This window comes from Frankia sp. CcI49 (genome assembly GCF_001983215.1).
Classification (GTDB): Bacteria; Actinomycetota; Actinomycetes; order Frankiales; family Frankiaceae; genus Parafrankia; species Parafrankia irregularis.
Genome location: NZ_MOWP01000047.1, coordinates 1 through 57671, shown reverse-complemented (window position 1 = coordinate 57671; position 57671 = coordinate 1). Strand labels below are relative to the sequence as shown.

Annotated in this window: 40 protein-coding genes (1 of these 40 running past the window's edge); 21 read left to right on the top strand and 19 right to left on the bottom strand. The window is 70.6% G+C overall.

The annotated features are described in order from the left end of the window. Nucleotides 1-309, top strand: partial view of an ABC transporter substrate-binding protein gene (locus CcI49_RS37005; RefSeq protein ID WP_054571127.1) — the 3' portion only. 1050 nt of this gene lie to the left of the window's left edge; 309 of the gene's 1359 nt are visible here — the last part of the coding sequence; its start codon lies off the left edge, out of view; the stop codon is at nt 307-309. A 97-nt stretch (nt 310-406) separates the two neighbouring features. After that, nucleotides 407-1711 carry an ABC transporter substrate-binding protein gene (locus CcI49_RS37000; RefSeq protein ID WP_347280172.1) on the top strand — a complete coding sequence of 435 codons (1305 nt, stop codon included), beginning with the start codon at nt 407-409 and terminating at the stop codon, nt 1709-1711. 319 nt (nt 1712-2030) lie between these two features. On the opposite strand, the gene CcI49_RS36995 is transcribed toward CcI49_RS37000, so the two are convergent. From CcI49_RS36995 to CcI49_RS36985, 3 genes are all read right to left on the bottom strand, one after another. Beyond that, nucleotides 2031-2651, bottom strand: coding sequence for a TetR/AcrR family transcriptional regulator (locus CcI49_RS36995; RefSeq protein ID WP_054571042.1), 621 nt, complete (start codon nt 2649-2651; stop codon nt 2031-2033). Nucleotides 2652-2959: 308 nt separating this feature from the next. Beyond that, nucleotides 2960-3475 carry a hypothetical protein gene (locus tag CcI49_RS41815; RefSeq protein ID WP_131831286.1) on the bottom strand — a complete coding sequence of 172 codons (516 nt, stop codon included), beginning with the start codon at nt 3473-3475 and terminating at the stop codon, nt 2960-2962. Between the two features lie 230 nt (nt 3476-3705). Further along, on the bottom strand, nt 3706-4944 hold the full coding sequence (locus CcI49_RS36985) for an EAL domain-containing protein (protein WP_076834290.1): 1239 nt from the start codon (nt 4942-4944) through the stop codon (nt 3706-3708). A 337-nt stretch (nt 4945-5281) separates the two neighbouring features. Between CcI49_RS36985 and CcI49_RS36980 the strand changes: the two genes are divergently transcribed. Continuing rightward, nucleotides 5282-7453: a serine/threonine-protein kinase gene (locus tag CcI49_RS36980; protein ID WP_241840491.1), complete on the top strand. Its 2172-nt coding sequence runs from the start codon at nt 5282-5284 to the stop codon at nt 7451-7453. 110 nt (nt 7454-7563) lie between these two features. On the opposite strand, the gene CcI49_RS36975 is transcribed toward CcI49_RS36980, so the two are convergent. From CcI49_RS36975 to CcI49_RS36960, 5 genes are all read right to left on the bottom strand, one after another. Then, nucleotides 7564-8739 (bottom strand): hypothetical protein, encoded by a 1176-nt coding sequence (locus CcI49_RS36975; RefSeq protein WP_131831285.1) that lies wholly within the window; start codon nt 8737-8739, stop codon nt 7564-7566. Continuing rightward, entirely contained in the window at nt 8736-9500 is a 765-nt protein-coding gene (locus CcI49_RS36970; protein WP_241840489.1) for a SigE family RNA polymerase sigma factor, read from the bottom strand. Before CcI49_RS36970 ends, CcI49_RS36975 begins: the two co-directional genes overlap by 4 nt. Beyond that, entirely contained in the window at nt 9497-9622 is a 126-nt protein-coding gene (locus CcI49_RS44320; protein ID WP_255354831.1) for a hypothetical protein, read from the bottom strand. The genes CcI49_RS36970 and CcI49_RS44320 overlap by 4 nt, the downstream gene beginning before the upstream one ends. Before the next feature lie 163 nt (nt 9623-9785). After that, nucleotides 9786-11924, bottom strand: coding sequence for a PAS domain-containing protein (locus tag CcI49_RS36965; protein ID WP_076834285.1), 2139 nt, complete (start codon nt 11922-11924; stop codon nt 9786-9788). Between the two features lie 16 nt (nt 11925-11940). Continuing rightward, complete coding sequence (locus CcI49_RS36960; RefSeq protein ID WP_083749944.1) at nt 11941-12852, bottom strand: DUF5995 family protein; 912 nt, start codon at nt 12850-12852, stop codon at nt 11941-11943. 678 nt (nt 12853-13530) lie between these two features. Here CcI49_RS36960 and CcI49_RS36955 point away from each other — a divergent pair. Then, a complete protein-coding gene (locus tag CcI49_RS36955; protein ID WP_076834281.1) occupies nt 13531-14226 on the top strand; it encodes a type 1 glutamine amidotransferase domain-containing protein in 696 nt (231 codons plus the stop codon). A gap of 153 nt (nt 14227-14379) precedes the next feature. Next, nucleotides 14380-14802: a PPOX class F420-dependent oxidoreductase gene (locus CcI49_RS36950; protein ID WP_054571035.1), complete on the top strand. Its 423-nt coding sequence runs from the start codon at nt 14380-14382 to the stop codon at nt 14800-14802. A 226-nt stretch (nt 14803-15028) separates the two neighbouring features. Here the strand turns inward: CcI49_RS36950 and CcI49_RS36945 are convergent, their stop codons facing one another. Both CcI49_RS36945 and CcI49_RS36940 read right to left on the bottom strand, forming a co-directional pair. Further along, entirely contained in the window at nt 15029-16630 is a 1602-nt protein-coding gene (locus CcI49_RS36945; protein WP_076834278.1) for a sulfatase, read from the bottom strand. Nucleotides 16631-16944: 314 nt separating this feature from the next. Further along, a complete protein-coding gene (locus tag CcI49_RS36940; RefSeq protein ID WP_076834275.1) occupies nt 16945-18279 on the bottom strand; it encodes an ABC transporter substrate-binding protein in 1335 nt (444 codons plus the stop codon). A gap of 543 nt (nt 18280-18822) precedes the next feature. On the opposite strand from CcI49_RS36940, the gene CcI49_RS36935 reads away from it, so the two are divergent. Genes CcI49_RS36935 through CcI49_RS36920 form a run of 4 tightly spaced genes read left to right on the top strand, consistent with a single transcriptional unit; the run spans nt 18823 to nt 25777 of the window. Then, nucleotides 18823-19482 carry a TetR/AcrR family transcriptional regulator gene (locus CcI49_RS36935; RefSeq protein WP_241840487.1) on the top strand — a complete coding sequence of 220 codons (660 nt, stop codon included), beginning with the start codon at nt 18823-18825 and terminating at the stop codon, nt 19480-19482. A gap of 33 nt (nt 19483-19515) precedes the next feature. Next, nucleotides 19516-20052, top strand: a complete 537-nt coding sequence (locus tag CcI49_RS36930; RefSeq protein ID WP_076834273.1) for a MarR family winged helix-turn-helix transcriptional regulator — start codon at nt 19516-19518, stop codon at nt 20050-20052. A gap of 2 nt (nt 20053-20054) precedes the next feature. Then, nucleotides 20055-24176, top strand: a complete 4122-nt coding sequence (locus CcI49_RS36925) for an ABC transporter ATP-binding protein (RefSeq protein ID WP_076834272.1) — start codon at nt 20055-20057, stop codon at nt 24174-24176. Continuing rightward, nucleotides 24173-25777, top strand: a complete 1605-nt coding sequence (locus CcI49_RS36920; protein WP_198955742.1) for an MFS transporter — start codon at nt 24173-24175, stop codon at nt 25775-25777. Before CcI49_RS36925 ends, CcI49_RS36920 begins: the two co-directional genes overlap by 4 nt. Before the next feature lie 732 nt (nt 25778-26509). Here the strand turns inward: CcI49_RS36920 and CcI49_RS36915 are convergent. Next, nucleotides 26510-28534, bottom strand: coding sequence for a DHA2 family efflux MFS transporter permease subunit (locus CcI49_RS36915; protein WP_076834267.1), 2025 nt, complete (start codon nt 28532-28534; stop codon nt 26510-26512). A 119-nt stretch (nt 28535-28653) separates the two neighbouring features. Between CcI49_RS36915 and CcI49_RS36910 the strand changes: the two genes are divergently transcribed. After that, nucleotides 28654-29115, top strand: coding sequence for a MarR family transcriptional regulator (locus tag CcI49_RS36910; protein ID WP_054571030.1), 462 nt, complete (start codon nt 28654-28656; stop codon nt 29113-29115). Nucleotides 29116-29131: 16 nt separating this feature from the next. Here CcI49_RS36910 and CcI49_RS36905 read toward each other — a convergent pair whose 3' ends face one another. Next, a complete protein-coding gene (locus CcI49_RS36905; protein WP_054571029.1) occupies nt 29132-29719 on the bottom strand; it encodes a TetR family transcriptional regulator in 588 nt (195 codons plus the stop codon). 121 nt (nt 29720-29840) lie between these two features. Between CcI49_RS36905 and CcI49_RS36900 the strand changes: the two genes are divergently transcribed. Beyond that, nucleotides 29841-31472, top strand: a complete 1632-nt coding sequence (locus CcI49_RS36900) for an MFS transporter (protein ID WP_054571028.1) — start codon at nt 29841-29843, stop codon at nt 31470-31472. Between the two features lie 266 nt (nt 31473-31738). On the opposite strand, the gene CcI49_RS36895 is transcribed toward CcI49_RS36900, so the two are convergent. Both CcI49_RS36895 and CcI49_RS36890 read right to left on the bottom strand, forming a co-directional pair. Next, nucleotides 31739-32476, bottom strand: a complete 738-nt coding sequence (locus CcI49_RS36895; protein WP_054571027.1) for a TetR/AcrR family transcriptional regulator — start codon at nt 32474-32476, stop codon at nt 31739-31741. A gap of 100 nt (nt 32477-32576) precedes the next feature. After that, nucleotides 32577-34139: an MFS transporter gene (locus tag CcI49_RS36890; RefSeq protein ID WP_235498432.1), complete on the bottom strand. Its 1563-nt coding sequence runs from the start codon at nt 34137-34139 to the stop codon at nt 32577-32579. Nucleotides 34140-34427: 288 nt separating this feature from the next. Here CcI49_RS36890 and CcI49_RS36885 point away from each other — a divergent pair, with 288 nt between their 5' ends. From CcI49_RS36885 to CcI49_RS36875, 3 genes are all read left to right on the top strand, one after another. Then, entirely contained in the window at nt 34428-34934 is a 507-nt protein-coding gene (locus CcI49_RS36885; RefSeq protein ID WP_054571122.1) for a DUF1990 domain-containing protein, read from the top strand. A gap of 265 nt (nt 34935-35199) precedes the next feature. Further along, the gene (locus CcI49_RS36880; protein WP_076834263.1) at nt 35200-35826 is read left to right on the top strand and encodes a TetR/AcrR family transcriptional regulator; all 627 of its coding nucleotides are present in this window, start codon (nt 35200-35202) and stop codon (nt 35824-35826) included. Nucleotides 35827-35867: 41 nt separating this feature from the next. Beyond that, a complete protein-coding gene (locus CcI49_RS36875; protein WP_076834261.1) occupies nt 35868-38051 on the top strand; it encodes an ATP-binding protein in 2184 nt (727 codons plus the stop codon). Nucleotides 38052-38116: 65 nt separating this feature from the next. Here CcI49_RS36875 and CcI49_RS36870 read toward each other — a convergent pair whose 3' ends face one another. Beyond that, nucleotides 38117-38770 carry a DUF2278 family protein gene (locus CcI49_RS36870; protein WP_054571024.1) on the bottom strand — a complete coding sequence of 218 codons (654 nt, stop codon included), beginning with the start codon at nt 38768-38770 and terminating at the stop codon, nt 38117-38119. A gap of 365 nt (nt 38771-39135) precedes the next feature. Here CcI49_RS36870 and CcI49_RS36865 point away from each other — a divergent pair, with 365 nt between their 5' ends. From CcI49_RS36865 to CcI49_RS36845, 5 genes are all read left to right on the top strand, one after another. Beyond that, complete coding sequence (locus tag CcI49_RS36865) at nt 39136-39879, top strand: ABC transporter ATP-binding protein (RefSeq protein WP_054571023.1); 744 nt, start codon at nt 39136-39138, stop codon at nt 39877-39879. Next, the gene (locus CcI49_RS36860; protein WP_241840485.1) at nt 39879-41390 is read left to right on the top strand and encodes an ABC transporter permease; all 1512 of its coding nucleotides are present in this window, start codon (nt 39879-39881) and stop codon (nt 41388-41390) included. Before CcI49_RS36865 ends, CcI49_RS36860 begins: the two co-directional genes overlap by 1 nt. Continuing rightward, nucleotides 41390-42634, top strand: coding sequence for a histidine kinase (locus CcI49_RS44315; RefSeq protein ID WP_076834259.1), 1245 nt, complete (start codon nt 41390-41392; stop codon nt 42632-42634). Before CcI49_RS36860 ends, CcI49_RS44315 begins: the two co-directional genes overlap by 1 nt. Before the next feature lie 89 nt (nt 42635-42723). Then, nucleotides 42724-43461 carry a response regulator transcription factor gene (locus CcI49_RS36850; protein ID WP_076834304.1) on the top strand — a complete coding sequence of 246 codons (738 nt, stop codon included), beginning with the start codon at nt 42724-42726 and terminating at the stop codon, nt 43459-43461. A 151-nt stretch (nt 43462-43612) separates the two neighbouring features. Then, nucleotides 43613-50296 (top strand): toll/interleukin-1 receptor domain-containing protein, encoded by a 6684-nt coding sequence (locus CcI49_RS36845; protein ID WP_076834257.1) that lies wholly within the window; start codon nt 43613-43615, stop codon nt 50294-50296. Here CcI49_RS36845 and CcI49_RS36840 read toward each other — a convergent pair. Both CcI49_RS36840 and CcI49_RS36835 read right to left on the bottom strand, forming a co-directional pair. Continuing rightward, the gene (locus tag CcI49_RS36840; RefSeq protein WP_054571019.1) at nt 50241-51215 is read right to left on the bottom strand and encodes a DUF5996 family protein; all 975 of its coding nucleotides are present in this window, start codon (nt 51213-51215) and stop codon (nt 50241-50243) included. The genes CcI49_RS36845 and CcI49_RS36840 overlap by 56 nt on opposite strands. 163 nt (nt 51216-51378) lie before the next feature. Beyond that, nucleotides 51379-52443: a hypothetical protein gene (locus tag CcI49_RS36835; protein WP_076834255.1), complete on the bottom strand. Its 1065-nt coding sequence runs from the start codon at nt 52441-52443 to the stop codon at nt 51379-51381. 457 nt (nt 52444-52900) lie between these two features. Between CcI49_RS36835 and CcI49_RS36830 the strand changes: the two genes are divergently transcribed. After that, nucleotides 52901-53755, top strand: a complete 855-nt coding sequence (locus CcI49_RS36830; RefSeq protein ID WP_076834253.1) for a DNA-formamidopyrimidine glycosylase family protein — start codon at nt 52901-52903, stop codon at nt 53753-53755. 38 nt (nt 53756-53793) lie between these two features. Here the strand turns inward: CcI49_RS36830 and CcI49_RS36825 are convergent, their stop codons facing one another. Then, nucleotides 53794-54441: a TetR/AcrR family transcriptional regulator gene (locus CcI49_RS36825; protein WP_054571120.1), complete on the bottom strand. Its 648-nt coding sequence runs from the start codon at nt 54439-54441 to the stop codon at nt 53794-53796. A 214-nt stretch (nt 54442-54655) separates the two neighbouring features. Between CcI49_RS36825 and CcI49_RS36820 the strand changes: the two genes are divergently transcribed. Beyond that, entirely contained in the window at nt 54656-55639 is a 984-nt protein-coding gene (locus CcI49_RS36820; RefSeq protein ID WP_076834250.1) for an aquaporin, read from the top strand. A 97-nt stretch (nt 55640-55736) separates the two neighbouring features. On the opposite strand, the gene CcI49_RS36815 is transcribed toward CcI49_RS36820, so the two are convergent. Further along, nucleotides 55737-57671: ATP-binding protein (locus CcI49_RS36815; RefSeq protein ID WP_076834247.1), on the bottom strand; the 1935-nt coding region annotated here is incomplete at its 5' end.

Genomic DNA, 57671 nt, shown 5'->3' with positions numbered 1-57671 from the left:
CAGCTCGCCGACGACCTCGCGAAGTACGCACCGAAGGCCACGCTGAGCCTGCCCACCATGGCCGGCTACTGGGCCGCCGACATGTTCGTCCGCGCCGCGACCGAGGCCGGTAAGGACCTCACCGTCGACAGCCTCCTCAAGGTGCTCAACAGCGGCGACTACACCAACTACGTCGAGGGCGCGCTGCCGGAGACCCGCTTCCCGGTCAATCACGTCATCGGCGCGCCCTGCGCCTCCATCGTGCAGCTCAACGGAAACCAGTACGACATCATCACCGACCTGGCCTGCGGAACCCTTATCAAAAAGTAGCCGGCCGAAGCGCGCGACAACGACATCGGTCCAGGGAAGGAACCTTGCCCGGCTGGACCCGGGCAAGGTTCCTCTTAAATTCGGGGGAATTCCAGCGGTGCAGATATCCTTGCCAGGTGAAGCCAGTCGTGTGGGAAGCACGCCACCCGCACCCGGCCGGCGCCGTCGCACGGTGGTGGCGCTGTTGTCGTCGACCGTGCTAGCGGTGGCGGCTTGCAGCGGCCCGGAGCATTCCCCGATCACGAAAACCGCATGCTCGACCCCGGGGTTCAGCGCCACATCGGTCAGGATTGGGCAGGTTTACCCGGACAGCGGGGTGCTCGCTGAGGCGTTCCAGCCGACGCGCAGCGGCGTCGAGGCACGGATCCAGCAGGCGAACGCGGAAGGCGGCATCAATGGCCGGACCATCGAATATGTATGGGCCGACGACCGCGGCGACGTCACCGGGAACACGCAGGCCGTGCACAAGCTGGTCGACGACGATGAGGTCTTCGGTCTCGTCGAGACGACGCTCGTCGCCGCCGGCTCCGCTCAGTACCTTGACGACCGGCACATCCCCGTCACGGGCATGCCCGCAGAGACACTCTGGACACAACACCGGAACATGTTCAGCACCGCCTACACCATCACCGAGTCCGGCACCGTGGACACCTTCGGCCGGTACATCCGGGCCCAGGGCGGCACCACCGCGGCGATCATCAGAGCCGACGTCATGCCATCGACAACCGACATCACCGGCAAGATCGAACAAGGCGCCGCACAGGCCGGTGTCCGGATCCTTCCACAGTCTCTGATCTACAACCCCACCGTCAGCAGCCCAACGCAGCTCGCCGCAGCGATCAGGCAGTSCGGCGCGGACGTTCTGATTGGCAGCCTCAGTCCCGGTGACTGGGCCAACATCCTCCCGGCGGTCGCCGCCACGGGCACACCGATCAGAGTCGTTCTCGCACCCGGAGGCTACGACCCCAAGCTGCTGCAGCAGTACGGCACCAGCCTTGCCGGCCTGTCGACCTTCATCTCCCTGGTGCCGTTCGAACTCGGTACCGCGGCGCACCAGCGATACCTCCGCGCGATGGCGAACTACGCACCGGAGCTGGCTGATCCCCGCACCCAGCTCGCCCTGACCGCGTACGTGCAGACCGACCTCCTCCTGCACGGCCTCACCGTCGCAGGACCCTGCCCTTCCCGCGAGCAGTTCATCGAACGTCTCCGCGCGGTCAAGGACTACAACGCCGGCGGCCTGCTCCCCACGCCTGTCGACCTGGCCGCCACCTTCGGAAAGATCTCCCAGTGCTACGCCTTTCTACGCGTCAATAATGCTGGGAACGGCTTCGAGGTCGCCCAGAATCCCGGTGCGACCGCTGGCTCCCCCTACAACTGGTGCGGCGACCGCATCGACTGACGGCAATGACTCGAAGGAGAGGCGGGTCCGATGACACGGTCGCCGATAGTTCACGGGACGACCAGCACGATGGGAACCGCTGCCGTTCAGCGCACGGCCGATCATCTGGCGGCCCCGACCTGCCCTTCATCACCGGCCGCCACCTGCTCGGCCGCACTACCGGCAGCTGATCCACAGCGGAATCGCCCAGTTTCAATGGGACTTTGCCAGGTCTTCGATCGTCTGGCTTCGGGGTGCGGATCCGAGTCTGGTCGGCCGCCGAGTGTGACACACCTCGACGGTCCTCGGCGACGATAGCCGTCGTCGGGGGCCTGACAGGTCAGGTCGCGGCGTCGCCGCTGCCGGGGCGCAGCGCCCGCAGCAGCAGGTCGCCCACGCGATCGTCCTGATTGCCCTGGTCCGCGTCGTCAGGCCGGCCGGCGAAAGGGCGGATGAAGGAGTAGTACAACGTCGCACCGATCAGCAGATCCATGACAGCGTCCGGATCCACCTCCGGATCAATCGTGCCAGGATCAGCCGCGGCCAGCGTAGCCCGGAACGCGGGACGCACGTCCTGACCGACCCGCTCCACCAACGTTCCATGCCGCTCCGGCTCCGCTTGGTAAGCGGCCAGCAGACCAGGAATGGCAGCACGAGCGGCCGGCGAGCTGAACAACTCGCGATAGGCCGCGATGTACCGACGAAGATCCTCCCGCACATCCCCCGCGGGAGCCACGTCGAGTGCCCCGATGCCTGGGAAGATCGCCGACTCGATCAGTTCGACGCGCGAAGGCCATCGACGGTAGATCGTCGACGCGCCGACACCGGCGTGCCGGGCGACGGCCTGGATCGTCGTCTCCGGGAAGCCCTTCCGTTCCAAGAGCTCGCGCGTCGAAGCCAGCACAACACCATCGATTTGTGGATCCCGCGGCCGGCCACGAGACGGCTCAGCCCCCACCATGACCTCCCTATACCTTGCTGTACGAAGCGAACCATATCCGAATTCGGGAGCATCCCGTGACCAGCCGGAACGATGCGCGCGTATGGCGTCCGCGTCCTCAGCGGTGGGAGGGCCGGACAATGATACGCGGCGGACCTTCAGCGCGCCGGGCCCGGTCGATGGCAGCGGGAATCTGGTCAAGAGTGATGATCTCTCCGACGCTCGGCAGCGGATCCAGTCGGCCGGCGCACGCGGCGTCGAGCCGCCGACCTGATCTACGGCAGATTTGCCACCGCTGTTTCCGTGCCAAATTTCGTTGAGGTGAGGTTTCAGGGAATGATTTCAGTGAGACTTCCAACCCTGGCTACATCATGTCCGCCATTCCTTGGGCAGTGCCATACCGGCCAGTCCTCCGGGAAAGAAACATCGAAGGGCCAGTTGTGCTGTGGGCAGTCCGGCCAGGTGCGTAGGTACAGCTCTATGGCAAGTTCCTGGGTGCATGCGGCGACAGAAGAGACCATATCTTCGAATGTCGCCGGAGTGGTTTCTTCTTCGTCGTCGCTCCTTCCGGCATACACGCTGCTTCCTGCGCCGCAGTAGCTGCCGCTCGTGCTGAGGGCCACGTAGACCAGGACGTAGGGTTCGTCTCCTTCTATGTAGGGATCATCCATGTCGGAGGAGATCCATCGAAGCTGGAGTCTTCCTAGCTGCGGGAAGGTGGCGTCGATGTCTCTCTGGATAATTAGAAGTGCTCGCTCCAGATGGTCCCTGATTTCGCTGCCGAGTAGTTCCCCTACTCGGTCGGTTGGACGTTCGAACCAGAGATCGTCCGAGGCTTCTCTCACGTGCCGATCTTATGCCCTCCGCCTCGGAAGGTCTGCGGCCCATCTTCTGATTGGACGGCTGCGGAGCGATTCAGCCGCACAGTAGTTCAAGTATTGCGGCTGCGCCGGTCTCGGCGACCTGACGGCCGTAGTACCGGTCCCGGGTCATGCTGACGTGACGGTGTCTCTCGGCACGCGCCGGCTTCCCGTCTCTGCTGGTCCGAACCTGTGTGTGGCCGGGAACAACGCCTTCAGTGCCGGGTGAGCGCGCTGAAGGCGAAAGGAGACCGGCATGCGGCGCGCGGGTCGGGAGTGGGACGACCGAGGAGGTATCCCTGCCCACAGCGGATACCAGCCTCCCGGGCCGCGGTCAGGTCCGCCCGTGTCTCGATGCCTTCGGCGACGACGCGGCACCCCGTCTCCCGGGCGATGGTGGTGATTCCCGCGACGATCGCCCGGCGGACGGGATCGCCGCTCATGTTCTTGATGAGAACCCTGTCGACCTTCACGACGTCCGGCCGCAGGATGAGCAGCATCTCCAGGCCGGAGTAGCAGGCTCCCAGATCGTCGATGGCGATGAGGACGCCGTGGCGGCGAAGCAGGTGGACAGCCGCGACCAGGTCGGGGTTGTCGTAGGCCTGTTCCGCCTCGGTGATCTCGACGACGAGCCGGCTGGGTTCGCCGGTGTCGAGGAGGAGGTCGACAAGACCGCCGGTGACCGTCGACGGAGCGGCGTTGACGGCGAGGCGTACATCGTCGGGCAGGGCGGGCAGCGCGGGCAGCGCCCGCTGGATCGCGGCGGTCTCCAGTTCGGGGCCGAGACCGGCGGCGGCCGCGTCGCGGAACAGCGCGGCGGTGGAGAGGCGAGGGTCGGGCAGGCGGGTCAGGGCCTCGACACCGACGGTGCGTCCGGCGACGAGGTCGATGACGGGCTGGTAGTGGATGCGCAGACTGTCGGAGTCGATCAGTGTGTGCACACGGTGCCAGACACGGCTCCGGATCTCCCACATCCTGCGGAGGTCGGACACGTAACCGGTCAGGAAGCGGGCGAGCAGCCGCAGGAACCGGATGTCCCGGTCGCCGAGGGACGGCTGCGGATGCCGGTGGAGGCACCCGACCAGCCCGTAGAGGTTCCCATCCGTGTCGAGGATCGGGGTCGCCGCATAGGCGCCGATACCCAGGTCCTGTACCGAGATGATGTCCGCGGTGCGGGGGTCCCGCCGCGTGTCGGGGATCAGTTCCGGGAGGTCCCCGGCGAGCACCCGCCCGAACACGCCGGCGTCGCGGCGGATGGTGCAGCCGAGGGCGAGACCGAACGGCTGGGCGTTGCCGGAGAGTCCCTGAAGGATCAGAAGACCACCGTCAAGGCGGCCGAGCCAGGCGATCTCCATCCGCAGCCGCCGCCGGAGCAGATCCAGCAGACCCATCAGTGCATCGCCGGGTGCGCAGACCTCGCTGCGCGGTCCCAGACAGCCATGATGGGCGGCCATACCCCCTCCTCCTAACAGGTCAGGCCCTCCCGACCGGGGTTACCCACCTCACCGAGCCGCACACCACGCACCCGGATGGACACATCGCGTATCGGGCGGGCTGTTCGCCCCACGCGTGGACGCGTCACGCAGGGTCGTACGACCGTGGGCCATCAACACCCCCGCAGGACTGAAATGTCACCAGAATGACGATGGTGGGTCACCGTCCGCCGCACGGGCAAAGCCCGCCCTCCGCTGCGGATGTTCACCGGGCGGACGTCCTGTGCGTCGGGGCGGCGCCGCGGTGCGCGACACCCTCGCGCACACGCATCTGCACATGCGTCTACGATCACGAATCGTGCCGGATTGGGTCGGTTCGCGGTGGTCGCCAGACATCTTTCCCGGGGCTCCGGCGTCCGCCGCGGGTATCGATCGAGAGCAGGTCGCCGCGGCTCTGCCCGGCTACGACCTCGGCCGGGAACTCGGTGCGGGCGGTTTCGGGCAGGTCTTCGAAGGCTGGCACCGTGGCCTGCAACGACACGTCGCGGTGAAGGTGCTGTACACGCGGGGTCACGGCGCGCAGATCGATGACCTGGTCCGGGAGGCGCGGTTACTGGCCCGACTCGATCATCCGCACATCATCCGCGTGTACGACTACGTCCACGCTCAGGCGGGCGACCTGCATCTGATCGTGATGGAGCTGATGGCGAGCGGACCGTTGTCCCGCCGGCAGCAGACGATGACCCAGCAGGCGGCCTGCGCGGTCGGCCTGGCGGTGGCTGGCGCCCTCGCGTACGCCCACTCCCAGGGAGTCCTGCACCGCGACATCAAACCCGACAACATGCTGTTCGACGCCGTAGGTCTGCTGAAGGTGGCCGACTTCGGAATCGCGAAGCTCCTGAGCGGCGTGTCGGGCGGCCGGAACACCGTGATCGGAACGCCCCTGTTCATGCCGCCCGAGCAGCTCGTCGGGGGTTCGCTCAGCCCGGCCACCGATCTGTACGCGCTCGGCGTGGTCCTTCAGCTGCTGCTCACCGGCGGGTCCACGGTGGAGGCGACCCTTTCCCCGTCTCCCGGGCCTCGGCCTGATTCGGACCACACGGGATCACTACCGCGGGCACTCGCGGACCCCCTGCGCGACGTGATCCAGCACGCCCTGGAAGCGGACCCGGCTGCCCGCCCGCCGACCGCGCACGCCTTCGGGCTCGCACTCGCCACGGCCGCGGCCTCCGCCTTCGGACCTGGCTGGCTGACCCGGTCCGCCGTGCCGGTGCGGCTCGAGGACGACATCCGGGCCGTCGCGGAGCCGCACGCCGGAAGCGCCGCGCCGGTCCCGCCCGCCTCTGTTCCCTCCCCGCACAAGGACACACCGGTGGCAGCCCGGCGTGGCGATGCCCTGGGCGTGGGACGGCACGCCCGGCCCCGTGCCCGGTTGGCCCTGCCGCGACGTCGCATCCTCGCCGCCGGCCTGTTCGCCGTAGCCGGTGCCGTCCCCGCCGGATATCTCCTTGCCGCCGCCCTGACGAAGGATCCGGGAGGCGGTGTCGCCGATCCGCTGGGCGCGCTGCCACAGCAGCACACCGACTGGATCCTCTCCCTGAGGTTCTCGCCGGACGGCACGATGCTCGCAAGCGGGAGCAAGGACGGGACGGTGCGCCTCTGGGACATGACCGATCCCGCGGCCCCGCGTTCGATCGGAGGGCCCCTGCCGGGACGCAGCCCGGGTGTGACCTCCGTGGCCTTCTCGCCCGACGGGAACACCTTGGCCAGCGCCAACTGGGACGGCACCCTGCAACTCTGGGACATCACCGAGCGGGCCAGCCCACAATCCCTCGGCGCGCCACTGCCCGCCCACGCCATCCTCGCGAACTCGGTGGTCTTCCTCGACCGCGGCCAGACGCTGGCCAGCGCAGGTCGCCAGGAAACCCGCCTGTGGAACATCACGGACGGCGCCGCACCGGAGCCGATCGGATCGCCCATCCTCGGCGACACGGACTGGCCGAGACTGGAGGTGGTCGACAGACCGAGAATGCTCCTGGCACGGGTCGGTGAGAACCGGACCATCCGGATCTGGGACGTCTCGAACGCGGCAAGCCCCCACCAGCGCACCAGGCTCGTCTCCAGCCATGCCGGCGCAGTCCACTGCGTCGCGTTCAGCCAGGATCTGCGCCTCATGGCCACCGGAGGCAAGGACGCCACCCTGCGGCTGTGGAACACCGTCGACCTCGCCAACCCCCAGATGATCGGAAAGCCGGTGACCGGCCACCACAACACCATCTGGTCGGTGCTGTTCTCCCCGGACGACAGGATCGTGGCGACCGCCAGCTATGACGGCACGATGGGCATCTGGAACGTGGAGGACCCCGAACACCCCCGGCTCGAGGGGCTGGTTCCGTCCGGCCAGGAAGGCTGGTTGATGTCCCTCGCGTGCTCCCTCGACCGAGCCGCACCCGTCCTGGCCAGCGGCAGCCAGGACGGAACCATACGGCTCTGGCGGCTCACCGGGACCGGCTCCGACCAGCGGTCCTGAACAGGCGCCGACCAGCGGTCCTGAACAGGCGCCGAACGAACGCGGTCATTCCGAGTGGTCGGAACAAGGTCGAGCAGCTGCCTCCTCGCACGCGCCTGCGGACGACACGGCTAGCCGGCGCGGCAGGCTGTCGGGTCCCGGGTGTACACGCAGAACGACTCTCGTTCCACCGTCCAGCGCGCGCCGTCGAAGCGGACCGTGGCGTCACCGCTGCTGAGCTCGCCGGGCCGGTCCTCGTTAGCCCGCTGGAACGCGACCACCGCCTGAACGGGGCTGAGGAATCGGACCAACGACACCTCCGCCACCCTGATCGGATGGAGGCTGTCCTCTTCCGGATACTTCATCTCGAAGGCATCACCGTGCCCCAGCAGGGACTCGCCATCCTCAACCGCGGCAGCCCGGTCGGCGGGCGGGGTGTCCTCCGAGAACGCCGTGACGACCGCCGCCAGCACCTGCGTGGTCGCCGCGGCGGGATCCGCCGGGCCCGCCGGTGCCGGACCAGCCTCGATTCCCTCGGCGATGGCGCGGACCGTGTTCACGTCCGGCGTACCGCCAACCCCCACCATTCCTTGCGGCGTCGCCCACCACAACGAGTAGATCGGGCGGGTGGCCTGGTTGTTGTCGGGCAATGACTCGGTCATCAGAACGGCGGGGGCACCGTTGACGGTGGTGCGCTCGGCAGTCCGCCCGCCGTAGGCGGCCAGGTCCATCACCTCCTCCTTGGGATCGAGGAGAGCTTCCAGATCAGAGGGGGCCCCAGGCAGGACGGTCACGTGGTAGCCGGCGTCCGGCTCGGTCGAGGCGGGATCGTCCCTGCCGGTGAATCCGGCAGTGATCGCTACCTGGCCCTGCTTCGCCGGGATCGTGAGGGAATACCAGTAGCCATCGCTGACCCGGATGCCTGCCGACTCGAAGCCGGCCGGTAGCCGGGTGACCTTCATCCCGTACACGTCGATCGGGGAGACCTCGACGACCGGCGGGTGGGCCGGGGCACTCGTGCCGGCGGGGACCACCGAGTGCCCGCTGCCACCGCCCGGCGGCAGCGCGAGCAGCAGCCCGCCGGCCAGTGCCAGCGAACATGCCGCACTCGACGCCGCGACGAGGCGACGCCGATGCCGCCGGCGCCGGGCCGCTATCCGATCAAAAAGGTACGGGTCGGCGGTGATTCCCTCCGCCGCCAGGGTGAACGTCGCGCGGGCTCGGTCGTCGATGTCTGTGCTGCTGTGCGCGACCCCGCCTGGGCCGGCCGGCTCGGGCAGTGGAGTCTGCGCATCCGTCATGGTCATGCCTGAACTCCTCGCGATGGGGGTTGCCCGGGCTGCCCAGGCGCCTGCGGAGATGCCGTGCGCGGGCGCGGCGCGTCCTGCGCTGTGGCGAGTGCCGCCCGCATCCGGGCCAGGCCTCGGGCGGTGTGGGTCTTGACGGTCCCCGGAGAACACCCGACAAGCGCCGCGACCTCCGGATCGGGCAGGTCGTCGAAATAGCGCAGCGTGAGTACCGCGCGCTGTTGGATGGGCAGCGTGCGCAGCACCGCCAGCAACTGCTCGCGGACCGCCACCCGATCGGTCATCCCGAGCTGACTGACGTCGATGTCGCGGCCGGTCCCCGACAGGCCGTCGAGTTGCTCCTCACGAACCCGCCGCCGGCGGCGCGATCGCCTCGACGCACCGTTCACCAGGGCCCGGCGTATGTAGCGGTCGGGGTCGTCGATCCGTCGCCACCGGCTGTAGACCCGTTCCAGCACGTCCTGCAGGAGGTCCTCGCCGGCGTGCCGGTCGCCGGTGAGGAACATCGACGTGCGCAGCAAGGCCGTGGCGTTCAACCGGACGTACTGCTCGAACGTCGAGCTGCTCGTGGGTGGTGTGGCCGGTGCCTGCGCTCGCCAGTCGATCTCATCGACATCCGATGCCTGCCCGGACGGCGGCTCGTCCGCCTGCCCGGATGACGGCCCAGCGCTGTGGTCGGACGGCGGCGCTGACAGTGGTTCCGCCGGCGGCCTGCCGGCGAGCGTCATYGGCAGCCGCCCGAACTCGCTCCCGACGCTCATCCAGCCGATCCGGCCCGGCCCGCGGTGACCTGACGCGGCCGGCCTGCCGCCGGCGCATGCCCGCCGCCGAACGACACGCCTGGCATGCGCTCGATCCCGACTTCCCCTGTTTCGTCGCTCACCGGTGTCCTCCTTCACCTGGCTCTGTCTTCTCAGAGACCGGACGGGTGCTGCTGGAGGACAGCCACTCGCGAAAAGCTTCTACGACGCCGCTCCCGATCGGCGGTCGGACGAGACGTTCCATGCCCGCGGGAGGTCTGGCCCGCCCGATGGGTGCCTCCCCGGCTAGCCGGTCTGGAGGTTGAAGATCGTGCGGCGGATGTCGTCGATGGTCTGGTCGAGGGCGTTGGTGGCGGCGGTCAGGCGGGCCGCGGCCAGGTCGCCGATGAGACGGATGAGCGACTGCAGCTGCAGGCCGACCGCGAACAGCCGCTGGATGACCTGGTCGTGCAGGTCACGGGCGATGCGGTCGCGGTCCTTGAAGACCGCGAGGCGGGCTCGCTCCTGCTGGGCGTGGACGAGTTCGAGGGCGAGCGAGGCGTCGTTGGCGAACGCCTGTACCAGGTCGTGGTCGCGGGGCTGGTGGTGCTCGAGGCCGGCGCGGTTGCAGAGGATGAGCGTGGCCGGGGCGTTGCCGGTGATGCGCATGGGGACGACGAGCGCGGTGGCGAAGGGCAGGTCCGGGACGGGGGTGAGCCGGCTGCCGCGGAGATCGAGATGGTCGAGGATGACCATTGCGCCGCGGGCCAGTTCGTCCAGGGTGCGCTCGTCGGAGAGCCGGATCGTCAGGCCACGGAGTGCTTCGGGCCCGACCGGGAGGCCGGCGGCGATGTCGGCCGTCGTCACCACCAGGTTGCCGTTCTCGTCGGGAACCGCGACCGTGGCGAGGTCGACGCCGGCCATCTGGCGGGCCAGGGCGGCGACCGTGTCGAAGGCGGTCACCTGGTCCGGGGCCACGAGGACGGCGGCCGTCATCCGAGCGCTGGCCGCGAGCCAGGCGTTGCCGCGTTCCGCCCGCTCGTAGAGCCGGCGCAGCTCGTGTTCCGCGCGCTCCCGCTCGATCGCGGCGGTGAGAACGTGCGCGACGGACTGGACGAACGTGGTCTCGTCCTCGGTGAAGCGACGGGACTGCGGCGATCGGGCGATCGCCAGGAGGCCGTACGGCGACCAGCGGCTGCCGATCCGTACGGTGAGGATGGTCAGATCGCTGTCGCTGTGCGATGCGTAGCGGGTCTCCGCGAGCCGGGCGCTCACCGCCGCCGCGCCTGCACCGGGGCCCGCGCCCCTGCCCCCGCCTGATTCCACGGCCAGGCCCGGTTCCGTACCCGCACCTGGCGCCGTACCCGCACCTGGCGCCACACCTGCACCTGGCGCCACACCTGCACCCGGCGCCGTACCCGTACCCGGCCCAGCGACTGGACTCGTACCGGGCCCCGCACCTGTTCCCGCCTCGGTTCCGGTCGGCATGCCGTCGTCGTCGAGGCGGATGAGCTCGCATTCGGTCGCGTCCAGTGTCGAGGTGACCAGCGCCGTCGCCTCGGCCACCAGGCTGTCGACGTCGTGGCCGGACACGGCATGGTCGCCGAGCCGCGCGAGGCCCGCCTGGCGGCGCTCGGCCCGGCGCAGGTCGGTGACGTCGGCGAGTACGAGCGCGAGCAGGTCGTCGCCGTCCTGCGCATAAGGGATCACCGACACCCGCAGGGACAGGACGGGGCCGTTGCCGACGGTGATGTCGATGTCGCCGGTCTGTGCCTGACGGGTCGTGATCGCGGTTGAGATCAGGCCCCAGGGGCCACCGAGCGACCGCTGCCGTGGGTCGACCGGCCGTAGCAGCTCCACCAGGTGCGCGAGCGGCGTGCCGATGCGCTGCGGCCTGCCCGCGATCCGGTCGATGACCGGTGAGGCGCGCCGCAGCCGCCGGTCGGCGCCGCCGTACAGGGCGACGCCGACCGGCAGGTCCCCACCGGGGGCCTGCGCTGATACCAGCTCCAGCAGCGCGGCGTGTTCACCGATCGTCTCCGTGCCGTGGCGGGAGGCGGTGACGTCGAGGATCGTGCCCGTGTTGCCGACCACCTCGCCGGCGTCGTCCCGGATGACCATCGCCCGGATCTGGACCCGGCGGTAGCTGCCGTCCCGGGTGCGGTACCGGGTCTCGTGGTGGCAGTGGTCGGCGCCGCCGGCCACCACCGCCATGAACAGCGCGATCGTGTGCTGCAGCTCGTCGGGGTGGACATAGTCCAGGAAGCGTGATCCGAGGCTGGGACCGATCTCGAAGCCGGTCAGCCGTGTCCACGCCCGGTTGAGGTAGGTCCAACGGCCCTCGGCGTCGGTCTGGAACACGACCTCGCCGAGTGTGTCGAGTAACCGGAGGGCGTCCTGACCCCGGTCAGGAAGCGGGACGGCATCAGATGCTGACGAGATCATCGGGCCCCCTCGGCGATCAGGATCTCGCCGAACGCGCCGCGCAGTAGGTATCCCTGTTCTGGCCCAGCGGCAGCAGGCGGGGCACGGCGTAGGCGGTGCGCAGGACGGTCGCGGTCGCTGCGGCGGTCGTCTCGATCTCGCGCTGGATCTGTGCGCGGGCCTCGGCGGTGGGTGCGTTCACCAGGCGTTCGGCATTGCGCCAGGCTGTCTCACGCCAGGCCACGAGAATCTGCATGAGCACCGTGTAGGACAGGCCCAGCGGGCTCGCGATGTCGTCGATGGAGGGATCGAACCGATCCGCGGCTTCCCGCAGCAGGGGGTCGATCACCCGGTTGAGCATGACGTTGACCTTGTCGTGGTCCGCCTTGCGGCTCTGGCCGCCCGCCGTCACCAGCCCCAGCGAGGCGAGCACCAGCGGCAGGTCCCGGTTCACGTGCGCGTTCATCCCGAGCAGGATGTTCCCGGCGCCGGCGAGCTGACGGCCGGCCGCCGCGTCGAAGGCGATCTGCCAGGCGGGGGAGACACCGCCGCCGTCGCCGGCGAGCCAGGCGTCGTAGGCATGGAAGTAGTACGCGGCGAAGACGGCGTCCTCGGTGTTGACGTAGGCGACGTCCGCGAAGAAGCCGGGCTGGGCGGCCGTGCGCCGGTACTCCTCGGTGGTCCGCAGATAGGTCAGGGCGAACACCGCGTTGTGGTCGCAGCTCGCCGCGAGCGGCGCGAAGCGGCTCTGCATCTGAGCGATCGTCGCGTCGGCGCACTCCGGGGCCCCGTCGGCACACTGCTGCGCCTGCGCGGGGGAGTAGGCGGCTGGTAGCGGCGGCAGCAGGCCCGACCAGCCGATGAACAGCGGCTCGGTGGTTGTGGTGGTCGTGGTCGTGGTCGTGGCGGTGGCGGTGGCGGGCACGGCCGTCGCCAGGGAAAGCCCCACCGAAAGGAGGCCTGCGATAAATGAAATGAATAATCCCGAAGTCCAGCTTCGCCTTGCGGGCATGAAGGTCATAGCACCGCATCATAGGGTCATTGGCGATGGAATATCGGCAGGGGATTCTTGCTAGAAGTTCAAATGATTTATCTTTTCGTGTTTCTGGTGGTCGACTGGGCGTGTAGCGAAATCCCGAGAATCGGCGGATTTGGGCGTAACGATAGTGACCTGGCTGGCCGTGCCCACCCGCCGTACTTCGGTTCGCCGGGGATCTCATGCTGACGCATGGCGCCAGCAATTCGGGCAGACCACACACGCATGGCCACCCGCCGAGGATCCCGCGCTGCCACGCAGTGCAGACAGTTCACCTCAAGCGGGGCAAAAGGGGCGCGAATTCGCCTGGCGACCCGCAAGAAAGAAGGATTTTGGTCGTCGGAACAACCGAAATCCTTCGCTTTTGCGACTCGCCAAACCGTGCTGCCGGGCTCTCGGGCTCTCGGAGGTACGGCGACGTTCGTGGAGCGCGAACCCCCTACCCATCGGCCAGCGATCTTGACTGGCGCCAGTCTGCGAAGGCTCTGTTTCGATCGAATCTGGTCGTTTCGTTCGGTAAGACGCAGAAGATGGCCGGTGGTTGGGGCGGGTCGAGGGGGCAGGGCGCGCAACGTGGGGTAGGAACGTCCCATGGTGAAGATCCTCTTTGTGGTGACCGGCTCCGACCGATGGACGCTGGCCGACGGGACGGCGCACCGCACCGGCTTCTGGGCCGAGGAGGCCCTGATCCCCTACGCGGAGTTCAGGTCCGCCGGCCACGAGATCACCGTGGCGACACCTCGCGGCGTGGTCCCGCCCGTCGATCCCGCCAGTCTCGCGCCGGATGCCGCAGGCGGCCCCGAGGCGGCGGCGAAGCTGGAGAAGGCGCTGGGCGAGGCCGCCGAGTTCCGCGCCCCGGTGGCGCTCGCCGACGTGCGTCTCGACGAGTACGACGCCGTGTACGTCCCCGGTGGCCACGGGCCGATGGAGGACCTGGCGGTCGACGCCGACTCCGGTCGCATCCTGGCCCAGGCACTGCAACGTGGCCTGCCGGTGGGCGTGGTGTGCCACGGCCCGGCCGCGCTGCTGGCCGCGGTCGGGCCGGATGGTGCCAACGCGTACGCCGGCTATCGCATCACCGGGTTCACCAACGCGGAGGAGCGGTTGGCGGGCTTTGCCGAGAAGGCCTGTTGGCTGCTTCAGGACCGCCTGACCGAGGCGGGCCTGAAGGTCGAGGTGGGTGAGCCCTGGGCACCGCATGTCGAAGTCGACCGCAACGTCGTCACCGGCCAGAACCCGGCATCGTCGGCTCCGGTGGCTGCCGAGCTGCTCAAACTGCTTGGCTGAGGTGGTGGCCCCGAGCTGGCGCCGGGCGTCGACCTCAGCTTAGGTACCTTCGGCTTTCCCCGGCCTGAAGCACCGGGCTGACGCTCGGCTCACCTCGACACCGACTTCTCATCTCGACACCGAATTCGTCCGCCAGAAACCGGGAGGAACCCGATGTCAAAGCCGCCGCTGCCGCCCGAGGCCGTCGAGCTGCTGCGCCGACCGAACCCGTGCGTGATGGCGACGCTGCGTGCGGACGGCACGCCGGTCTCCACCCCCACCTGGTACCTGTGGGACGACGGCCAGGTACTGATCAGTCTGGACGAGGGCCGGGTGCGCCTGCAACACCTGCGCCGTGACCCTCGTGTCACCCTTACCGCCCTCGCCACCGACGACTGGTACACGCATGTGACGCTGATCGGCCGCGTCACCGCGATGCAGGACGACGAGGGCCTGGTCGACATCGACCGCATCTCCCGCCACTACACCGGCAAGCCCTATCCGGACCGGGTCCGCGCCCGCGTCAGCGCCTGGATCGAGATCGAGCGCTGGCACGGCTGGGGGGCGATGCGGGACAGCGACCAGGCGTCCACCTGATCCCTGAGCCCGCGGCCTGAGCCGCGGCTGAGGCCTGAGGCCTGAGGCCTGAGGGCTGAGATCTGATACTCCCGAGATCCGAGATCCGAGATCCGAGGTCTGCGGTCCGGGGCCGGCGAACCGGCGTCGGCCCGCTCGATGGCCCGCTGGCCGGGCACGGGACGTCCGTCCGGCCAGCGGGCGAGCCCCTCGCTCCGGGCGCGGGGCTGGTTCGGCGGGTGGCGGGTCAGGTCCGGCAGGATGCTCCAGTGCAGGTGGCGAGGGCGTCCAGGCGGGCGTCCAGCTGTGCGACGAGGGGCGCGTTCGTGGCCCTGCCCTGCGGTGTGGCCAGCAGGTTCGTGAGCTCGTACGGGTCGGCGTTCAGGTCGTAGAGCTCGCGCTGGTGGACGCCCGGATTGCGGTCGGCGTCGTACCAGCGGACGTACAGGTGGTCCTCGGTCCGGATCGCGCTCCACGGCGGAATGTCGAGGAACACTCCGGTCACGTTCTCGACCGCTTCCTGGGCGACTCCGTCCTGCCCGTCGACACCCGGGCCGGCGTACTGCCCGAGCAGGTCCGTGCGCCAGGAGGCCGGGGTCTGCCCGCGCAGCAGCGGTGCCAGCGACTGGCCGTCGACGTCCGCGGGGATCGGCACACCGGCCAGGTCGAGGAAGGTGGGCGCCAGGTCGATCTGGGCGACCATGTGGCCGTCGGTGCCCCTCTCGACGCCGGGCCCCGCGACGACCAGCGGAACCCGCAGCGACTCCTCGTAGGGGGCCATCTTCTGGGTCAGCCGGTGGGAGCCGAGGTTGTAGCCGTTGTCGGAGGTGAAGATCAGGTAGGTGTTGTCCAGCTCGCCGGTGTCCCGCAGGGTCTCGACGATGCCGGCGACCATCTCGTCGAGCGCGTACAGGGAGCCCATCCGGTCCTGGTAGTCCGCGTCGTTGGTCGCGGCCACCCGGGCGGAGCGCAGCTGGGCGCTCTCCTGCAGCCACCATGGCTTGTCGGAGACGTCGGCCTCGTTGAAGTTCGGTGTCCGCGGGGCGCTGTCGTCGGCGTACGGATTGTCCGCGTGCCGCGGGGCGGGGGGCAGCGGCAGGTGCGGAGCGGTCGAGGCCGCATACCAGAAGAACGGGGTGTCGTCGGCGGCCGCGCGACGGATGAAGTCGGTGGATTTCGCGGCGACCACGTCGGTGGAGTAGTTCGCCGGGTCCTCGGTCCCTCCGTACTGCACGAGGGTGCCGTTCTCGTTCAGCGTGTAGTTGTAGCCGGTGTAGAAGTTGTTGTCGACGCTGCCGTACCACTCGGACCAGCCGGGTGGAATGTGGTCGGGCGCGTCCTCGATTCCGTTCATGTACTTGCCGGCGAGGCCCGTGCGGTAGCCGGCGTCGCTGAGGTACTTCGCGAAGGTGTGCTCTTCGTTGCCGTTCGCGGCGAAGGTGGCCCAGCCGCCGCTGTCACCGGCGTTCGTGAGGACTCCGGTGTTGTGGCCGTACTTGCCGGTCAGGATCGTGCCGCGGGCCGGGCAGCAGATCGGGGTCGGGGCGAAACTGTCGGTGAAGGTCAGCCCGGAGTCCCGGATCAGGGCCGCGGTGTGCGGCATCGCGTCCCAGTACGGCGACGTCGTCTGGTCGAGGTCGTCGGCGAGGATGAGGACGAAGTTCGGCCGCTCGGTCGTGCTCGCCGCATTGACCGCGGAAAGCGTGCCGCCCGCGGCCTGCGCGCCGGCCACGGCGTCCGACGAACGAGCCGCTAATCCGGTGGCCGCCGTCACCGTCAGGCCGATCAGGCCGACGAGCCCGGCGGCCCCGAGGCGAGCCCGCCGGCCGAAGCTCCGGTGCCGCGCCATCAGCGGGCTCCCGCCGCTCGGTGGTGCGGCGCTGCGCTCGTCGGCCCGTGATCACTGAGTGGAGTGTGTCTCCGCATGCGATCACGGCACCATGCGTTCGTCTGCGTGAGACGCGAGCAGAATGTGGAAACCCTGAGAGTGGACTCGTCCTGCGTCTGCGATCAGGTGGACCGGTCGGCCAGACGGACCCGAGACGGACCCGAGACGGACACGAGATGGGCGCGAGACGGGCACCGGGCCCATTCGCGCGGTGTCGAGGCCAGGCAGCTCCGCCTGGTGACACCTGGCCTCGTTCCGCGGCGTCTGGCCAGTGCTCAGCCGAAGCTGGTTGGCGTCGGCTCGGACCAGGACCGGTCCTTGTTCTGCCAGCAGACGAAGGGCTTTTCGGCGGTGCCGCCGAAGATCTGGAACTTTCCGTTCCGTATCTCGACGAACGCATAGCATTCCTGCCGGTAGCCGTGGGTGGCGGGATCGTCCTGGGTCGGCCATTCATGTTGCCGCGACCAGTCGATGGGGTTGACCAGGCCGCCGGCGTCGTAGTCGGTCATCCTGTTCGTCGCCGCCACGACGGACTTCCGGTCGAAATTCGGCCCGGCGGCGAGCAGCCCCTGGTAGGCGAGGTCGGCGTTGATCCATCCGTTCATGCCGGCCTCGGTGGGCTGGTGTCCGCCCCGGCTGGTCCACCGGAGGTACTCGGCAATTCCACCGCTCTTGGAAGTGGCCTCGAAGGGGCGGAAGAGAACGGTGACGACATCACCCTCGAACAGGTCGCCCGCCGCGGCCACGAAGGCGTGGTCGTAGGTGTTCAGGTGGTACATCGGGACGTCGGCCAGGCCTTGACGCTCCATCTCCTGGGCCAGCGTCTTCATGCCGTTGAGGTCGAAGCACCCGATGACCATGTCCACCCCTGCGGCGCGCATCGCCGACACCTCCGGCCCGACCCCGTTGGGCAGGCCGTACGTCATGTTGTCGTTGGAGTAGACGATCTGCTGCCCGGTCTCCCCGGAATAGAGCCTGATGGTGTCCGTGATGGTGCCGACGCATTTCTTCGGCGCACCGGGGACGTTGTAGCCGAGTGCGGCGATCCTGGTCGCCTTCTTCTTCTCCGCGACGTACGCGAAGCTCCTGATCGTGCAGTCCAGGCAGGTCGGCGCGATGTTGCCGAAGATCGAGTCCTTGCCGTTCATCGCCTCCGACTGGATGGCCCAGACGTACTGCGGGATCCCGGCCTTGTAGAGATCGTCCCAGCCGGTCGGGAGCTGGGCGGCGCCGAACGTGGCGAACGTGTCGTTCGCGGAGATTATCTGCAGGGCTCCTTCCTTGTTCTTGCCCAGCTGGTCGTCGACCCGGGTGGTGACGACCAGCTTCCGGCCGTGTGCCCCGCCCGTGCTGTTCCGGAACGCGAAGTAGTCCTCGATGCCCTGGGTGAGGCACTCCATGATGCAGGTTCCGATGGGGTTGTTGGAACCGGTGGCGAGAACGGCGAAGCGGATCTCACCGGAGGTCACTCCGGGAACGGTTCCGGGTGGGGCGGGGGGAGGGCCGGTCTGGCCGTCGGTGCCGCCGCCGGAGTTCGTGCACGCGGCGRCCAGGCAGATCGCGGCCAACGGGACGGCTAATCGGCGGGCCAGTGCGGGGATCGGGTTCATAGCGCCTCCTGAGGTTTTCCCGGCGACCGGGAGTATCTGGGTGCGGGGCCGCCGTCCGGTACCGCAGGGTGACCGGTGGGCGGGGGTGCATGCGGACTCGTCGAGATGTCTGGCGCGCGCGCAGAAGGAAGGCTGGGTAAATGATGTGCTGTGGGCCGTGGTGGGCCGGTGAAAAACAGCATCGAAGGACGCCGGAGCGCGGCGGAAAGGCGCCCAGGGGTACCGCCCGGCGAGACCCGACCTGGTCGCCGGTGTGCTGGTGAGTGAATGATCGAAGCGTCAGTGAAATATAGGATAGCCGATCGGCTATCCGGCGCAAGAAGGGTGTTGCGGTACCGGCCGAAAAGTGCCATCCGAACGCTTTTCGACGTTGAGTCTCTTGCGTGTCGGCCGGTTTTTGGCTAGCGCGGGAAATGCGAGGTCAGCGGATCGTCCGCCGTCCGCCGTCTGCCGATGTGACGTCCCTGCGACGCCGCCCCCACCTGCCACGGTGGCGGCGCCCGGTTCGGGTGACACTCGATCGCAGCCCGGTATCCTGCGGGTATGTCCACCCCCGGGCCGTCGGAGGGCAGTCGCACTCCGGCTGCGGGCTGGAGCGCCGCCCAGGCCCGGGTCCTGACCGCGGCCCTGGAGCTCTTCGCGACCCACGGCGTGAGCGGTACGTCGCTGCAGATGATCGCGAGCGCCATCGGTGTGACCAAGGCGGCCGTGTACCACCAGTTCCGGACGAAGGAGGAGATCGTCCTGGCGGTGGCCGAGCTGGGGCTCGCCGAGCTGGTGGAGGCGGTGGAGGCCGCCGAGGCCGAGCCGCGCCGCGACCGCGCCCGGGACGTCCTGCTCGCCAAGGTTGTCGACACCGCGGTCCGGCGGCGCCGGGAGACCAGCGTGCTCCGCAGTGATCCGGTGATGGTTCGCTTCCTCGGATCTCATCCGCCGTTCCAGCATCTGATCGAGCGGATCTACCGGTTGTTGATCGGCGAGGTGGCGCCCGAGCAGGAGACACGGGTGCGTGTGGCGATGCTCTCCGCCGCGCTCGGTGGCGGGGTCTCCCATCCGCTTGTGGCGGGCATCGACGACGAGACGCTGACCGCCCTTCTCCTGCAGGTGACCCGCGGCATCCTCGGGGTCGAGGCGGCTGGCGCGGCCGCTGCCGAGGCGGCTGACGACGTCGACGGTCAGGAGACATCCGCCACGCTCTACTAGTTCGAGGCTCGAACCACTTGCTACGGTCGTGGGGTGGGTTCTGACATTCCCGTCGACAGTGTCCGGGCGGTCGCCCGGCTGTCGAGGGTCCTTGAACGCTCCCTGGACGGACTGAGCCTCGCCCAGTACCGCGTGCTCGCCCAGATCGCGGCGGGGGACGAGCGGGCGTCCCGCATTGCGCACCGGCTGGCGCTCGGCAAGCCGGCGGTGAGCGCGGCGGTCGAGTCGCTGCGCCAGCGGGGCCTGCTCAGCCGCGGCAGCGTCGACGAGGACCGGCGGGCTGTCGCGCTGGCTCTGACCGACGAGGGCAGGGCCGTGTTCGACGCGGCCGAGCGGGCGATGGCCATGCGTCTGCAGGAGATCATCGCGCGCACCGCCGACCCGGCCGGGGCGGTGGCGGTGCTCTGCCAGCTGGGCGCCGCGGTGGAGGAGCTCATGGGCGAACGCGCGGCGGGCAACCGGGCAGAGCGGGCAGAGCGGTCGGGGTGCTCGGAGCGGGCGGTGCAGCCGGAGCAGTCGGAGCAGCCGGGGTGCTCGGAACGGGCAGAGCGGCCCAGGCGGAGCGAGTGACGATGACCGCTGCCAGGGATGTTCCAGGCGCTCACCCGCCCGAGGCAGCTGCGGCCGCCGCCCCCGGCTGGCTGCGTGGCCTGTGGGGCTTCCTACTGCTGCATCGCCGCGACCTCGCCCTGGCCTGGGCGGCGGCGCTGCTGGGAAGTGCCTGCCAGGCCGTCGTCCCGCTGATCGCACGGCACATCGTCGACGACGTGATCGTGGCGCGGACGTCCCCGCTGTGGCCTTGGCTGTTGCTTCTGCTCGCCGCGGCGGCGGGCGCGTTCGGCTTCGCCTATGTTCGTCGCTACCGGGGTGGTCGGGTCGCCCTCGGCGTGCAGTTCGACCTGCGCAACGCCATGCACGACCACCTGCAGACCCTGGACCAGGACAATCTCGCCCGGCTGCCGACGGGCCAGCTGGTGGCCCGCGCGAACTCGGACTCGGCGCTGGTGCAGGGGCTGCTGAGCCTGTTGCCGATCATGATGGGCAACGTGCTCATGCTGATCGCGACGCTGATCATCATGATCTTCCTCTCGCCCCCGCTCGCGCTCATCAGTCTCGCCGTCGTCCCGACCCTGTTCGCTCTGTCCTACCGGCTGCGCTCCCGCGTGTTCCCTGCCACCTGGGATGCCCAGCAGCGCGAGGGCGGCGTCGCGCAGATCGTCGACGAGGACGTCAACGGGGTCCGGGTGGTCAAGGCGTTCGGCCAGGAGCGCCGCGAGCTGGACCGGATCGTCGACGCGGCCGGTGATCTGTACGGCTCGCGGATGCGCGCGGTGCGGCTGCGGGCCCGCTACCAGCCGCTGCTGGAGGCCGTCCCGTCGTTCGCTCAGGTCGCGATCCTCGCGGTCGGCGGCTGGATGGCGCTGAACGGGCACCTGACCATCGGCACCTTCCTGGCGTTCTCGACGTACGTCGGCCAGTTCGCCGCCCCGGCGCGCCAGCTCGCGGGTGTGCTCACCGTCGGCCAGCAGGCCAGGGCCGGCGTCGAGCGGATCTTCCAGCTGCTGCGCCTCACCCCGACCATCGCCGACGCCCCGGACGCGGTCGATCTCGGCCCGCTGCGCGGCGAGATCGCCTTCGAGGGGGTCGAGTTCGCCTACCGGGCGGACGTGCCGATCCTGCGCGGTTTCGATCTGCGGATCGCCGCGGGGGAGCGGGTGGCGATCATCGGGTCCAGCGGCAGCGGCAAGTCGACGGTGGCGGCGCTGCTGAGCCGCTTCCACGACCCCGACGCCGGCCGGGTGACGGTCGACGGCCACGACCTGCGGTCGGTGCGGCTGCGGTCGCTGCGCTCCCAGGTCGGGGTCGCGTTCGAGGAGAGCTTCCTGTTCTCGGTGTCGGTGCGGGAGAACATCGCCTTCGGACGTCCCGACGCGAGCGAGGCCGAGGTGGAGGCGGCGGCCCGGGCCGCGGCCGCGCACGACTTCATCGTCGGCCTGCCCCGCGGCTATGACACGGTCGTCGGTGAGCGAGGGCTGTCGTTGTCCGGCGGCCAGCGCCAGCGGATCGCGCTGGCCCGCGCGCTGCTCACCGACCCCCGGGTGCTGGTCCTCGACGACGCGACCAGCGCTGTCGACGCGCACACCGAGGAGCGCATCCACGGCGCGTTGCGCGAGCTGCTGCCCGGCCGCACCACGATCCTCATCGCGCACCGTGTCTCGACGTTGCATCTGGCCGACCGGATCGTGGTGATCGACGGCGGCCGGGTGGTCGAGTCGGGCACCCACGACGAGCTGCAGGAACGCAGTGGCACCTACCGGGCTCTGCTGGCCGGGCTCGACGCCGAGCTGGCCGACGAGCTCGGTGACCGCGTCGAGGCCCTCGCCACCCTCCTCGACGAGAACCGGTCCGGGAACGGGCCCGGGCCCGGATCCGGACCCGTTCCCGGGAACAGGTCCAGGAGCGGGAACGGGTCCGAGACCGAGAACGGGAGCGTGGGCGAGACCGAGACCGAGACCGAGAGCGGGATCGGGAACGCGGGCGAAACCGAGAACGCGGGTGCCGGAGCGGGCGTGGCACGGGTCGGTGGCCGCCCGCGCCGGCCGGCAGCCGCGGGGGTGGCCGTGGGGGCGCCCAGCCTCGGCGCCGGCCTCGGTGGCGGCGGCGGGTGGCGGATGAACCTGACGCCGACACCGGAGCTGCTGGCCCGGGTGGCCGCGCTGCCACCGGTGCGCGACGTCGCCACCGTCGACCTCGCGGTGGAGAGCCAGCCCGACCCGGAGTTCAGCCTGCTCCGGCTGCTGCGCCGGTTCCGCCGCCCGCTGCTGCTCGGCCTGCTGCTGGTGATCGGGGACGCCGCCGCCGGCCTCGCCGGGCCGGTGCTGGTCAAGACCGGTGTCGACAGCGGTGTCGCGGAAGGCTCGTCCGCCGTGCTGTGGGCCGCGTCGGCGGTCTTCCTGCTGGTGACGCTGGCGGACCTGCTGGACCAGATCGCCGAGACGTTCGTCACCGGCCGGGCGGCCGAACGCATCATGCTGTCGCTGCGGATCCGCATCTTCGCCCAGCTGCAGCGGCTCTCCCTCGACTACTACGAGCGTGAGATGTCCGGCCGGGTCATGACGAGGATGACCACGGACGTCGACCAGTTCGAGTCGCTGATCGAGAACGGCCTGCTGGCCGCGCTGGTCTCGGTGGTGACCTTCGGGGGCGTCGGGGCGGCGCTGCTGAGCATCGACCCGGAGCTCGGCGGGCTGACGCTGCTCGTCATCGTCCCGCTGGCCGCGGCGACCGTGGTCTTCCGCCGGCGGGCAGCGGCGCTCTACGACGTCGCCCGGGAGCGGATCGCCGTCGTCAACGCGGATTTCCAGGAGAGCCTCTCCGGTATCCGCGAGGCGCAGTCGTTCGTGCACGAGACCGCGACCATCGAGCATTTCCACGGGCTGGGCCGCGACTACCTGCGGGCCCGGCTGGGAGCGCAGCGGCTGGTCGCGATCTACTTCCCGTTCGTCCAGTTCCTGTCGGCGCTCGCGGATGCGATCGTGCTGGGGGTCGGGTCCGCGCTGATCGCGAACGGGCAGCTCAGCGTCGGCGCGCTGATCGCCTTCATCCTCTACATCGACATGTTCTTCTCGCCGATCCAGCAACTGTCCCAGGTCTTCGACGCCTGGCAGCAGACCCGGGTGTCGGTGGCGCGCATCGCCGAGCTCATGCGGCTGCGGACGCTCACCCCCGAACCGCGCCATCCGGTGGACCCGCCGGGACGTCCGCGCGGCGAGCTGACCCTGGACGGACTGCGCTTCGCCTACCCGGCGGCACCCACGGCGAAGGCCGACGCGGCGTCGACGTCGGCGTCGGCGGAGACATCGGCGTCGGCGTCGCCGTCGCCGTCAGCGCGGGCGCGGGCGCGGGCGCGGAAGGCCGAGCGGAAGGCCGCGCGGCTGGCGGTGGRCCCCGCCGACCCGCGGTTCGCACGGCTGGAGACCGCCGCACCCACCCGGCCGCCCGAGGCGCTGCGCGGGATGGACCTGCGGGTCGCCCCAGGCGAGACGGTGGCGCTGGTCGGGGAGACCGGCGCCGGGAAGTCGACCGTCCTCAAGCTGATCGCCCGCTTCTACGACCCCGACGAGGGTGCGGTGCGGCTCGACGGGCTCGACCTGCGGACCCTCGACCTCGGCACGTTCCGCCGCTGGCTCGGGTACGTGCCCCAGGAGGCGTTCCTGTTCAGCGGGTCCATCCGCGACAACATCGCCTACGGACGTCCCGAGGCGAGCGACGCCGAGGTGGAGGCGGCGGCGCGTGCGGTCGGCGCGCACGAGCTCATCGTCACCCTGCCCGGTGGCTACGACCACGAGGTGGCCGAGCGGGGCCGCTCGCTGTCGTCCGGGCAGCGTCAGCTCCTCGCGCTCGCGCGGGCCGAGCTCGTCGACCCGGTGCTGCTCCTGCTGGACGAGGCCACCTCGAACCTGGACCTGGCCACCGAGCACCGGGTCACGACCGCCATGCAGCGCGTCGCGCGCAGCCGCACCACAATCGTCATCGCGCACCGCCTGCAGACAGCCCGAACCGCCGACCGGATCGTCGTGCTCGACCGCGGTGCCGTCGCCGAGATCGGCTCCCACGACGAGCTGCTCGAGGCCGACGGCCGCTACGCCTCGATGTGGCGCGCCTTCGAGCTCGTCGGCTCGGCCGCGCCTTGACCGGGCGGCGTGGCACCACCTCGACCAGTCGGCGCGGCACCATCTCGACCAGTCGGCGCGGCGCCGCCTCGAGCGGGCGGCGTGGCCCGGGACGTGCCGTTCGTGGCCTGCTGGCGGACCTCACCCCGCTGCGGACCTACCCGGCCTTCCGCCGGCTGTGGGTGGGCGAGTCCGTCTCGACGATCGGCACCCAGATCACCGCGACGGCCGTCGCGGTGCAGGTCTACGACCTCACCCGGTCGTCGTTCCTGGTCGGGGTGGTGAGCCTGGTCGCGCTGCTGCCACTGGTCGGCCTCGGGCTGATCGGCGGTGCCATCGCGGACAGCGTCGACCGGCGCCGCCTCGCGCTGGTGACGTCCACCGGGCTGGCGGCCGTCTCCGGCGGGCTGGTGCTGTTCTCGCTGTTCGAACACGGCGCCGGCGGTGACGGCGGCAGCGGCAGCGGCGGTGGCGGCGAGGCGGGTGGCGGTGGTCTCGCAGCCGGTCTCGGTGTGGTCTGGCCGTTGCTCCTGCTGGTCGCGGTCCAGTCCGCGTTCGCGGCGGTGGACGGGCCGGCGCGGCGCGCGATGACGCCGAACCTGGTGGCGCTGGGCGATCTGCCGGCAGCCACCGCGCTGACCCAGATCGGCTTCACGACCGCGATGACCGTCGGTCCACTGATCGCGGGAACCAGCGTCGCGCTCGGCGGCTACCCCCTCGCCTACGCCCTCGACCTGGCCAGCTTCAGCACCGCCCTGTACGGCCTGTTTCGGCTGCCACCGATGCCCCCCGCGCCGGCGCTTGCCGCGTCCGCCACGGCGGCTGCCGCCGGTGCACCGGCCGCGGGTGCACCGGCGGCGGGGGCAGCTTCCGCGGGCCCATCCGCGTCCGGGGCCGCACCCGCGTCCGAGCTGCCGGCGGGAGGCCGGCGGGTGGCCAGTGTCGGTGAGGGACTGCGGTTCCTGCGCGGCCAACCGGTGGTGATGATGACGTTCGTCGTCGACATCATCGCCATGGTGTTCGGGATGCCGCGCGCGCTGTTCCCCGAGCTGGCCAGCACCCAGTTCGGCGGCGGGAGCGCCACCGCGGGCCTGCTGTACTCCTCCGTTGCCGCCGGGTCGCTGCTCGGCGCCGCGCTCTCCGGTCCGCTCGGGCGGGTCCGCCGCCAGGGGCTGGCGGTGGTGGTGGCGATCGTGGTCTGGGGCGGGGCGATCGCCGTGTTCGGGCTCGTCCACAATGTCGTCGCCGCGGTCGGGCTGCTGGCGGTCGCCGGCATGGCCGACCTGGTCAGCGCCGTGTTCCGCAACGCGATCCTCAACGTCGCCACCCCGGACGCCATGCGCGGGCGGCTACAGGGTGTCTTCCTCGTCGTCGTCAGCGGTGGCCCCCGCATCGGCGACCTGGAGGCGGGCACCGCCGCCGCGCTCGTCTCCCCGACGTTCTCCGTCGTCAGCGGTGGCCTGGCCTGCATCGGCGGTGTGCTCCTGGCTACCGCCGCGGTGCCGGCGCTGGCGCGTTACGACGCCACGGCTGCGATCGCCGCTGCCCAGCCCCAGGCTGGCGTACCCAGCCCAAGGGCACGCGACGACGACGCCCCGGCGCCGGAGGCGAACCGCGCCTGACGCGGGAACGAGTGGGCAGTCCTCTGGGCTCTGGAAGGCCGATGCAGCGCAGTGCCACCAATTCGCAACAAGAGCCACAAAATTCGCGCTGGGCCCACTTGATGGTCGGCAAGAATGAAGGATTCTGGTCGTCAGAGCGGCCAAAATCCTTCGTTCTTGGGCCTCGTCAAACCGGGCCATCGCGCTCAGGGACCCAGCCGCGTTCGTGAAGTGCGAACCTCACCCGCGTGATCGGACGCCGACCTGGTCTGAGCTGTGGCTTTGGGGCGGGTGGGATCGACGGGCGCCCTTGGTGCGGTGCAGTATGCGGGAAGCTGATGACGACGCCCGGGAATCGTTGGCATCGCCGGGGGCAGGAGATGCCGGCATCGAGCCCCGGGCGCCGTCCGTTCTGGAGCTGGTCCGCTCAAGGTGCGGACTGGCCGAAAAACGCCATTGGAATCAGAAAATGAATGCCCGAACGGTCGGAAGGCAGCCACGGCGGTGGCACTTACGAGGGCCGCCGTCCCGGAACGTCCTGCGTAAACCGCCGCGCGACTCGCTCCTCCTCGTGGCGGGCCGGTAGCCGTCCAGCCGGGAGTCCGATTGACCCCGGGCAAATCAATCCTGCCGCCTTTGATGCGAATTGTCCTTGGTGTGGGGGTACGAAATCGTGCGTGCCGTACTGGACCGCTGCTCCAGCTGAGGAGCTCCGTTGTGGCAGTCTCCGGCCACGACGGAGCTCCGGATCGATCAGGAGGCGGACTTGGCGCCCGCGGTTTCGGCCTCGGACGTGGACGCGAGCACGGACGCGAGCACGGGCTCGGTCTCAGCCGTGGACGTGGCTTCGGCTTCGGGTGTGGCCTCGGCCTCGGGTGCGGACGTGACCTCGGACGTGGCCTCGACCTCGGGTGCGGCCTCGACCTCGGGTGCGGCCTCAGCTTCGGGTGTGGCCTCGACCTCGGGTGCGGACGTGACCTCGGACGTGGCCTCGGCTTCGGGTGTGGCCTCGGCCTCGGGTGTGGCCTCGGCTTCGGGTGTGGCCTCGGCTTCGGGCGCGGGCTCGACCTCAGCCTCGGAGGTCGCCTTGACCTCGGCTTCGGGCTCGGCCTCGGATGTGGCCTCGGGCTCCGGTTCGGAGGCGACGGCAGCCGGCGATGCGGCAGCCTCGTCCGTTGCCGCCTTCTGCGTCGGCACGGCGGGCGGCTCGGCAGGGGCCGAGGTGATGTGAGCCGCGGCGTGGCGCGGCAGGAAGAACCCGGAGAGCAGGCCGATCACCGTGAGGCCGACGATCCACCAGAACGTCTCGCCGAAAGCGGCGCCGATCTTGTCGGCGATCGCCGGGGGCAGCTCCACCTGCGCGGCGCCCTCGAGCGTGGTGCCGCCCGCCGCCGGGACACGGTTGGCGATGGCGTGCTGCAGCTGGACGGCGACCAGCGCCGTCGCCAGCGAGCCGCCGACCCGCTGCAGGATGTTCAGGGTGGTGGTGGCCCGCGGCACCGCTGCGGGGGCGAGGGTCTGGTAGGCCGCGCTCATCGCCGGCATCATCGAGGCGCCGAAGCCCAGCCCGCGCACGAAGAGGAAGATCATGAGCACGACTTCGTTGGTGTGGGCGTCGACCTGGGTGTAGGCGACTGTGCCGGCGGCGCAGATGGCCATGCCGACGGGGATGACCCAGCCGGGGCCGACTCGGTCGACGACCCGCCCGGCGACCAGCATGCCGACCATCGCGCCCAGCCCCTGCGGGATCATCGACAGGCCTGCCTCGAGCGCGCCCTGACCGCGAGCGACCTGGTAGTACAGCGGCAGCAGGAACATGCCGCCGTACAGGGCGGCGCCGACCGTGAACGTGGTGACGCTGGCGAGGGTGAACGTGCGGTCGCGGAACAGCCGCAGGTCCAGCAGGGCGTCGCCGCGCCGCAGGGCGTACACGACGAACACGATCAGCAGCACCACGCCGACCGCGCTGCTGATCACGACCTGCGCGGAGCCGAAACCGCCGTCGGAGCCGGCCTGGGACAGGCCGTAGACGAGGCCCGCCAGACCAGGGGAGATCAACAGCAGCCCGGGCACGTCGAGCCGGTGGTGCGCCTGCCCGCGGTCGTCGCGTGGCAGCACCCGCCACGAGGCGATCAGYGCGACCGCGCCGACGGGCAGGTTCACGAAGAAGATCCAGCGCCAGTCGAGATGGTCGACGAGGAGGCCGCCGAGGACCGGGCCGAGCACCGGGGCGATCAGCGTCGGGATCCCGATGACGTTCATGATTCGGTTCATCCGCTGCGGCCCGGCGGCCGTGGCAAGCAGGGTCATGCAGATCGGCATGATCATTCCGCCGCCGAGGCCCTGCAGGACGCGGAAGGCGATCAGGCTGCCCGCCGACCAGGCGAAGCCGCACAGGGCGCTGCCCAGCAGGAACAGGGTCAGCGAGATGTTCCACATCCGGGTCGCGCCGAAGCGCTCCACCGCCCAGCCGGTCGCCGGGATGACGATGGCCAGCGCCAGCAGGTACCCGGTGGTGACCCAGGAGATCGTCGACAGGGAGGTGTCGAAGTCCTGTGCGAGGCGGTCGATGGCGACGGCGACGATCGTCGTGTCGAGGATGACCATGATCGCGCCGAGCGTGACCGTGAGTGCGAGACGGCGCAGCGCTGGGTCGATCTCGTTGCCGGCGTCGGCCGCCGGCACGGTGGTCGACCTGGTCGCAGCCCCGGCGGCCTGGTCGGTTCCATCTGGTTGATCGGGCACACGGGCTCCCTGATCGTGTTCCGTCGCGGCCACCGGTGCCTCCGGCGGCCCTGTCGTCGCCCAGCATCCGCCGATCGTTGAGTAACGTCAAACATTGATTGCGGCCAACAAAAACTGTTCGTGATCGGGGTTGGGCGAGGTAGTGTCGAGGCGTGATCCATTCGGCCGGGCAGGAGGCCTGGCTTGCCATCCAGGTGCTGATCATGGCCGGTGAGGGGCAGCGGCAACTGCATCGGGTCTGTCAGGAGGTCGATCTCCCGCCGGGTGCGCTGAAGGTGCTGCTCGTGCTGTGCGGGGGGCCGCGGCCCATGCGGGAGCTGGTCGGCTTCTTCCAGCTGGACCCGTCCTACATCACCAGCATGGTGGACGCACTCGAGCGCCGCGGCGTCGCACGGCGCGAACCGCATCCGACCGACCGGCGTGCCAAGACTGTCGCGATCACCGAGGATGGGCGCAAGGTCGTCGAGCGGGCCAGGGAGCTGATGACGGTTCCACCGCAGTCCTTCGACGTGCTCTCCGCGGCCGAGCAGCAGCAGTTGCTCGCCCTGCTGCTGCGCGTCCTCGACGCCGAGCTGGACATCCCGGATGTGATGCGCCCGAGGCCAACGGCCTGAGCCTCCTAACCCGCGGCTAGGTTCCAAGCACGCAGTGCAGTGCCGGTTCCAGCTGGTCGAAGGCCCGTTTGCCGATCTCGAGCAGGTCGAGCCGCCCGTCCGAGGTCTCCCAGTGGAGCAGGACGGCGTCGAGGGTGGCGAGCGTCCAGCTGGTGATCAGGCGGGCGGCGAGCGGGTCGTGGTCCGGCCCCAGCCGGGCGATGACCGAGGCGGTCAGCGCGGCGGTTCGCGCCCGTTGGGCATCGGACAGCCGCGTGCTCAGCTCCGGCCGGCTGGTGACCATGCGCAGGACGGCGAGCGCGGGGGCGGGGCTGTCGGCGCATGACTGCAGCACCGTGAAGGTCGCCGAACGCAGCGTGGCGACGACGGGTTCGTCCGGGGGGCGGGCGTCGACGATGCCGTCGAAGCCGCCGGAGTGGAAGATCTCGCTGACCACGTCCTCCTTCGCCGGGTAGTAGCGAAAGAATGTGCGTGGTGACACCTCGGCCGCGGCCGAGATGTCCTCGACGGTGGTCGCCTCGTAGCCGCGCTCGGTGAACAGCGCCATCGCGGCCGCCGCGAGTGCCTCGCGCGTCCGTTCCTTCTTCGTCTCCCGAAGACCCATGACCGCCTCCCCGGCCGCGATGGTACCAATCCTGGCATCAGAATGTTAAATGGCACACGGTTGCCACTTCGCTTGCGGGGTGTGAGGCTGGTAGAACCCCTGACCTGAGCGGAGACCCCGAATGACTTCACCACCGTCCACGACCGCCGCGCACCGGCCCGACGGGGCGAGGAAGGGCGCGGGCGCGCAGGCCAGCGGCGGTGGCCGGCTGGAGAGGCTGCGGGCGAATCCGTGGCTGACGCTGGTCAGCGTCGCCCTCGGCGTGATCATGGTCGGTCTCGACGGCACCGTGGTGTCGATCGCGAACCCGTTCATCGCCCGCGATCTCGACGCAAGCCTGCAGAGCCTGCAGTGGGTCACGAACGCCTATCTGCTCGCGCTCGCGGTGCTTCTGATCGTCGGCGGAAAGCTCGGTGACCGGTTCGGCCGGAAGAAGGTCTTCCTCGTCGGCATCGCCGGGTTCGCGGTGACGTCGCTGCTCGTCGGCCTGTCCGGCAGCATCGGCGAGGTCATCGTGTGGCGTGCGCTGCAGGGCGTGTTCGGTGCGCTGCTGATGCCGAACACGCTGGCGCTGCTGCGTTCGGTCTTCCCGGCCGAGAAGCTCAACTCCGCCATCGGGATCTGGGGAGCGAGCTCCGCGATCTCGATTGCGGCCGGCCCGATCATCGGTGGCCTCCTCGTCGAGAACGTCTCCTGGGAGTCCGTGTTCTACCTCAACATTCCGGTCGGGGTCGTCGCCCTTGTCGTCGGCCTGGCGGTGGTCAGGGAAAGCCGTAACGAGGAGCCCGGGCAGCGCTTCGACCCACTTGGTCTGCTCCTGTTGTCCGGGGGTCTGTTCGCGCTGGTCTACGGCGTGGTGAAGGCACAGTCCTGGGGCTGGGGGAGCGTGAGCACGCTCGGCTTCCTCGGGGGTGCGGTCGTCCTGCTGGTGCTGTTCGTGCTGGTCGAGCTGCGAGTGGCGCAGCCGTTGCTGCCGATGTCGCTCTTCCGGGACAGGTCGGTCACCCTTGGCAGCATCCTGGTGCTGGTGAACTTCTTCGCTATGTTCGGTGTGCTGTTCTTCCTCACGCTCTATCTGCAGAACGTGCACGGATACTCCGCTGTCGACACCGGTCTCAGGCTGCTTCCGCTGACCGCGGTCTTCATGGTCGGCAGCCCGGTGGCGGCCAGCCTGACCACCAGGTTCGGCCCGCGGGTACCGATCGGCGTCGGGATGTTCGTGCTGTCGCTGGCCCTGTTCTGGATGACGACGCTCGGCACGCACACGTCCTACCTGCGGCTGTGGCCGTCGCTGCTCGCCATCGGGGTGGGCATCGCCTTCGTGTCGGTCGCCTCGGCCGAGGCCATCGTCGGGAACGCCCCGCTGGAGCTGTCCGGGGTCGCGGGTGGTCTGCAGAGCACGGCCATGCAGCTCGGCGGCGCGATCGGGACGTCGGTGCTGGGTTCCGTGCTGGCAGCCAGGGTCGAGGGCGTCCTGTTCGACAAGACGGTGAACGCCGGTGCGCCGCCCGAGATCGCCGCCCGGGCCGCGCAGGGGACGGAGGAGGTCGTCCAGGGTCTCGTGCCGACGTCGACCGGGGCCTCCGGGCAGGTCGCCGACGCGGTGGCCGCGGGCGCGCACGCAGCCTTCATGTCCGGCCTGCATGTCGCGCTGCTGGTGGGCGCGACCGTCGCGTTGATCGGCGCGCTGGCCGCACCACTGATCCGGACGAGCGGTAGGCCCGGCGAGGCTGCCCCCGCGTTCGCGGCCTGACGCGGCCGGGCGACGGGGGTGGCGGTTGTCACTCGACGACTGGCCTCCCCCAGGGATTCGGCACCGTCGCGCCGCATCAGCAATTCGCCGCACGAGGGACAAAAAGGGCGCAGAGTCGTTTGGTAATCCGCAAGGGTGGAGGATTTTGGTCGTTCCGACAGCCAAAATCCTCCACCCTTGCTCGGCAGCAGCCAAAGTCCAAAGCTCGGGATTCTGCTAAATGCTCTGCGGCAGCCGAAATCCGCACTTCTTGCGGGTTGCCACGTTCAGAGATTCGGAACGGGTGGATGCGCGAGCGGGGCCGCCCCCGGGCGCAGCCCGGCCAGGAGCAGGTCGAGGTAACGCTCGACGGCGCTGAGGCCGGCCGGGGCGGACATGTCCACCACGCCGCGTAGGGACCACATGAGCATCACGATGTCCGTGATGGTGACATCCGGTCGTATCGTGCCGGCCTGCTGGGCCTGGACGAGGAGCTCCGCCAGCACCGCGCGGAAGGCCATGCGCGGCTCGTCCGGCTGAGCCGCATCGTAGATCTTCATCATGTATCCGCGCTTGCTGACCTGGACGGCGGCGCAGCGGCGCAGTGTCCGTTCCAGGCCAGCGCCGTCGGCGGCGCCGAGCTCTGCCCGGGCGTCGTCCACCAGCGCGCGCAGCAGATCCTCGGCGAGCTGCGCGATCAGGTGCTCCTTGGTGGGGAACCGCCGGTACAGCGTGCCGACCCCGACACCGGCCCGGCGAGCGATCTCCTCGACGTTGGCGTCGATCCCACGCTCGGCGAAGACCTCGCAGGCCGCGGTGATGATCCGGTCCCGGTTGCGGGCGGCGTCCTGGCGCAGGCGGGGCGTTGCCGGCGCTTCGGCGCCCGCGCCGGTGCTCGAGCCTGTGTCGGTGCTCGAGCCTGTGTCGGTTTTCGAGACGGCCGCCGGAGCCGGCCCCGGCGGTGCGGCCAGGCTGGACTCAGATACGGGCGCCGGTGTGGATGGCGGCGCGGGCATCCTGCTCATTACGTCCTCTCCCGGTCGGCGGCTCCCGGGCGAGTCGGCTGGTGGGCGGCGACCGGCGCCGGTCTGGGAGCCGAGCCGGCACCCAGACCGGTCGACGTGGTCAGTCGACCAGTTCAGCCCCGGCGACGAGTGCGGATTCCGCGTGCTCGTGCCGGCCCGAGAGTTCCAACACGACAGTTTCGTTCCTGAAACGTGGAATGAGCAACGCGACCGCCGCCGCGACGACGCTCGCGGCGGCCAGGAACAGGAAGCCGTGGCTGTAGCCGCTGGCCTTCGGCCGGCTGCCCGCGGTCGTGCCGCTGGCGACCAGCACGGCGATCACGGCCGAGCCGAGCGAGCCGCCGATGGTCCGGATGTTGGCGTTCATGCCGCTCGCCACACCGGTCTGGGTGGGCGGCACGGACTCGACGATGATGTTCGCCAGCGCGGCGAAGACCAGGCCCATGCCCCCGCCGAACATCGTGGACGCGAACAGGATCTCCCAGACGTAGTCGTTGAGGTAGCCGAACATGATCATCGGTAGCACGCTGATCAGCGAACCGAGGACCACCGCGGCCCGCGAGCCGATGCTCGCCGCCACCCGGGCGCTGAACATGCTCACCACGAACATCGCCAGGGTCATCGGCAGGCAGTACAGGCCCGACTCGGTCACGCTCGCGCCCAGGCCGTAGCCGGCACTGGTAGGGGTCTGGAGGAAGGCGGGCAGGAACGACATCGTCCCGTAGAGGCCCATGCCGAACATCAGCGCCACGAGGTTCGCGGTCCAGACCGGGCGCTGGCGCATCATCCGCAGATCGATCAGCGGCTCCCTGGCCCGGCTCTCCGCGACCAGCCACAGCAGCAGCAGCACCGCGGCAGCCCCGAACAGGCCCAGGACGCGCCCCGACGTCCAGCCCCAGGCACGGCCCTCGCTGACACCGAGCAGCAGTGAGACGAGCCAGCCGGCGAGCAGGACCCCGCCGAGCCAGCTGACTCCCCCGGGCGTGCGGTTGCGCGACTCCGGGATGAACTTCGCCGCCGCGGCGGCCGCGAGCAGCACGACAGCCATCGGCGCCCAGAACAGCCAGTGGTAGCCGAACGCGTCCTCGATCGGGCCGGCGAGGACGAGGCCGGCACCGGCGCCGACCGCGGTCAGGGCGGCTATGACTCCGACCGCCGTACCGACTTTCTCCCGGGGCAGCTCGTCGCGCAGGATCCCGAAGGACAGGGGCAGGATCGCGCCACCGCAGCCCTGGATCGCCCGGCCGATGATCATGATGCCGATGTTGGGTGCCAGCGCCGACACCAGCGCGCCGAGTGCCAGCAGCAGCAGGGCGAGAACGAAGATCTTCTTCTTGCCCGCCATGTCGCCGATGCGGCCGAGGATCGGTGTGGCGATGGAGGCGGCGAGCAGATAGGCGGTCATCACCCAGGTGACCGTGCTCTGGTCGGTGTGCAGCTCGCGCTGGATCGTCGGCAGGACCGGGCCCACCAGGGACTGCAGCAACGCGAACGCCGCCGTTCCCGCGATGACCACGCCGTAGGTCAGCTGGTAGCTGTTCGCCCTGTCCGCGCTGCCTGACCTGTTTGTGTTGCCTGCGCTGCCTGACCTGCCTGACCTGCCTGCGCTGCTCGTGCTGCTCGCCGTGCCCGCCTTCATCCGCGCCCTCTCGACTGCCGCCACGAAGATCGATTGATGTGGCTCCTCGCCGGCTGGCAGCGCGGCGCCCAGGCAGAAGTGGAATCGAGATTCCGGTCGCTGTCAAGAACGCTGCCGCTGGGCGGAGGTGGGCCCTTTGCGTGAACCTCTGTGAGGTGATGGGTGTGGTCGGCCGGGCTGCGACAGGGCTCACTCCGCCGCCAGTCGTCCGAATTGTCCATATTTGAACTGCGTAGGAGGTCTGATTTGCGACTACAGCGAAGCTCTCCGTCATCACTCGAACGTGATGTTCATCGCTGTCGGAACCTCGAGCTGACCTATCCCGAACGGGGCGCGACGGCGGGTCCGCTGCCCGACGGTTATCACCATGTGATGCATCGCATACAGATCGGAACAGGGCGGACGGTTTTCGACCGGGCGTCCGGCGCGCTGCTGGACTGGTCCATGCAGCGCGGCGCCGGCCTGCGGCTCGCCGCCACCCGGCCGCTGGTGGAGACCGGCGCGACGGTGCTGATGTGTGCCGGGCCGGGGCCGGTCGGCATCGCCGCGCCCTGCCGGGTCGTCTGGGTGCTCGACGAGCCGGACCGGCGCGGTTTCGCCTACGGGACGCTGCCCGGCCATCCCGAGAGTGGTGAGGAGGCCTTTGTCGTCGAGTGGGACGCCGGTGCGGTCTGGCTCACCATCGCGGCGTTCAGCCGTCCGGACGGGCTGCTGTCCAGGCTCGGCGCGCCGGTCGGCCGCAGGGTCCAGGACGTGGTGACCCGGCGGTACATCCGGGCTGTGCGTCGGCTCGTGGCTGATGCCGACCCGAAGGGGTAGGGGCCGGAGCTTGCGTCCGCGACGGCGTCCGTACCCGCGACGGCGTCCGTACCCGCGACGGCGTCTGTAACTGCGACGGCGTCCGTACCCGCGACCGCACCTGGCCGGGTGCCCGGCGGTGCCGTCTCCGCCACTGCCGCGGCCTGCCTTGCCTCGGTTCAGATATCATCCAGGACAAATACTTTACCTGGTAAAGATCGAGTTGGTGGGCCGGGAGCGTGGCTGACCGCGGGGCGGCTGATCGAGATCGGGGCGGGCGTGTCGGATGAGTGGGCTGCGGGAGCGTAAGAAGCGGCGTACCCACGACGCGCTGTCCGAGGCCGCCATCGCCCTGTTCCTGGAGCGCGGGTTCGACAACGTTTCCGTCGCCGAGGTGGCGGCCGCGGCGGAGGTCTCCAAGCCGACGTTGTTCGCCTACTTCCCCACCAAGGAGGACCTCGTCCTGCACCGTCTCGTCGATCACGCGGGCGAGGCCGGTCGGGTGGTGCGGGCGCGGCCCGCGGGCGAGTCGCCGTTGCAGGCCCTGGAGAACCACTTCGTCGCCGGTCTGGCGCGGCGCGATCCCGTGACCGGCCTGAACGGTGACCCCGCGGTCCTCGCCTTCCACGGGATGGTCTTCGACACGCCGAGCCTGGCCGGGCGGGTCGCCCAGTACACAGCCCGGGACGAGGAGGCGCTCGCCGCGGCGCTGGCCGAGGCGGTACCGGCGGCCGGTGACCTGGCCGCGCGGCTGGCGGCCAGCCAGGTTCTCGCCGTGTGCCGGGTGCTCGCCCGGGAGAACTGGCGCCAGCTCTGCCTGCCGCGGCCCRCACCCGCGGTCCATTCCGACGCGCTCGCCGCCGCCCGCCTGGCTTTCCGGGCGCTGCGGAACGGGCTCGTCGAATTCGCGTGAAACCGCCAGCCGGGCCACCGGACGCCAGACAGGGAGTTCTGTTGTACGCGCAGAGGACCGGCCCGACCGAGGACGTCGCGCGAGGCGATGAGCTGTGTGCGGAGCAGGCCTATCTGCGTCGTGCGCTGCTCGCGCTGCGCGGAATGTTCGAACAGGTGCGGAACACCGCCGTCGCCGCCGGCGACCCGGTGGCGGACAAGGTGACGAACGCGTATCTGCGGATCGACCGGGAACGGCGGCTCGCGGCACTCGGCCCGCGCGACGATTCGATACCGCTGTTCTTCGGGCGCCTCGACTACCGGCAGGACCACCCAGCTTCGGCACCGGCACCGGCGGTGGCGCTGGCCGAGGTGCCGGCCGCGCCGGTCTACCTGGGCCGCCGGCTCGTCCGGGAGGAGGCGGGTGACGACCCGCTGGTGGTCGACTGGCGGGCCGACGTCGCGCGCCCCTTCTACCGGGCACACCGCGCCGACCCGATGGGCCTGCGGGTCCGGCGCAGGTTCGGGTTCGTCGACGGCGAGCTGACCGCGTTCGAGGACGAGGCCTTCGGACCCGGTGCCACCACCAGCTACGACGAGACCGCCGCGACGGCAGCGACCGCCGCGACGAGCCTGCTCGAGCAGGAGATCCAGCGGCCGCGGTCCGGCCCGATGCGGGACATCGTCGCGACGATCCAGCCGGAGCAGGACGAGATCGTCCGCGCCGGGCTCGAGCTCAGTATCTGCGTGCAGGGCGCACCTGGTACGGGGAAGACCGCGGTCGGGCTGCACCGCGCCGCCTATCTGCTGTACACCTACCGCGAGCGGCTGGCGCGTTCCGGGGTGCTGGTCGTCGGCCCGAACCGCGCCTTCCTCGGCTACATCGCCTCGGTGCTGCCGGCGTTGGGGGAGTTCACCGTCGAGCAGCGCAGCATCCTCGACCTGCTCGACACGCCGTCCACGCCGTCCACGCCGGCCAGGCCGGCCGCGTCGGCCGCGTCGGCCGCGCGCGGCAGCGGTGCCGCCGAGCCGGAGGATGTCGCCGTCCTCAAAGGTGACGCGCGGATGGCCACCGTGATCCGGCGTGCTCTGCACGGTGCCATCCAGGCACCCACCGGGCCGGTCACCATCGTCACGAGGGAGGGCCGCTGGACCGTCGCCGAGCAGGAGGTGACGTCCATGCTCACCGCGCTGCGGTCCGGCTCGTACGGGTATGGCCCAGGCCGGGCGATGCTGGCCCGGCGGATCGGCGCGGCCGCCGCGCGCCGGGCGGAGCTGGCCGGGGCACACATCACCGACGCCGGCATCGAGGCCTTGGCCCGCAGCCGACCGGTTCGCGCGGCGGTCGAGGCGATCTGGCCGAAGGCCGACGGGGCGAAGCTGATCCGGCGCCTGTTCACCGACCCGGAGTTCCTCGCCGCGGCGGCCGAGGGGGTGCTGACGGGAGCGGAACAGGCCCTGCTCGTCGGCCACCGGTCCCGCGGCGGGTCGGTCGCGGACGCCTACTGCGTGGACGAGGCGCGACATCTGATCGAGCGGGTGCCCGGCTTCGGCCATGTGATCGTCGACGAGGCGCAGGACCTGTCGGCGATGCAGTGCCGGGCGATCGGGCGCAGGTGCGAGCAGGGATCGCTGACCGTCCTGGGCGACCTGGCGCAGGGAACCAGCGCCTGGGCCGCCGGCAGCTGGCAGGACCTGCTGGCCCACCTGGGTAAACCGGCCACTCATGTCGAGGTGCTGGACCGCAGCCACCGGGTGCCCGCCGAGATCCTCGGCTACGCGAACCGGCTGTTGCCGAGCATCGCGCCGCACGTTCCGCCCGCGACATCGGTCCGCCACGTTCCGGCTGCGTTGACCGTGGTCCGAGCGGCGTCGGACCGGCTGGCCGTGCCGGACAGGCTGGCCGCGGAGGTCACGGCACAGGCGCGTGTCGTGCTGCGCAACGAGGGCTCCACCGCGGTGCTCGTCGCCGACAGCCAGCTGGCTGCCATCGGCCCGGTGCTGCGCGACGCGGGCCTGCCCTTCATCGAGCTGCGGGAGGACACCGCGCCCGGCCGGTTCGCGCTGGTGCCCGCCTCACTGGCGAAGGGACTGGAGTTCGACCATGTGATCCTCGCCGAGCCGGCCGCCGTCGTCGCCGGTGAACCTGGACGAACGAACGGGCTTCGCCGCCTCTACGTCCTGCTGACCCGTGCGGTGACCTCGCTGACGGTCGTCCACGCCGACGACCTGCCCGCGGAGCTCTGACCGCTGTTCCGCGGGCGCGGCGCAATCCGTCCCGGGGGCATCCGGGCGGGCCGGTCAGTCGATGATCAGACGGGCAGGCCGTTGTCGTCGGTGTTGAGGACCTGGGGCTTGAACTTGGTGAGAAAGGCGTTGAGCTCACCGCTCGCCGACCTGATGATCGTGCCGCCGTCCTGCCAGATGCCGTCCAGCCGTTGGAAGTCGCCGGGCGGGTCACCCTGGTTCAGGTGTATGTCGTGGACGCCGAGCCCATGGTTGTAGGGGGCGCCGAAGACGTACACCTGCTGGCAGCCGGTGAGGCGTTTCTCCAGCAGGTCGAGCGCGTTGTCGGCGGTGCTCTCGACCCAGCCGAACCGCGGTGAGCGCAGCACGGAATTGACCAGTGTGATCAGCGGGTTGGCGATGACCGTCACACAGCCGCGGCCACGCAGAAGGGGGGAGCGCAGATAGTCCAGCGCGCCGGAGGTGGCGTCGCGCGCCAGCACATGCCAGCCCGGCCCGAGCGCGGCGACCGGCGCGAACAGCGCCTCGTCGAGATTGCGCACCTCGCGGTACTGAATCGGCACGCCGCTGGGCGTCGACACATCCACCGCGCACTCGTACTGACCCGCGGGCGCGTTGACGTACATCTTGCCGTGGTACCAGGACCCGAAGTCGTTCGGATCTTCGCGCGCGAACCGATCCAGTGTGCCGATCAGGACGCCATAACCTGCCAGTGGCATGCCTGCCCCCGCGTCACACGAAAATGGAACGGGTGTTGATCGCGAGAGGTCCTGTTAATCCCCGGGAACGCGCCATTTCAGTTTCCCCCCGACCGCATGCCCGACACGGGCATGCCTCCTGCGGGCTATCCTGCCCGATTTGCGGATCGTAGCACCGTCTTATAGGTGAAAGTCCGTCCGCCACGGCAGGCGGCTGGCCGCGCACACGTCGCCGGGGGGCGCCCGGGGTTCCGGCGGAAGTGCCGGTCGGGGGTGGGGACAGCCCCACCATGAAGAGGCCCCTTACGCCCATCGACCGGTCCGGGCGCGGTTTCTAGCGTCTGAGGTGCGCTTTTCCAGCCCCTTCCCGCCTCCGGAGCGTTCCGTTGACCAGGTACAGCCCCGTTCTCGAAGTACACGACCTCGCCCGGACCTACGGGTCCGGAACCGGGAGCGTCGCCGCGCTTTCCGGTGTTTCCGCCGCGTTCGCGCGCGGCACGTTCACCGCCGTCATGGGCCCGTCCGGCTCGGGCAAGTCCACCTTCCTGGCCTGCGCCGCCGGGCTGGAGCCACCGACGTCCGGCCGGGTGGTGATCGACGGCGCGGACATCACCGACTGGGACGAGGAACGTCGTACCCTGCTGCGCCGCGAGCGGATCGGCTTCGTCTTCCAGGACTTCCATCTGATGCCCTACCTGAGCGCGACGCAGAACGTCGGCCTGCCGCTGCGCCTCGCGGGCCGCCGGCCGGACCAGCGCCGCGTCCGTGCCCTGCTGGAGCAGGTCGGGCTCGGCGAGCGGGCCGGCCACCTGCCGGCGGCGCTGTCCGGCGGGCAGCGCCAGCGGGTCGCCGTCGCCCGGGCGCTGGTCACCGACCCGGCGGTGGTCCTCGCCGACGAGCCGACCGGCGCGCTCGACTCGGCGTCCGCCGCCTCGCTGCTCGAACTGCTCCGCGGCTGCGTCGACGAGCTGGGCCAGACCGTCGTCATGGTCACCCACGACCCGGTCGCCGCGGCGTACGCCGACTCGGTCATCTTCCTGGTCGACGGGCGGGTCGCGGGCCGTATGGAACACCCCACCGCCACGGCGGTCGCCGGCCAGCTGGCCCGTCTCGACGAGTGGGTGGCCTGATGAGCACGCCGGTGGGGACGTCGGTGAGAACTCCGGCGAGCAGGCCGGTGGGGCGTCCGGTGAGCCTGGGGTGGCTGGCGCTGCGCTCGCTGCGGCACCGGCGCGCCGCGTTCGCCGCGACGTTCGTCGCCGTGCTGCTCGGCACGGCGCTGATCGGGTCGTTCGCGACCCTGATCGAGACGGCGGCCGGCCCGGTCCCGGCGCAGGACGCCGAGTCGCTGCGCATCATGGGCACCGTGGTCGGGGGCTGGGGCGCGGTGATCGTGCTGTTCTCGGTCGCTTCGACGGTCGGTATCACGGTCGGCCAGCGCGACGTCGAGATCGGCCTGCTGCGCACGATCGGGGCCACGCCACGTCAGGTCCGCCGGCTGGTCCGGATGGAGACGTCCGTGGTGTGCCTGGCCGCGTCGGTGATCGGGGCCGCCGTCGCCTTCGGCGGCGGTTACGCGCTGCTGGCGGCACTGGAGGCGGCCGACGTCGTGACTGATGTGGAGTACCGCGGTGGCGTCCGCTCGCTGTCGGCCACGGTGCTGGGCATCCTGCTCGTCTGCCTCGCCGCGGCGTCGATCGCCGGGCGCCGGGCGACCCGCGGGCCCGCGTCGGTCACCGCCGGCGAGGACCTGGCCGGAGCGGGGGCGGGGGCCGGTGCAGGGGCCGGAGGTGGAGCCGGGGCGGGGCCCGTCCGCTGGTGGCRGGTGCCGCTCGCACTGCTGCTCATCGGGTACGGCGCCGCGATGGGCGTCATCACCGTGACGGTCACCGGCCACTCGGACGACCCGTACGACGCGATGTCGACCGCCGGCTCCAACTCGATCCTGGTCGGGGTGGGTCTCGCCCTGCTCGGCCCGGTGCTGCTACCGGCCGGTGCGTGGCTCGCCCGGCCGTTCCTGCATAACCGCGGTGGCGCGGCCTATCTGGCGGTGTACAACCTGTCCCGGCGCGCCCACCTGCTGTCCGGGGTGTTCGGGCCGGTGGTCGTGCTGACGTCGGCCGGCGTCGGCACGCTGATGCTGGTCGGGACGGACGGCCGCACCCTCGTCGGCCCGCAGCCCGAGGGGACCGAGACGATCAATCTGCTGAACAACGTCGTGACGGGAATGTTCAGCCTGTTCGCCGCCATAATGGTGGTCAACTCGTTCGCTGCCGCGATCGCGCACCGGCGCGGTGAACTGCGCCAGCTCTGGCTTGTGGGCGGAACCCGCGCCCAGATCGAGCGTTCGGTGGTCGCGGAGGCGATGCTGGTGGCGGTGGTCGGTGTTGTGCTCGGCCTGGTCGGGTCACTCGCCACGATCATTCCGTTCGGCCTGGCCCGCGACGAGGGCGTGGTTCCGGACGGTCAGCTGTGGCTGCCGCCCGTGTTCGCCATCGGCGTCGGCGCCCTCACCGTGCTGACCGCGCTCGCCGTGGTGCGCCGAGCCACGCGGGCTGTTGGTGCTTCCGGTGCTGCCGGTGCCACCGAGGCCGCCGGCCCGACGCCGGGTGCTCGCGTCGCGACCCTGCCGGTGCCGTGATGCCGGAGGCGGGCCTGGGCGGCCTTCTCGCACCGATCGGGAACATCCGGCCCGGTCCCGCCGACACGCCGGCGTTGCGTGAACGGGTTCGGCTGACGGTCGTCGCCCTCGGATACGCCCTGTCGATGGTGCCGGCGCTGGTGCTGGCGATCCTGTCGGTCGTCACCATCGCGCTGGGCCCGCTGACGGTCGGGCTTGTGTTCGCGCTCGCGGTGGTGCCGGCGACCGCGGGCGTCACGGCAGGCCACCGGTGGGTCACCGGTGGCCTGCTCGGCCAGCGCCTGACAGCCACCTACGCCGACACCTCGGAGACGACCTTCCTCGCCCGGCCGCTGCGGTGGCTGCGCGACCCGGCCCGCTGGCGGGACTTCGCCTTCCTGTGGTTCTCCGCCACCGGCGGGTTCGTACTGGCGGTGATTCCGCCGGGCCTGCTGGCCGCGCCGATCACCTACCTGGTGTGGATGATCGTGGACCCGCGCTGGCTGTGGTTCCTGCTGCTGCTCCTGTCCGGCCCGGCGGTGTACGTGTGGTGGCTGGTCACGCCGGCGCTCGTGCGCGCCAGGGCGGTGGCGGAACGGGCCATCCTCGGTGGCTCCCGGGTCGCGGAGCTCCAGCGGCGGGTGGAACGGGTCACCTCGTCCCGCAGCAGCGCGCTGGACCATTCGGCTGCGGAGATCCGCCGCATCGAACGGGACCTGCACGACGGGGCGCAGGCCCGGATCGCCGCCGTCGGGATGAGTGTCGGGCTCGCCGAGAAGCTGGTCGAGCAGGACCCGGCGGCAGCCGTCGAACTGCTGCGGGAGGCGCGCGCGACGACCGTGTCCGCGCTGGAGGACCTGCGGGCGGTGGTGCGCGGCATCCATCCGCCGGTGTTGGCTGATCGTGGGCTCGTCGGGGCGGTCGAGGCGCTGGCCCTGACCCTGCCGCTGCCGGTCACGGTGTCGCTGGTGCTCGACCGGCCGCTGCCCGACCCGGTCGAGTCCGCCGCCTACTTCGCGATCGCCGAATGCCTCGCCAACACGATCAAGCACGCGGACGCGACCTTCGCCCGCGTCTCCGGCAGCCACGACGGTGAGCTGCTGCGGCTCGTCGTCGGCGACGACGGGAAGGGCGGGGCGGACATCGGCGGCGCCGGCCTCACCGGCGTCGCCCGCCGGCTCGCGGCGTTCGACGGCACGCTGGACGTCGTCAGCCCCGCCGGGGGGCCGACCACCGCCACGATGGAGATCCCGTGCCGGACCTGACCTCGCCGCCAGGCGCCGAATCCGTCCCGGGCCACGCCGTCCCGGATGGCTCGGACAGTTCGGCCTCGGACGGCCAGGGCCCGCGCCCGCTGCGGGCGGTGGTCGCCGAGGACCAGGCGCTGCTGCGGGTCGGGCTCGTCCGCATCCTGGAGGCGGGTGGGATCACCGTTGTCGCGGCGGTGGCGGACGCCGCCGGCCTCGCCGAGGCGCTGGCCCGCGACGACATCGACATCGCGATCGTCGACGTGCGGCTCCCCCCGACCCACACCACCGAGGGCCTGGAAGCGGCGATCCATGCCCGCCAGGCACGCCGGGCGGTGATCGGGCAGGGGCAGGGCTTGGGCACGGGCCCGGCGGGGGATACCGCGCCGGCAGAGCAGTCGTCGGAGCCGGCAGTGCCGCTGGTGCTGCCGGTGCTGGTGCTGAGCCAGTGGGTGGAGCCGCTGTACGCCCGCGACCTGCTCGCCTCCGGCGCCGGGGCGGTCGGCTACCTGCTGAAGGACCGGGTCGCCGACGTGGACGAATTCCTCGYCGCGGTGCGCCAGGTGGCGTCAGGCGGGACGGTGCTCGACCCCGAGGTGGTCGCCAGGCTCGTCTCCCGCCGCGAACGCCCGCTGGACCGGCTCACCGCGCGGGAGCGGGACGTCCTCACCCTGATGGCGCAGGGGCGTTCGAACGCCGCCATCGCCGCCCAGCTCGTGATCACGGACAAGGCGGTCGGCAAGCACACCAACAGCATCTTCACCAAGCTCGACCTGCCCCCGGCCACCGACGACAACCGCCGCGTGCTCGCCGTCCTCACCTGGCTGAACTCGACGAGCCTGTAAACAACGGCCGGAACGCCAGACAGCTTCTGCCCCCAGCTACCGATCCGCTGGCACCCCCCGGGCGGCCAGGGCATCGGACGTCCGGTGATCAGTGGTAGGAAGATTGCTGACGGTGGGGCGCAGTCCAGTCACGTGCTGACATACTCGGCCTGTGCTCGACGGGGGTCACGACACCACAGATTCGGCCGATCGCTGGGACTTCTTCGTCTCCTACACGCAGGCCGATCGTGCCTGGGCGGAGTGGATCGCCTGGCAGCTCGAAGCCGGCGGATATCGGGTTCTTCTCCAGGCGTGGGACATGGTCGCCGGTACCAACTGGGCGCATGCCATGCAGAACGGCATCAGGCATTCGGCCCGCACCGTCGCCGTGCTCTCCGCCGCCTATCTGGAGTCCGCCTACGGCACGCAGGAATGGCAGGCCGCAGTGGCGGCGGATCCGGACAGTGCTCGGCGCAGGCTGATCCCTGTCCGGGTGGCGGACTGTGCCCGCCCCGGCCTACTCGGGCAGGTCGTGTCCTTCGACCTGTTCGGAGTGTCGGAGGAGCATGCCCGCCGTGAGCTGATGGCGCGGGTCAAGGAGTCGATCGCGGGCCGAGCCAAACCGGCCAGCGAACCGCTGTTTCCCGGTGCGCCTGTGGCAGCGTCCGGGCTGCGTGTCGTGCCGGCATCCGCGGTCTCGCCCGCTTTTCCTGGAGCCGGAGTCGGCGACCTCGTGCCCGTTTTGCCGGAACGGCCGGCGGAATTCCATGCGTTGCTTATCGGCGTCCCGTCGTATGAGGACGATCGGCTGCCCGGTCTGCCGTGGCTGTCGGGCATGCTCGACACGGCCGCAGAGAAACTGGAGTCCGTCGGCTACCGGACGGAGATCCACGACCGTTCCCGGATGGGCGCGGGCGCGGTGAAGGCGGCCGTCCACAGCTTTCTGCGTGGCGCAGCGCCCGGTTCCACGCTGCTTCTTCTGCTCGCTGGGCATGCCGTGCACCGTGCCGGCGAAGGCGCGGCCGCCGGCCGGGACTATCTCGTTCCGGCGGATGCCACCGTGGGATACCAGCCCTTCTGGGATCTGTGCGTTCCCGTCGACTGGTCCGGGCCGCTCGCCCGCACCGCCGCCGCACGGGTCCTGGTCCTCGTCGACGGGGACGCCGGATTCGACGATGACGTCCACGATCTGGTCACGGACAGGGGCTGGGGAACTGGCCACCTCGACCCGGCGACGGGCGTCGACGTCGCCTACCTCTACCGCGGGCCGGCCGCGGCCGGGGCGGGCGGCCATGGCGAGCCCCCGGCGCCCGCCGCGCCAACCACGGATCCTGCCGCACGACGGTCGCTCACCCGGGCGCTGGTGGACATTCTCTCCGCCGGACCGTGCCCGGGCACTCTCGGGGAACTGCATACCGCGCTTGACCGAGCGATGTCCCCTCCTGCCGAACACCCCCCGGCCTGCGCACCAACCGGGCGGCGAGGCATGCCCGACCAGCCCCGCCTACCGAGGCAGCGCCCCGCAGGCGGGGCCAGGGACGAGGATCCCGGGTACGAGAACGACCACTGTCTGCTGCGCCCGGTGTCGTCCTGTGATCCGCTGCGGTTCCGCCCCTTCCCGATAGCACCCGGCGGCGACGGGGCCGCAGCTCCTGAGCACGCCTGGGTGGCCGCCGCCGACCGGCACCAGGCATGGGAGCGGGCATCCGACAATCCGGTCACAGCCTCGCTGCGGGCGGCTACCTGCGCTTTGGTTGGCCGCCTCGGCCGGGCCTACGACGAGGCGGCTGCGGTCCTGGCGGAGGACCCCTGGCACGACCCGGATCTCGCCCGCCGGATGGCCCGCCGGGTCGAGTTCCTCGTAGGCAAGCTTCCCACCGGGCCGGAGGAACTGTCCGCTGCCGAGTCGGCGCTGCTCGTTGCCGGGCCCTATCTGCACCAGACCGTGTGGACGCTGCTCGTCGCCCGGGCCACCGTCGCCCACCCGGGCTCGGCCGATGTTCTGAGCGGTCGGGCCAACCGCGGCGAGTTCGATGCCTTCACCCGCACCCACCCCCGGCTCAGTCGCCGGATCGAGCGGGCGCGGCTGTCCGGGGACCAGCCCTCCGCCGCGTCCGTCACCTGGTGGCTTGCCCACAAGCTGTGTGAGTCCACGGTGACAGCCAGGTGGGAGTCCGTGCTGCGAGAGGTGCTGCCAGGCCCCACCGCTGACGGTGCTCAGGAGACGCTCGTCGCCGAGGTTTTCTGCCCCGAGCGGATAGCGGAGATCCTCACCTGCCTGCGCGCCGCTCCCACGTTCCTGAACCAGTCCGGAAGGACCGGGGCACTGCGCGACCTGGTGACGGTCGCCCCGGCGACGAGTGAGGAGTCGCCGCTGCGGGAGCGGCTAGTCGCCTACCTGCTCGCCGTCGGCCAGAAGATGGCGCTGGAGCTCGCCGCGCTGCCGCCCGTGCTCGTGGAGCACCTCGGGGTCGCAGACGCGGTCGACCTGGCTGAGGTCCGCTCGGCCCTGCGCCGCGCCGAATGGCAGGGCCGGGGCCGCTCAACCCGCGTGCTGTCGGCCGAGTGCCGCCATCCGGCCACGCAGATCGCCCTGGAACGGTATGCCGCAGGCCTGGACGCCCTGCTCGCGGAGGCACACCGGGCGACCGCCGAGATCCCTGCGCTGGCCGGGCTGCCGACCCACGCCACCGCCGACGGGGTCCATGCCGCCGAGATCGACGGGCACCCGGCCTATGCTTCCGCCGGTGCCCAGTTCCGCCTCGCCGAGGACAGGGTGCAGGAGCTGCTCATGGGCGAGCAGCTCTACGAGAACCGGGCACTGGCCGTGCGCGAGCTCTACCAGAACGCCCTTGACGCCTGCCGTTACCGCCAGGCGCGTACCCAGTACCTGGAACGGACCGCGGGGCGCCCGTCAGGTTGGACGGGCCGGATCGACTTCCGACAGGGCTTCGAAGCGGACGGGACGCCCTTCATCGAGTGCCGAGACAACGGCATCGGCATGGGCTTCCGGGAGATCGCCGATGTGTTCGCCGAAGCCGGTACGCGCACGGTCGACCTCCCTGAAGCCGTCGAGGAAATGGGCCGTTGGGCGGCCTGCGACCCGCCGGTCGAGTTCCACCCGAACAGCCGTTTCGGGGTCGGCGTGCTGAGCTATTTCATGATCGCGGATGAGATCCGGGTCGAGACCTGCCGCCTCGGGCCGGACGGGCGGCCCGGCGAGCTGCTGCGGGTCACGATCGCCGGCCCCGGCAACCTGTTCCGCATCGAGCCGCTGGGCCCGGGGCGGGACAGCGGCACCAGCGTGCGGCTGTATCTGAGCCGGGACCCGGAGCGGCCATCGATCTCCTGCGTGGACATCCTGCGCCGCATCCTGTGGGTCGCCGAGTTCGAAACCCACGCCGCCGAGGGCGCCGCACTGGAGCACTGGCCCGCCGGCCAGCTCGCCCCGTCCGCGCCGGTCGGGCGGACAGACCCACCGTACGATCAGCTTGGCCGACTGACGACACAGATCGTGAGTGCTGGCCATGGTGTGTGGTGGTGCAACGGCGTCGGCGCGATACTCGCCGACGGGTTGTGGGTGGGCGAGGCGGTGTTTGGGGTGGTGCTCGACCTGACCGGCCCACTCGTGCCCGAGCTGTCGGTCGACCGTAACAAGATTAGAAAGCTGCTCGACGAGCCGGCGGTGGACGCTCTGTTGTCCGCTGCGATACCGGTCCTGCGCGCGTCTGATGTGCTGGAGGTGACGGTCGACTGGCTCATCGCCTTCGGGTACTCGTTCCCCCTGGCCGCTGACGCGGTACTCGAGGCCATGGCAGCCGACGGTGAATCCTGGGATGGGGTGGGCGGCGTCCGGGTGCCGGTCGCGCGTACCGGCCTGATCGCTATTGACAGCGTGCTGGGACCGGTTGCGGGAAGGACCGGCCACCCGACAGCCCGATCAGGAACCTCATTCCTTCAGACTGCTCACGTGCCCGACGCATCGTTCTTCGTGCGGATGGCGGACTGGGTAAATGCTGAGCATTATTTCCCGGTCGCCCAATCGAGCCCTGATGATTCCAGTCGGGTGGTTCCCAGTGACTTCGCGACTCTGACAATGGTTGTTCTTAGCTGGCGCTGGATGGTCCCGGTGCGTTTCCGCGCTTTCGTGGCCTTCACGGCCGGCAGGTTGCGTTGTCCGCCGAGAGCGGTCGGCCGGCGGATGCGCCGACTTGGTTACCAGGTGCCCAGTCTCAATGGTGTCGAAGGGGCCGAGATCACCGAACTTGATCAGGCGCTTCTGAGTACACGGCTTGACGGCGGGGTGCCCCTCCAGACGTGGGACTCCAGAAATGATGTGATAGCTCCCGGCCATGTCATCGCCGCCGCGGGTCGGCTGTTGATGTCCTGGGGTCAGATCGTCGACCGTCTGCGCACGCTTGGTCTCGTGGTGTGGCCGCAGCCCGTCGATCTAGTGGATGTGGCTCCGATGGATCTGGCTCTACTGAGCGAAGGGCTTGACGGGCGATATCCCTGGCATTCGGCGGGCCGGGTCAGCCTGGCCCACATCTTCCGCTCGGCGTTGCACACCGAGTCAGGTTTCGCGGAGGTCTGCGCTCGGTTGCGCCGATTTGGCTACCGGACGCCCAGGATTGATGTGGGAGGCCAGCGCGGATTGGGTGAGCGGGACGCCTTCATTGTCAGCCGAGATTCGGCTGGCGCGCTCGGCACCGTTCCGATTCCCACAAGCTACCTGACCGGACTGCGCTCGGAGAGCCCTGGTGGTCGCGACGCCGCTGTCGCGCGTCTGCGTGAGCTTGGTTTTCCTGTGGCGCGCTCGCTGCGTCTGCCGAGCGACTCGCGAGCCGGCATCATCGACCGTATCCAGGGCATCAACGAACTTCACCCACTGTGGACGACGGGCGCGCCTGTGGACCGAGCTCATCTGCTCCTCGTCGCGAATGCCACCAGGATGTCCTTCCCGGCACTCGTGACACTGCTCAGTAAGGAAGGTTACGCGACGGCGCATGTACCCGAGCCGAGAGCATCGCGCGTTGCGCGAATTTCCGAGATCAATTCCCTTCTGCTGGCAGATATCTCGCGGGTCGGCCGCTGCGAGATTCGCCATCTCCTGAATATGGCTGGCGCGACCGGTCTTCCCGTCGAAACGTCGCTCGCCCTCCTCGCGGAGGTAGGTGTCGCAACGCCGGATATCGAAGACCTGGAAATAACGAATGACGACGGAATCATCCTCAGTCGTTCCCTTGACGGTGCTGCGGACCTTGCGAGAGAAGACGATTTCGTTCCGGCCGCACAAGTCCGGGCGGCCGCGACCCGCCTGCGCCGTGAACCCGAGGACGTCGCGCGGCGGCTGCGCCAGCTTGGCCTGGCAACCGCCGATCCGGCGGGATGGGCGGCGTCACCCGTTCGTCCGGAAGACATCGCCCAGCTAGCCCGGGACTTTGACGACCACCTGGCATTTCTCCCCGACGGGAGCGTCGCCGCGGCGCATGTCATGCGCGTCGCAGCGCGCACAGGCGAGGCGCCGCGGACCATCGCCAGCCGGCTTCACGAGCTTGGTTTCGACGTCGACGTCGTGGCGGAGCGTGAACTGACTGCGGACGAGGAATGCGCGGTTGTCGACCTGCTTGACGTGACCGATGAACCCGGCTTCGGACATGGATGGGCTGGCCTGAGCCGTGCGAGTATTCTTGCCACCTCCTACCGTGATTCCATCCGGCACCGTTCGAGCGGCCCGAGTGCCCGACATGCATGCCAGCCGGAGCAAATGGCCGCCTGGGTCGGTACGCTGGGTGCCGGCCTCGACGGATATGCCGGCGTCCGCTTCCCCGAGGACCTGGGCTTCGACGACGTCGACCTACTGAGCTGGGCGCTGGACGGGGAGCCGCCATGGTTGGCGGACGACGCGATCAGCCTCGGCCATGTTCTGGCCGCCGCCGGCATCACCGGCCGGTCGCCGCACGAGATCGCAGGCCGGCTGAGGCACCTGGGCTTCACCCTGGCTGATCTCCCGGGCCGGACGCCGGACGACGTGGACTCCGTCGACGTCATACTGCTCAGCAGGTTCCTGGACGGTATGGCACCTCGGCTGACGGACCATCAGGTACCGCTCGCCCACATCTACCATGCCGCCTGCGTTCTCTCGTGTGATGCGGCAGAGATCCGGGAGCGGCTCGACCGGTTGGGCCTGGAAGCACCCGGTGAGGTGGCGGAGCTCTCCCCGCAGACCCGCCCCCTGGCAACCGTCGCGTTTCACCGCACGGACACCGCCGCGTTGGGAGYCAACCGGCTGTCACCAGCGCAGATCCTGGGTGTTGCTCAGTTCAACGGGCGTGATCCGCGAAGCGTCTGCGAGTCGTTCGCCGGGCTTGGCCTGTCTGTTCCTGAGGCGGACGAGATGCCGGCCCTCCCGGTGACCGCGCTCACTGCCCAGGACGCCATCCTGCTGAGCGCATGCCTCGACGGGCGAGGCCCCTGGCTGGGCCGACGTCCCGCGCCGCTCGCCCACGTCGTCGCTGCGGCCGGGTATCTGCGGTGGTCGCAACGGCGTGTCGTGGGCCGGCTGGTGGAGCTTGGCTGCGCCGGGCCGGTGCTGGCGGACACCGCACTCGACACCCTCGTAAACGGCATGGATCGGCAGCTCGCGGCGCTCCTCACCGACGCGTCCGGTGCGTACGTGGATCGGACGGTCTCGCGTGCCGAGGTGCTCGCGGCCTCCTTCCGGTTCCGTTGGTCCCCGGCGCGGATCGCCGAGCGCATGATCGAACTGGGATTCGAAGTTCCGTGTGCCGCGTCACTGATCAACGGGCAGGCGCTGTTGCGTGCGCCGCGGAGCCCAGCAGGACCGGGTCGGTGACGCCGCCGGGGGAGGCGTAGCGGTCGATGTCCCAGCCGGCGAGGACGGCCCCGGCCTGGTAGGCGTCGCCGAGGAACTGCAGGACGGCGCTGCACCGCTGGGCGTCCGAACCCGGGGCCAGGGCCGACAGCGGAAGGACCGCGAGGTGGCTGCCGCCGCGTTCGAGCCAGCGCGCGCCCGTCGGGTGCAGGCGGGTCTCGGCGAGGCCGGGTGGCTCCGGGCTGGTGTAGGAGTAGAAGGCGGGTTCGGGCAGGGACTTGTCGCCGAACCAGAAGCCCGAGCTGATGACCTCCCGGGAGTAGGCCTCCCTGGTGACCGGGTCGGTGCTCGGCCCCTGTTCGACGGCACGGTCGCGGAAGCGGGTGTGCGCGACGTCGAACGTGTGCCAGAAGTGGTGCACCGGGCTGACCTTGCCGCTGAACCCGGCGGCGAACTCCTCCAGGATGAGGACGGCCTGGCTGAGCGTCTGCCAGTAGCGCAGGGCCATCGCGGGGTCGTAGGCGGCGTGCTCGGTGTCCTCGGCGAAGGGGCGCCCGGCGTCGGTCAGGTCGAAGGGGTGCGGGTGCTCGAGCCGCACGGTCACGCCGATGTCGCGCAGGGCCTCCATCAGCTCGGTGTAGAAGGAGGCGACGGACCTGCCGGCGAGCGGGAGGGTGATCCGCTCCCCGTCGAGGCTGTGGACGGCCAGCTCGTGCGAAACGAAGTCGAAGTCGATGGTGAAGATCGGGTTGCCGTCGACCTGCCCCATCGGCCGTGACGTCACGCCGCGCCCGGTGAGGTGGAAGGGCACGTTCCACCAGTGGTTGCGGCGCTGACTGGCGGCCAGCCGGATCTTCCCGACCACCTGGAGATAACGGTGCAGTGTTTGCTGGGTGCCAGCCCAGGCTGACAGCGGGATGGACGGCAGCATCTCGACCATGCGGACTCCCCGGATCGATTACCCGATGTAATCAGATTGAGACAGTCGGGTCACCTTGGCAACCGGGCGACGTTCCGGGCGACCTTGCGAGCGACGTTCCGGGAGACCTTCGGCAAGGCCTTCCGCGAGGCCCCTGACCTGGGCGTTTATGGTTCGGTGCCGACTACATCCTGGTGCCGACGGCCATCAGGCCGAGCATGCCGAGGGCAACGATGATCACGGCGATGGTCATCGTCGTCGCCACCCGGACGGAGCGCTGCTCGGCGAGGTCGGCGCGGGCGGCGGCGGTCTCGTACTCGTACGGGCAGCGGGTGGAGTAGTGGTTGTCGTTCCGGCTGTTCGTGACCCGGCCCGGCAGCGGGGTGGACGGCACGACCACGCCGTTCGGGCCCTGCGAGCCGTGCACGGCGGACGGGCGGCTGCCCGCGGGGCGCTGGCCCGGCTCGCAGATCGTGTGCCAGCGTCGCAGGTCCGGCCGGATCGACGTGACGAACGAACGCGGCAGGTCGGACGAGTCGAGGTCGGCGAGGTCGGCGAGTTCGGGGATGTCCGGCAGGCTCGTCGTACCGGGGATATCGGGGAGCCCCGGCATCCCGGGCATCCCGGGCATCCCGGGTACCGAGACGCCGGGCGCGAAGTCGGCGATGCCCTGGCTGGCCGCTTCGGCCGCTTCGGCCGCGGCGGGTGCCTGCGCCGGTAGGGGAGTGGCTGCGGGCGACGGAACGGGTGCGCGGCCTGGGGCTGCGGCCGGGGTGAGGCCTGGGACCGGGGTCGACCCGACGGGGGTCGCGGATCGGATACCGCGCAGGCCGGACCCACCGGAGCGGATGCGGCTGGCGCGCGGGCCGCGGCGCTCCGAGCTGATGATGTCCTCGCCCGGACCGAGGCGTTCGAGCCCGAGGCGTTCGAGTCCCAGACGTTCGACTCCGAGGCGTTCCGGGGCGCGATGCACCGGCCCGAGCCCGCTGGGACGTCCGCGTCCCGGCCCGCGCCGAAAGGCGTCGGGGTCGATCACATCGCGGGGGCGGGGAATCCGCACAGTGCGGTCGATCGGTGCGTCGGACGAGATCGGGCTGGCCGGGTGGACCGGGCCGGCGAGTCCGGTCGCGTCGGCGGAATCGGCTGGATCGAACTGGTCCCGATGCGCCTGGAAGGGCATCGGCTGGAAGGGCACCGGCCGCGTGGCGGGGCCGATTGGTAGCTCGCCGGTTCCGCTTTCTCCGCCCATCGGTGACCGCTCCGTTCTGTAGGTGGCCCGGTACCCGCCGGCAGCTGCTTCACTGGCTGACGCACCTGGCCGGATGTCGACCGGTGCGTCGCCGGGAGCTCGCCGCCACCGTCGCCCGCCAACCCCCCGTTGGGGGTAGTGCGAACGTAGATGTTCACCTGTGATCGGGTAAGCCTTGTGCCAGGTGGGCATGGAAGAAGCGGATTCAGCCGTCAGAACGGCGCAACCTTTTTCATTTCACCCAATTGCGTCCACACATCGCGGACGGCCTATCGCGCGAGCATTAGTTCGCCCTTTGTGACAGTGCTCACCAAAATTCTTTTCAGGTGGCGGCGGCGACGTCGGAGTTGCCGGAGCCGGCGGAGCGCTGCCGGCGGACGGCGGAGCGCTGCCGCCGGTTGCCGCGCGTCGCCGCCCGGATCGGGAGGACGGCCGGGATCGGTATGCTCTGCGGGCCATGCCCGAAGGACACACTGTGCGCAGACTGGCCGACACCCACCAGCGGATGTTCGGCGGGCGGCCGGTGCGCGTCGAGAGCCCGCAGGGCCGCTTCGCCGACGGGGCGGGCCTGCTCGACGGCCGGGTGCTGGCGCAGGCCGAGGCGTACGGCAAGCATCTGCTGCTCCGCTTCGACGACGAGCGAGTCCTGCACGTCCACCTCGGGATCTACGGCAAGTACCAGCTGGGCCCGGCTCCGGCACCGGAGCCGACGGGTGCCGTCCGGCTGCGGCTGACGTCCGACACCGGTTACGCGGACCTGCGCGGGCCGAACGCCTGCGAACTGCTGGAGCCCGGCGAGGTGAAGGCGCTGCTCGACCGGCTGGGGCCGGACCCGCTGCGCCCGGGCGCAGACCCGGAGCCGGCGTGGCGGCGCATCGGGCGCAGCCGCACATCGGTCGCCCAGCTGCTGATGGACCAGGCGGTGGTCGCCGGGCCCGGCAACATCTACCGGGCCGAGGTGCTGTTCCGGGCGGGCGTCGACCCGTATCTGCCCGGCCGCGACCTCACCCGGGCGCAGTGGGAGCTGATCTGGTCCGACCTCGTCGAGCTGATGGCGGACGGGGTGCGGGCCGGGCGGATCGACACCGTGCGCCCGGAGCACACCCCGGAGGCGATGGGACGTCCGCCGCGGGTCGACGAGCATGGCGGCGAGGTGTACGTGTATCGCCGAGCCGGGCAGCTGTGCCTGGTCTGCGAGGCGGAGGTGCGGACGGCCCGGCTGTCGGCGCGCAACCTGTTCTGGTGCCCGCGGTGCCAGCCCCGGCGGGACGGGTCAGGGCCGCAGCGCCCGTACGAACGGCGCGGCGGGTAGGAACGCGGCGCGTAGGAACGCAGCGCGTAGGAACAGGGTCAGGGGCGTAGTGCCCGTAGGAACAGCCGCACCAGCTCCCGGGTGTGGCGTTCCTGTTCCTCGGGTGGGCGCACGATGCCGAACGAGGCGAGCCGGGCGGGGGCGCCGGAGACCATGCCGAGGAAGTGCTCGGCGAGGGCGTCCGGGTCGTCGGCGGCGATTGAGCCGGTGGCGCGGTGCCGGCGCAGCAGGTCGGCGACGAGCTGCTGGCGGGGCCAGACCGCCACGGTCTGGCTGCGGCGGGCCAGCTCGGGGAACCGGGAGACGTGGCTGATGGCGATCCGGCTGAACTTGATCATGGTCGGGTCGACGGCGCGCCGGACCGCCGCGTCGGCGATCGCGGTCAGGGCGCCCTCCAGATCGTCGAGGTCGGGCGGCGGCGGCTCGGGCACGGGCCAGTCCCGGCGCATGATCGCCCACTCGAACACCGCGCTGAAGACGGCCTCCTTGCTGGGATACCGGGCGTAGAGGGAGGCCTTGGTGGTGCCGGCGGCGCGGGCGATCGCGTCCATGGACGTGCCCTCGTAGCCGAGGTCGAGGAAGAGCCGCAGGGCATGTTCACGGACGACCTCGTTGAGCCGTTCGGTCTCCTCCCGGCTGGGCCGACCTCCCCGGCGAGGCCGTGCCTGCGGCGGGGGCGACGACATCACGCCCTGCAGTGTGGCAGACGGTGCCCGGGGCGCCGAGACCTCGCGTCCGGTGCGTATCACCCGACGGGTTCTAAAAATCGCGCTATGCGATATCCGGGTTGATGTTTAGGGCTGGTCGACGTTTTGCTTCACCCTCAGTGGGTGAACCAGATACTACGGGTATCCGTCCCGTCGCAGGTGAACGTTCGTTTTGAATCGGGCGGGGGAGGCAATGAGACGTTTTGTCGCCGAAGGGCTCGGCACCTTCGCATTGGTGCTGGCCGGTGTCGGCACGGCTGTGCTTGGCGGCATGGGCGTGGGAGTTCTCGAGATCTCGCTGGCGTTCGGGCTGGCACTCGTGGCGCTGGTCTACACGATCGGGCCGATCTCCGGGTGCCATGTCAATCCGGCGGTCACGGTGGGCCTGCTCGCCGCCCGCCGCATCGGGCCCCGGGTCGCGGCCGGCTACATCGTCGCGCAGTGCATCGGCGCGATCATCGCCGCCGGGGTCGTGTGGTTCATAGCCGATACCAACGCCGTCGGCTATTCCGCGTCCGCGCAGGGGCTGGGTGCCAACGGCTTCGGGGCGCACTCGCCGGGCGGGTTCGGCTGGGCCGGAGCGTTCGTCATCGAGATCCTGGTGACCGGGCTGCTGGTACTGGCGGTGCTCGTCGCCACCGACCTGTGGGCGCCGCTCGGCGTCGCCGGGCTGGCCATCGGCGTCACGCTGGCCGCCGCCAACCTGATCGCGATTCCGGTCGACGGCGCGTCTGTGAACCCGGCCCGCAGCCTCGGGCCGGCGGTGTTCGTCGGCGGCTGGGCGCTGAGCCAGCTCTGGTTGTTCATCGTCGCGCCGGTGATCGGAGCGTTGCTGGCGGTGGCCGTGCACTCCGTGCTGCGGCCCCCGTGGCAGGTGCGTCCGAAGCTCGCCACCCCGTTGCCCGACGAGTCGCTGCACGAGATCGCGCGGGAGACGGCGCGTCTCATCGGCAACGGCCACGGCGAGGGCGACGGCCATGGCCATGGCGTGCGTGTCGGTGCGGGTGTCAGCAGCGACAGGGACGGTGCGCGCGCCAGCGGCGACGGTGCCCGGACCCGAGCGGGAGCGGGAGCGGGCGACTTCGACGGGGCGCCACTGGGCTCCACCGGGCGTCTGGGCTCTACCGGGCGTCTGAGCTCCACCGGGCGTTCCGAGGTCGATCGCGGACCGCGTTGATGTTGATGACGAAGGGCCGGGCCGGGAAGGCCCGGCCCTTCCTTCGCGATCTTCGGCTCGCTTGGTCCTGCCTGGTTCGTTCAGGCCCGGGTTCGGGCTACGGCTCGGGCCCGCGTTCTGGCTCTGGCTCTGGCTCGGCGGCGGTCGGCAGCGAGAGCACCATGGTCAGGCCGCCGCCGGGTGTCTCGTCCGGGGTCAGGTTGCCGCCCATTGCCTCGGCGAGCCCGCGCGACAGTGCCAGGCCCAGCCCGACCCCGGTGGTGTTGTCCCGGTCGCCGAGCCGCTGGAACGGCTGGAAGACGTCGTCGCGAGCCGCCGCCGGGATGCCGGGCCCGCGGTCGATCACCCGCAGCTCGACGCGGTGCCCCAGCGCGCTGGCGGTGATCGTCGGCGGCTGGTCGGCGGGCGCGTACCGCAGCGCATTGGCTACCAGGTTGACGATCACCCGCTCCAGCAGGGCCGGGTCGGCCAGGACGGCGGGCAGATCATCCGGTATGCGCACCGTGACCGTGTCCGCCTGCGGGCCGATCTCGTCCAGGGCCGGCGGCACGATGTCGTCCAGGCCGGTCACGTGCGGGAAGACGCTCAGCGCGCCGGCCTGCAGGCGGGACATGTCGAGCAGGTTCTCGACCAGGCGGGCGAGCTTGTCCAGGGATTCGTCGGCGGTGGCGAGGAGCTCGGCGCGTTCGTCGTCGGTGAGGTCGAGGTCCTGCTCGCGCAGCCCGTTGATGGCCGCCCCGGCCGCGGCCAGCGGGGTACGCAGATCGTGGCTGACGGCCGTGAGCAGTGCGGTGCGGACCTTGTCGGCCGCCGCGATCGGCGCGGCCTGGGCGGCCGCGGCGCGCAGCCGGTGCTGGTCGAGCGCGGCGGCGGCCTGAGCGGCGAACGCGGTGAGAATGCGCCGGTCGGCGGCGGGCAGGGCACGCCCCGCCAGCGTCAGCCGCAGGCCGTCGCGGATGGGTATGTCGACCTCGGTGCCGGCATCGACTTCAACCCCGGCACCGGCATCGACCGCAATGTCGGTGCCGGTTTTGGCGTCGACGCCGGTGTCGGTGGTGCGGATGCCGGCGTCGCCCGGCTGGGAGGTGTCGGCGTGGACGGACATGACCGGGCGCCACCGCTCACCGGCGGGCTGGTCCCCATCGGTGCGCTCGAGCAGTGTCACCGAGGTCATCCCGAAGGTCTCCCGCGCCTGCGCGAGGAGCGCGGGCAGCGCGTCCTCTCCGCGCAGGACGCTGCCGGCCAGCACCGACAGGGTGGCGGCCTCGGCCGAGGCGCGCACCGCCTGCTCGTAGCGTCGGGCGGAGGTGGCCACCACCCGGCTGACGAGGCTGGCGACCAGCACGAAGCCGAGCAGGGCCAGAACGTTGTCGCCGTCCGCGATCCGCCACTCGGTGACCGGAGCCGTGAAGAAGTAGTTGAGCAGCAGGGAGCTGGCGACCGCGCACAGCAGCGCCGGTCCGAACCCGCCGACCAGCGCGACGACGATCACGACCAACAGGTAGGTGAGCATCTCGGTGGCCTGGTTGAACGTGCCGCGGGTGGCGTCGAGCCCGGCGGTGACCGCGGGGAGCAGAGCCGCGGTGAGCAGCATCGCCACGATCCGGCGGCGCGGCGCGAGCGCCGTGCGCCGGCCGGGCAGATGACGCCCCGATCGCCGGGCGCTGCCAGCAGCCGTGGCGCGTCCGGCGGTTCCGGAACGTCCGGCGGTTCCGGTACGTCCGGTAGTGCCGGTGGTGCCGGTGCCTCCCGTGGTGTCGGCGGTGCCGGTCGGCTGTTCGGGCCAGGGCGCGGCGTCCTCGTCCAGCGGGAGGGGACGGTGCCCCCAGGCCTGCGCGTGGGTGACCATGTGGACGTCGATCGGGCCGGACAGGCTCGTCGTCGTCGAACCGATGCCTGGGCTGAGCATCCGTGCCAGCCGGCCGCGGCGGCTGGCGCCGAGTACGAGCTGGGTGGCGTTGGCGGCGCGGGCGAAGTCGAGGAGTGCGGTGGGGACGTCGTCGCCGATGACCTGGTGGTAGCTGCCGCCGAG

What these genes read in the sequence shown, in the direction of transcription:
- CcI49_RS36900 (WP_054571028.1), top strand. Translation starts at nt 29,841, where the DNA reads ATGACTTCACCACCGTCCACGACCGCCGCGCACCGGCCCGACGGGGCG.
- CcI49_RS36975 (WP_131831285.1), bottom strand. Translation starts at nt 8,739, where the DNA reads ATGACCATGACGGATGCGCAGACTCCACTGCCCGAGCCGGCCGGCCCA.
- CcI49_RS36945 (WP_076834278.1), bottom strand. Translation starts at nt 16,630, where the DNA reads ATGGCGCGGCACCGGAGCTTCGGCCGGCGGGCTCGCCTCGGGGCCGCC.
- CcI49_RS36950 (WP_054571035.1), top strand. Translation starts at nt 14,380, where the DNA reads ATGTCAAAGCCGCCGCTGCCGCCCGAGGCCGTCGAGCTGCTGCGCCGA.
- CcI49_RS36935 (WP_241840487.1), top strand. Translation starts at nt 18,823, where the DNA reads ATGTCCACCCCCGGGCCGTCGGAGGGCAGTCGCACTCCGGCTGCGGGC.
- CcI49_RS36870 (WP_054571024.1), bottom strand. Translation starts at nt 38,770, where the DNA reads ATGCCACTGGCAGGTTATGGCGTCCTGATCGGCACACTGGATCGGTTC.
- CcI49_RS36840 (WP_054571019.1), bottom strand. Translation starts at nt 51,215, where the DNA reads ATGGTCGAGATGCTGCCGTCCATCCCGCTGTCAGCCTGGGCTGGCACC.
- CcI49_RS36995 (WP_054571042.1), bottom strand. Translation starts at nt 2,651, where the DNA reads ATGGTGGGGGCTGAGCCGTCTCGTGGCCGGCCGCGGGATCCACAAATC.
- CcI49_RS36905 (WP_054571029.1), bottom strand. Translation starts at nt 29,719, where the DNA reads ATGGGTCTTCGGGAGACGAAGAAGGAACGGACGCGCGAGGCACTCGCG.
- CcI49_RS36830 (WP_076834253.1), top strand. Translation starts at nt 52,901, where the DNA reads ATGCCCGAAGGACACACTGTGCGCAGACTGGCCGACACCCACCAGCGG.
- CcI49_RS36835 (WP_076834255.1), bottom strand. Translation starts at nt 52,443, where the DNA reads ATGGGCGGAGAAAGCGGAACCGGCGAGCTACCAATCGGCCCCGCCACG.
- CcI49_RS44315 (WP_076834259.1), top strand. Translation starts at nt 41,390, where the DNA reads ATGCCGGAGGCGGGCCTGGGCGGCCTTCTCGCACCGATCGGGAACATC.
- CcI49_RS36985 (WP_076834290.1), bottom strand. Translation starts at nt 4,944, where the DNA reads ATGGCCGCCCATCATGGCTGTCTGGGACCGCGCAGCGAGGTCTGCGCA.
- CcI49_RS36825 (WP_054571120.1), bottom strand. Translation starts at nt 54,441, where the DNA reads ATGTCGTCGCCCCCGCCGCAGGCACGGCCTCGCCGGGGAGGTCGGCCC.
- CcI49_RS36895 (WP_054571027.1), bottom strand. Translation starts at nt 32,476, where the DNA reads ATGAGCAGGATGCCCGCGCCGCCATCCACACCGGCGCCCGTATCTGAG.
- CcI49_RS36965 (WP_076834285.1), bottom strand. Translation starts at nt 11,924, where the DNA reads ATGATCTCGTCAGCATCTGATGCCGTCCCGCTTCCTGACCGGGGTCAG.
- CcI49_RS36820 (WP_076834250.1), top strand. Translation starts at nt 54,656, where the DNA reads ATGAGACGTTTTGTCGCCGAAGGGCTCGGCACCTTCGCATTGGTGCTG.
- CcI49_RS36955 (WP_076834281.1), top strand. Translation starts at nt 13,531, where the DNA reads ATGGTGAAGATCCTCTTTGTGGTGACCGGCTCCGACCGATGGACGCTG.